Source organism: Enterobacter cloacae complex sp. 2021EL-01169 (genome assembly GCF_020733125.1).
GTDB classification, from domain to species: domain Bacteria; phylum Pseudomonadota; class Gammaproteobacteria; order Enterobacterales; family Enterobacteriaceae; genus Enterobacter; species Enterobacter roggenkampii.
In genome coordinates this window covers 171,999-229,669 of the sequence record NZ_JAJFTC010000001.1, presented here as the reverse complement: position 1 = coordinate 229,669, position 57,671 = coordinate 171,999, and the positions used below count along the sequence as shown (strand labels likewise).

At 53.1% G+C, this 57,671-nt stretch carries 46 protein-coding genes and 7 tRNA genes (2 of these 53 cut by a window edge); 18 read left to right on the top strand and 35 right to left on the bottom strand.

Going from position 1 to position 57,671, the window contains the following annotated elements; genetic code table 11:
* From fadJ to LLF79_RS01035, 3 genes are all read right to left on the bottom strand, one after another.
* A protein-coding gene (fadJ, locus tag LLF79_RS01045; protein ID WP_181367778.1) for a fatty acid oxidation complex subunit alpha FadJ crosses the window boundary here: on the bottom strand, positions 1-606 show its 5' portion. The gene continues 1,542 nt to the left of window position 1, outside the view; the window shows 606 of its 2,148 coding nt (coding positions 1-606); its start codon is at positions 604-606; its stop codon lies off the left edge, out of view.
* Positions 606-1,916: an acetyl-CoA C-acyltransferase FadI gene (fadI, locus tag LLF79_RS01040; protein ID WP_021241580.1), complete on the bottom strand. Its 1,311-nt coding sequence runs from the start codon at positions 1,914-1,916 to the stop codon at positions 606-608. Before fadI ends, fadJ begins: the two co-directional genes overlap by 1 nt.
* Before the next feature lie 279 nt (positions 1,917-2,195).
* On the bottom strand, positions 2,196-2,480 hold the full coding sequence (locus LLF79_RS01035; RefSeq protein ID WP_227879014.1) for a YfcZ/YiiS family protein: 285 nt from the start codon (positions 2,478-2,480) through the stop codon (positions 2,196-2,198).
* Positions 2,481-2,852: 372 nt separating this feature from the next.
* Between LLF79_RS01035 and fadL the strand changes: the two genes are divergently transcribed.
* Positions 2,853-4,136 (top strand): long-chain fatty acid transporter FadL, encoded by a 1,284-nt coding sequence (gene fadL, locus LLF79_RS01030; RefSeq protein ID WP_008502618.1) that lies wholly within the window; start codon positions 2,853-2,855, stop codon positions 4,134-4,136.
* A 44-nt stretch (positions 4,137-4,180) separates the two neighbouring features.
* On the opposite strand, the gene mlaA is transcribed toward fadL, so the two are convergent.
* Entirely contained in the window at positions 4,181-4,933 is a 753-nt protein-coding gene (mlaA, locus tag LLF79_RS01025) for a phospholipid-binding lipoprotein MlaA (RefSeq protein ID WP_008502619.1), read from the bottom strand.
* Positions 4,934-5,248: 315 nt separating this feature from the next.
* Here mlaA and LLF79_RS01020 point away from each other — a divergent pair, with 315 nt between their 5' ends.
* Together LLF79_RS01020 and LLF79_RS01015 are read left to right on the top strand one after the other, a co-directional pair.
* A complete protein-coding gene (locus tag LLF79_RS01020) occupies positions 5,249-6,178 on the top strand; it encodes a formate/nitrite transporter family protein (protein ID WP_023325783.1) in 930 nt (309 codons plus the stop codon).
* A gap of 75 nt (positions 6,179-6,253) precedes the next feature.
* Positions 6,254-6,325: transfer RNA gene (locus tag LLF79_RS01015), tRNA-Arg, on the top strand.
* Between the two features lie 40 nt (positions 6,326-6,365).
* On the opposite strand, the gene LLF79_RS01010 is transcribed toward LLF79_RS01015, so the two are convergent.
* From LLF79_RS01010 to LLF79_RS00900, 23 genes are all read right to left on the bottom strand, one after another.
* Entirely contained in the window at positions 6,366-7,697 is a 1,332-nt protein-coding gene (locus tag LLF79_RS01010; protein WP_227879013.1) for a VasL domain-containing protein, read from the bottom strand.
* A gap of 104 nt (positions 7,698-7,801) precedes the next feature.
* Positions 7,802-8,272 carry a hypothetical protein gene (locus tag LLF79_RS01005; RefSeq protein ID WP_227879012.1) on the bottom strand — a complete coding sequence of 157 codons (471 nt, stop codon included), beginning with the start codon at positions 8,270-8,272 and terminating at the stop codon, positions 7,802-7,804.
* A 14-nt stretch (positions 8,273-8,286) separates the two neighbouring features.
* Positions 8,287-8,742, bottom strand: a complete 456-nt coding sequence (tssE, locus tag LLF79_RS01000; RefSeq protein WP_025912749.1) for a type VI secretion system baseplate subunit TssE — start codon at positions 8,740-8,742, stop codon at positions 8,287-8,289.
* Positions 8,742-9,287, bottom strand: coding sequence for a type VI secretion system lipoprotein TssJ (gene tssJ, locus LLF79_RS00995; protein WP_206804362.1), 546 nt, complete (start codon positions 9,285-9,287; stop codon positions 8,742-8,744). The genes tssE and tssJ overlap by 1 nt, the downstream gene beginning before the upstream one ends.
* Positions 9,265-10,350, bottom strand: coding sequence for a type VI secretion system baseplate subunit TssG (gene tssG, locus LLF79_RS00990; RefSeq protein ID WP_206804364.1), 1,086 nt, complete (start codon positions 10,348-10,350; stop codon positions 9,265-9,267). Before tssG ends, tssJ begins: the two co-directional genes overlap by 23 nt.
* Positions 10,314-12,068 (bottom strand): type VI secretion system baseplate subunit TssF, encoded by a 1,755-nt coding sequence (gene tssF, locus LLF79_RS00985; RefSeq protein WP_206804366.1) that lies wholly within the window; start codon positions 12,066-12,068, stop codon positions 10,314-10,316. The genes tssG and tssF overlap by 37 nt, the downstream gene beginning before the upstream one ends.
* 43 nt (positions 12,069-12,111) lie before the next feature.
* The gene (tssA, locus tag LLF79_RS00980) at positions 12,112-13,713 is read right to left on the bottom strand and encodes a type VI secretion system protein TssA (RefSeq protein ID WP_206804368.1); all 1,602 of its coding nucleotides are present in this window, start codon (positions 13,711-13,713) and stop codon (positions 12,112-12,114) included.
* Positions 13,713-17,177: an ImcF-related family protein gene (locus LLF79_RS00975; protein ID WP_375542339.1), complete on the bottom strand. Its 3,465-nt coding sequence runs from the start codon at positions 17,175-17,177 to the stop codon at positions 13,713-13,715. Before LLF79_RS00975 ends, tssA begins: the two co-directional genes overlap by 1 nt.
* Complete coding sequence (locus LLF79_RS00970) at positions 17,140-18,315, bottom strand: hypothetical protein (protein WP_206804371.1); 1,176 nt, start codon at positions 18,313-18,315, stop codon at positions 17,140-17,142. The genes LLF79_RS00975 and LLF79_RS00970 overlap by 38 nt, the downstream gene beginning before the upstream one ends.
* Before the next feature lie 57 nt (positions 18,316-18,372).
* The gene (locus LLF79_RS00965) at positions 18,373-19,269 is read right to left on the bottom strand and encodes a hypothetical protein (protein WP_206804373.1); all 897 of its coding nucleotides are present in this window, start codon (positions 19,267-19,269) and stop codon (positions 18,373-18,375) included.
* Positions 19,270-20,030: 761 nt separating this feature from the next.
* A complete protein-coding gene (locus LLF79_RS00960; RefSeq protein WP_227879010.1) occupies positions 20,031-21,287 on the bottom strand; it encodes a hypothetical protein in 1,257 nt (418 codons plus the stop codon).
* A 52-nt stretch (positions 21,288-21,339) separates the two neighbouring features.
* Positions 21,340-22,299 carry a putative type VI secretion system effector gene (locus LLF79_RS00955; RefSeq protein WP_063622201.1) on the bottom strand — a complete coding sequence of 320 codons (960 nt, stop codon included), beginning with the start codon at positions 22,297-22,299 and terminating at the stop codon, positions 21,340-21,342.
* Positions 22,296-25,058, bottom strand: a complete 2,763-nt coding sequence (locus LLF79_RS00950; protein WP_206804377.1) for a T6SS effector BTH_I2691 family protein — start codon at positions 25,056-25,058, stop codon at positions 22,296-22,298. Before LLF79_RS00950 ends, LLF79_RS00955 begins: the two co-directional genes overlap by 4 nt.
* A 46-nt stretch (positions 25,059-25,104) precedes the next feature.
* Complete coding sequence (locus LLF79_RS00945) at positions 25,105-25,371, bottom strand: PAAR domain-containing protein (RefSeq protein WP_227879009.1); 267 nt, start codon at positions 25,369-25,371, stop codon at positions 25,105-25,107.
* Between the two features lie 17 nt (positions 25,372-25,388).
* Positions 25,389-27,761, bottom strand: a complete 2,373-nt coding sequence (locus LLF79_RS00940) for a type VI secretion system Vgr family protein (protein WP_206804381.1) — start codon at positions 27,759-27,761, stop codon at positions 25,389-25,391.
* The gene (gene tssH / locus LLF79_RS00935) at positions 27,758-30,412 is read right to left on the bottom strand and encodes a type VI secretion system ATPase TssH (protein WP_227879008.1); all 2,655 of its coding nucleotides are present in this window, start codon (positions 30,410-30,412) and stop codon (positions 27,758-27,760) included. Before tssH ends, LLF79_RS00940 begins: the two co-directional genes overlap by 4 nt.
* A 158-nt stretch (positions 30,413-30,570) precedes the next feature.
* Positions 30,571-31,062, bottom strand: coding sequence for a type VI secretion system effector Hcp (gene hcp, locus LLF79_RS00930; RefSeq protein ID WP_023325816.1), 492 nt, complete (start codon positions 31,060-31,062; stop codon positions 30,571-30,573).
* A 5-nt stretch (positions 31,063-31,067) separates the two neighbouring features.
* The gene (locus LLF79_RS00925) at positions 31,068-32,774 is read right to left on the bottom strand and encodes an OmpA family protein (protein ID WP_045334231.1); all 1,707 of its coding nucleotides are present in this window, start codon (positions 32,772-32,774) and stop codon (positions 31,068-31,070) included.
* Positions 32,771-33,460, bottom strand: a complete 690-nt coding sequence (gene tssL / locus LLF79_RS00920; RefSeq protein WP_126289193.1) for a type VI secretion system protein TssL, short form — start codon at positions 33,458-33,460, stop codon at positions 32,771-32,773. Before tssL ends, LLF79_RS00925 begins: the two co-directional genes overlap by 4 nt.
* On the bottom strand, positions 33,457-34,797 hold the full coding sequence (gene tssK / locus LLF79_RS00915) for a type VI secretion system baseplate subunit TssK (RefSeq protein ID WP_046091494.1): 1,341 nt from the start codon (positions 34,795-34,797) through the stop codon (positions 33,457-33,459). Before tssK ends, tssL begins: the two co-directional genes overlap by 4 nt.
* Positions 34,798-34,814: 17 nt before the next feature.
* Complete coding sequence (gene tssC / locus LLF79_RS00910) at positions 34,815-36,359, bottom strand: type VI secretion system contractile sheath large subunit (RefSeq protein WP_227879007.1); 1,545 nt, start codon at positions 36,357-36,359, stop codon at positions 34,815-34,817.
* 32 nt (positions 36,360-36,391) lie between these two features.
* Positions 36,392-36,889 carry a type VI secretion system contractile sheath small subunit gene (gene tssB / locus LLF79_RS00905; RefSeq protein ID WP_008501580.1) on the bottom strand — a complete coding sequence of 166 codons (498 nt, stop codon included), beginning with the start codon at positions 36,887-36,889 and terminating at the stop codon, positions 36,392-36,394.
* A 639-nt stretch (positions 36,890-37,528) separates the two neighbouring features.
* Positions 37,529-37,771 (bottom strand): hypothetical protein, encoded by a 243-nt coding sequence (locus LLF79_RS00900; protein WP_227879275.1) that lies wholly within the window; start codon positions 37,769-37,771, stop codon positions 37,529-37,531.
* Here LLF79_RS00900 and lpxP point away from each other — a divergent pair.
* Both lpxP and ypdK read left to right on the top strand, forming a co-directional pair.
* The gene (gene lpxP / locus LLF79_RS00895) at positions 37,679-38,599 is read left to right on the top strand and encodes a kdo(2)-lipid IV(A) palmitoleoyltransferase (RefSeq protein WP_119312287.1); all 921 of its coding nucleotides are present in this window, start codon (positions 37,679-37,681) and stop codon (positions 38,597-38,599) included. The two genes, LLF79_RS00900 and lpxP, sit on opposite strands and share 93 nt — an antisense overlap.
* Positions 38,600-38,956: 357 nt before the next feature.
* Entirely contained in the window at positions 38,957-39,028 is a 72-nt protein-coding gene (ypdK, locus tag LLF79_RS26960; protein WP_099458937.1) for a membrane protein YpdK, read from the top strand.
* Between the two features lie 52 nt (positions 39,029-39,080).
* On the opposite strand, the gene alaC is transcribed toward ypdK, so the two are convergent.
* Entirely contained in the window at positions 39,081-40,319 is a 1,239-nt protein-coding gene (gene alaC / locus LLF79_RS00885; RefSeq protein ID WP_008501582.1) for an alanine transaminase, read from the bottom strand.
* Between the two features lie 386 nt (positions 40,320-40,705).
* Here alaC and LLF79_RS00880 point away from each other — a divergent pair, with 386 nt between their 5' ends.
* Positions 40,706-42,412 carry a sensor histidine kinase gene (locus LLF79_RS00880; RefSeq protein WP_023294231.1) on the top strand — a complete coding sequence of 569 codons (1,707 nt, stop codon included), beginning with the start codon at positions 40,706-40,708 and terminating at the stop codon, positions 42,410-42,412.
* Positions 42,413-42,415: 3 nt separating this feature from the next.
* A complete protein-coding gene (locus LLF79_RS00875) occupies positions 42,416-43,147 on the top strand; it encodes a LytTR family DNA-binding domain-containing protein (protein WP_023294232.1) in 732 nt (243 codons plus the stop codon).
* Positions 43,148-43,182: 35 nt separating this feature from the next.
* Here LLF79_RS00875 and glk read toward each other — a convergent pair whose 3' ends face one another.
* Positions 43,183-44,148, bottom strand: coding sequence for a glucokinase (glk, locus tag LLF79_RS00870; protein ID WP_032652899.1), 966 nt, complete (start codon positions 44,146-44,148; stop codon positions 43,183-43,185).
* A gap of 205 nt (positions 44,149-44,353) precedes the next feature.
* On the opposite strand from glk, the gene LLF79_RS00865 reads away from it, so the two are divergent.
* A complete protein-coding gene (locus LLF79_RS00865) occupies positions 44,354-45,589 on the top strand; it encodes an ion channel protein (protein ID WP_008501586.1) in 1,236 nt (411 codons plus the stop codon).
* Here LLF79_RS00865 and ipdC read toward each other — a convergent pair whose 3' ends face one another.
* Positions 45,590-47,248, bottom strand: a complete 1,659-nt coding sequence (gene ipdC / locus LLF79_RS00860; RefSeq protein WP_227879006.1) for an indolepyruvate decarboxylase — start codon at positions 47,246-47,248, stop codon at positions 45,590-45,592. It abuts the gene before it with no gap.
* Between the two features lie 185 nt (positions 47,249-47,433).
* On the opposite strand from ipdC, the gene mgrA reads away from it, so the two are divergent.
* Both mgrA and LLF79_RS00850 read left to right on the top strand, forming a co-directional pair.
* Complete coding sequence (mgrA, locus tag LLF79_RS00855) at positions 47,434-48,432, top strand: L-glyceraldehyde 3-phosphate reductase (protein ID WP_227879005.1); 999 nt, start codon at positions 47,434-47,436, stop codon at positions 48,430-48,432.
* A 127-nt stretch (positions 48,433-48,559) separates the two neighbouring features.
* Positions 48,560-48,901: a DUF2502 domain-containing protein gene (locus LLF79_RS00850; RefSeq protein WP_008501589.1), complete on the top strand. Its 342-nt coding sequence runs from the start codon at positions 48,560-48,562 to the stop codon at positions 48,899-48,901.
* Between the two features lie 39 nt (positions 48,902-48,940).
* Here the strand turns inward: LLF79_RS00850 and LLF79_RS00845 are convergent, their stop codons facing one another.
* Positions 48,941-50,179: an Nramp family divalent metal transporter gene (locus LLF79_RS00845; RefSeq protein ID WP_008501590.1), complete on the bottom strand. Its 1,239-nt coding sequence runs from the start codon at positions 50,177-50,179 to the stop codon at positions 48,941-48,943.
* 348 nt (positions 50,180-50,527) lie between these two features.
* Between LLF79_RS00845 and LLF79_RS00840 the strand changes: the two genes are divergently transcribed.
* The gene (locus tag LLF79_RS00840) at positions 50,528-51,715 is read left to right on the top strand and encodes a NupC/NupG family nucleoside CNT transporter (protein ID WP_008501591.1); all 1,188 of its coding nucleotides are present in this window, start codon (positions 50,528-50,530) and stop codon (positions 51,713-51,715) included.
* A 44-nt stretch (positions 51,716-51,759) separates the two neighbouring features.
* Here the strand turns inward: LLF79_RS00840 and LLF79_RS00835 are convergent, their stop codons facing one another.
* The 3 genes from LLF79_RS00835 to LLF79_RS00825 all read right to left on the bottom strand — a co-directional run bounded on the left by LLF79_RS00835 (position 51,760) and on the right by LLF79_RS00825 (position 54,357).
* Positions 51,760-53,949, bottom strand: coding sequence for an EAL domain-containing protein (locus tag LLF79_RS00835; protein ID WP_204624349.1), 2,190 nt, complete (start codon positions 53,947-53,949; stop codon positions 51,760-51,762).
* A gap of 215 nt (positions 53,950-54,164) precedes the next feature.
* A tRNA-Ala gene (locus LLF79_RS00830) sits at positions 54,165-54,240 on the bottom strand.
* A gap of 41 nt (positions 54,241-54,281) precedes the next feature.
* Positions 54,282-54,357, bottom strand: a tRNA-Ala gene (locus LLF79_RS00825).
* Positions 54,358-54,574: 217 nt separating this feature from the next.
* On the opposite strand from LLF79_RS00825, the gene LLF79_RS00820 reads away from it, so the two are divergent.
* Positions 54,575-54,937: a YfeC-like transcriptional regulator gene (locus tag LLF79_RS00820; protein ID WP_008501593.1), complete on the top strand. Its 363-nt coding sequence runs from the start codon at positions 54,575-54,577 to the stop codon at positions 54,935-54,937.
* A 1-nt stretch (position 54,938) separates the two neighbouring features.
* Positions 54,939-55,331, top strand: coding sequence for a YfeC-like transcriptional regulator (locus LLF79_RS00815; RefSeq protein WP_032663116.1), 393 nt, complete (start codon positions 54,939-54,941; stop codon positions 55,329-55,331).
* A gap of 44 nt (positions 55,332-55,375) precedes the next feature.
* Here the strand turns inward: LLF79_RS00815 and gltX are convergent, their stop codons facing one another.
* Positions 55,376-56,791, bottom strand: coding sequence for a glutamate--tRNA ligase (gene gltX, locus LLF79_RS00810; RefSeq protein ID WP_023294239.1), 1,416 nt, complete (start codon positions 56,789-56,791; stop codon positions 55,376-55,378).
* A gap of 258 nt (positions 56,792-57,049) precedes the next feature.
* Between gltX and LLF79_RS00805 the strand changes: the two genes are divergently transcribed.
* The 5 genes from LLF79_RS00805 to LLF79_RS00785 all read left to right on the top strand — a co-directional run.
* Positions 57,050-57,125, top strand: a tRNA-Val gene (locus LLF79_RS00805).
* Positions 57,126-57,166: 41 nt separating this feature from the next.
* Positions 57,167-57,242 (top strand) — tRNA-Val (locus tag LLF79_RS00800).
* 29 nt (positions 57,243-57,271) lie between these two features.
* Positions 57,272-57,347: transfer RNA gene (locus tag LLF79_RS00795), tRNA-Val, on the top strand.
* Positions 57,348-57,351: 4 nt separating this feature from the next.
* Positions 57,352-57,427, top strand: a tRNA-Lys gene (locus LLF79_RS00790).
* A 126-nt stretch (positions 57,428-57,553) separates the two neighbouring features.
* Positions 57,554-57,671, top strand: partial view of a FlxA-like family protein gene (locus tag LLF79_RS00785; RefSeq protein ID WP_023325830.1) — the start only. The gene runs 221 nt beyond the window's last position; only the first 118 of its 339 coding nucleotides appear in the window; its start codon is at positions 57,554-57,556; its stop codon lies beyond the right edge, outside the window.

Sequence of the window (57,671 nt, the reverse complement as noted above, 5' to 3'; positions counted from 1 at the left end):
CGCAAGCTCAACGGCGGCCTCCAGCAAAATGGACTGCGGCACGACGTCATCGACCAGACCGGCTTTCAGCGCCTGACGGGCACGCAGCTGTTTACCGGTTAAGATCATCTCCAGCGCCGTGCTGACGCCCACCAGCCGCGGCAGACGCTGCGTTCCGCCAGAACCTGGCAGCAGGCCCAGCTGCACTTCCGGCAGGCCCAGAATGGTTTTCGCATCGTCAGTACAGATGCGGCTGTGGCAGGCCAGCGCCAGCTCCAGCCCACCACCCAGACACGCACCGTGGATCGCTGCGATGACCGGGATTGGGAGACTGTTGATCTCCGACATCACCTGCTGGCCCTGACGCGCCAGCTCTTCGGCTTCCAGCGCGCTTTGCGCCCGGGCAATCATGTTGATATCCGCCCCGGCGATAAAGTTGTCGGGTTTGGCAGAGATAAACACCAGGCCGCGAATGGCTTTGTTCTCTCGGATCTGCTTTAGCATCGCGCGCACCTGAACGCCAAATTCGGCCTTCAGGGTATTCATCTTTTCATCAGGCACATCAATAGTGATAACGGCCACGTTATCGAGGCGAACCGTCAGATTAAATGCAGATGGCATATCCATTATTCAGCCTCCAGAACCATTGCTGCGCCAAGGCCGCCCGCCGCACAGGCGGTAACAAGGCCAAACCCACCGCCACGGCGACGGAGTTCATGTAATGTTTGCGTGATCATCCTCGCCCCTGTAGCGGCAAACGGATGACCGTAGGCGATAGAGCCACCCAGCACGTTGAATTTACTCTGATCCACTTCACCCGTGGCATGCGCGCGGCCCAGCACATCACGTGCGAAACGCTCGCTTGCCAGGAGCTGGACGTTTGCCAGGGTTTGCGCGGCAAACGCTTCGTGCATATCAATCAGGGTTAAATCAGCCAGCGTCAGCCCCGCGCGATCCAGCGCCAGCGGCGTGGACCATGCCGGACCTAACAGCATGTCCTGCCAGACGTCAATGGCGGTGAAGGCGTAGCTGCGTAAATAGCCCAGGGGAGTAATGCCCAGCTCTTTCGCACGGGATTCGGTCATCAGGATCACGGCGGCAGCCCCGTCCGTCAGCGGCGTACTGTTCGCCGCCGTCACGGTGCCGTGCTTGCGGTCAAACGCCGGGCGCAGTTTGGCGTAATCCGCCAGCGTTGACGTGCCACGAATATTGTTATCTTCCGCAAGCGGTTCGCGATAGGGCGGAATATAGGCGGTCATGACCTCATCGGTCAGCTTGCCTTCCGACCAGGCTTTTGCCGCAAGCTGATGTGAACGATGCGCTAGCGCATCCTGCTGTTCACGCGTAATGCCGTAGGTTTTGGCCATCTGCTCGGCGGTGTCGCCCATGCGCAGGCCGGTGGAATATTCCGCTACGGCAGGGGGAACAGGCATCAGATCGCGCAGACGTAAACGCGAGAAGAGTTTGAGCTTCTGACCCGTCGTGCGGGCTTTGTTGGCATCCACCAGGATGCGCGCCAGCTTTTTACTGACCCCAATTGGCAGTACCGAAGAGGAGTCCGCTCCCCCCGCTATCCCGGCGCGAATGGTGCCCGCCATCAGGCTTTCGGCGACGTTAGCCACGGCCTGGAAACTGGTTGCGCAGGCGCGGCTGACGCTGTAGGCGTCGGTATGAACATTCATCCCGGTACCGAGGACGATTTCCCGCGCAATGTTGGGGGCTTCAGGCATCTGCACGACCTGGCCGAAGACCAGCTGTTCGATGACCTCCGGCGGAATTTCGCTGCGAGCCAGCATCTCCCCCACTACCATTTTCCCCAGGTCGACGGCCGGTATGCCATGAAACGCCGTTGCCTGACGCGCAAATGGCGTGCGCAATCCACTGACTATGGCAATGCGATCGCCCTGACGGGTAATAAGCGGTAATGCCTGACTCATAACACTCCCCTGTAAAAAAAATATTCGCAAACACTAAGTGGTCTGACCTGATAATAGTCTTAACCATTTTTTTACATTCAGCCAATCGGGGAAACGAAAAAGTGCGAGCTAAAACACAGAGAAGAAAAAGAAAATGCCCCTGCATAGCAGGGGCATTAGTGCGGTTTGTTGCCGGGTGCGCAAGGTAAAAGCAAAACGGTAACCCGTAGGTTACCGTTTTTAATGCTTGCGCCCTCTCCCGTGGGAGAGGGTCGGGGTGAGGGCATCAGGCCGCAGAAATTAACGCAGACCCAGCTGGAAAATCAGCGTTTCAGCTTCGCAGGCAAAAACAAAGTCGATATCCAGCTTCACGCCGCCTTCCACTTCGGTAAAGGTCGACTTGATTTCACACGGCTCGGATTCAACATCACGCGCACGCTTGCTCAGCGCGGCCAGGGTCTCTTCCGCTTCGGCGCGGTTGGTGAACACACGGCTGTAAGACGCGGTGCAATCGGAGTTGTCCATGATGGTGCCAACATCCATACAGCAGCAAACCAGGGTTTCATCAGCACTGCATTTACTCATAGCTCAATTTCCTCTGTATTCGCGCAGCGCGCGAGATAAACACGATGCTGCTATTTTACGCCCCGGCGCGGGCTCTCTCCAGCCGTTAATGGCGCAAAATCGGATAAGTGACCAATATCACACTAAAAAATGATCTAAAACAAAAACCACCCTTTTGGGTGAGTCGCGATGGTCACAATTTTGCCAACCAGATCTCGTTTCACGAAACATGTTTGAAAATATTAATAAACAAACTTGCAACATTCAGGCTGGTCGGACCTATACTCTGGCCACTGGTCTGATTTGTCTGTCATACCTCAGACCCTACACTTCGCGCTCCTGTTACGGTATGTAACAATTATTGAATAAAAATAACTCAATGAGGTTATGGTCATGAGCCAGAAAACCCTGTTCAACAAGACTGCGCTGGCAGTCGCAGTGGCACTCGTCTCCACTTCCGCATGGTCAGCGGGCTTTCAGTTAAACGAATTTTCTTCCTCTGGCCTTGGCCGCGCGTATTCAGGGGAAGGCGCTATTGCTGATGATGCGGGTAACGCAAGTCGTAACCCCGCATTGATCATGATGTTTGATCGTCCGACCTTCTCTGCCGGTGCGGTTTATATCGATCCTGATGTCAACATTTCTGGCAAGTCGCCTTACACGGGTGCGAGCCTTAAAGCGGACAATATTGCCCCAACAGCATGGGTCCCTAACCTGCACTTCGTTGCGCCTATCAATGAACAGTTTGGCTGGGGAGCATCCGTAACCTCTAACTACGGCCTTGCTACCGAGTTCAACAGCAACTATCCGGCTGGTGAATACGGCGGTAAAACAGACCTTACTACGCTGAACCTGAACCTGAGTGGTGCTTATCGCCTGAACGACAACTGGAGCTTTGGTCTGGGCTTTGATGCCGTCTACGCCGATGCCAAAATTGAACGTTACTCCGGGGAGCAAACTGCTCGTCTGCCAAAAAACAGCAATAAAATTGCCAGCCTTGAAGGTGATGAGTGGGGCTATGGCTGGAACGCCGGTATCCTGTACGAGCTGGACAAAAACAACCGTTGGGGCCTGACCTATCGCTCCGAAGTGAAAATTGACTTCGACGGCGATTACAAGAGCGGCATCCTGAAGCCTGTGAACAACGTGGTTCCTGGTGCGGGTACCACCATTCCTTGGGGAACGTCAAACCAGACCGTTCCAGGTTCGCTGTCACTGCATTTGCCAGAAATGTGGGAAGTCTCCGGTTATAACCGCGTTGCACCGCAATGGGCGATCCACTACAGCCTGGCCTATACCAGCTGGAGCCAGTTCCAGGAGCTGAAAGCGACCGGAAGCAATGGTCAAACGCTGTTCTATAAGGACGAAAGCTTCCACGACGCTTATCGTATTGCGTTGGGTACCACCTACTACTACGATAAAAACTGGACTTTCCGCTCCGGTATCGCATTTGACGACAGCCCGGTTCCGGCAGACAAGCGTTCCATTTCCATTCCGGATCAGGACCGCTTCTGGATAAGTGCAGGCGCGACTTATGCGTTCAACGAGAATGCATCTATCGATGCGGGCGTATCTTATATGCACGGTCAGAAAGTGACGTTCCAGGAAGGCCCTTACGAGTTTACCTCTGAAGGTAAAGCCTGGCTGTTCGGTACGAACTTCAACTACGCGTTCTAATCGCGCAGGAATTGAAAAAGGTGAGCATTGCTCACCTTTTTTATTTACTCCGAATCGATATCTTTTAGTTCGTTCTCGATCGCCTTCGCGTTTGGATTCTCTTCCGGTTTCAGCTTACCGCCGTTAGCAATAAAGTCATGATTCTGGAAGTACGCTTCTCGCACCATAATATACGGGTCAGAAGACTGGCGCAGTAAGCCATCAGAGTCGAGCAGTTGCGCACGGGTTTCAATCCCTTCCACCGTCCATTTACCCACCGACAGCGGCCAGGTCAGCCACGACAGAACCGGATACAGCGTATCAACCATATCGCCGCCGTCATCACGAAGGGTGAAACTACCGTAGAACGGTAATTGCATGTACGGACCGTACCCGACGCCATAATGTCCCATTGTGCTGCCGAAACGGTGCGGCTGCTCACGCTGCAGTTTCGGGTTCGCCATGCCTGCCACGTCAATAAAGCCGCCCATCCCCAGAATGGAGTTCAGGAAGAAGCGGGTAAAGTGCACCATCCCCTGATACGGGTCGCCCTGCAGGAAGTAGTTCACCATTACCGCAGGCTCTTCGAGGTTGCTGGTAAAGTTACTTAACCCGTTACGCGCGGGCTGGGGAACATAATCGCGCCATGCCACTGCCACCGGGCGAACCACATACGGGTCCAGCACGTTGTAGTTGAAGTTATACATGGAGCGGTTAAATCCTTCGAGAGGATCGGAGCGTCCCGTTTGCTCCCCGGAGCTGGCGCAGCCCACAAGCATCGTCGCGCCAAGCGCAAGCGCCGACAGCCGAAGTTTCATAAATATCTCCCTGTTCAGTATGGCTATCGTTGATTGCCATCCGTAACGGAGCCGTTGATGCTCCGTCTGTAAACGTGCAAGCGATTGTAACAGCACGTTTACCGATGTCTATGAGCACAATTACGGGCAGTAATCACCGTGACTCTGATCTCAGCATAGCCTGGCTTTTGGAATTCGTTTCGCTGGCAATTTTATAATGTCTTTGAAAGAGATGTATCACCTTTGTTGTCATTGCCGCCAATTTAAGAGCATCCCCACAGGCATCCCGATAAAAGCCGCTACGCTTAACAGAAAGATCAACCTCCGGGAGCAGATATGAAAGACGTGGGCGAAGAAAAAATTGGCGAGAGCGATGAGGAACTTGAAATTGAAAGCGAGGAGAAAGCGCGTGGCGAGAAAATAGAAATTGATGAAGATCGCCTCCCTTCCCGCGCGATGGCCATCCATGAGCATATCCGCCAGGACGGTGAAAAAGAGATGGAGCGCGATGCCATGGCCCTCTTCTGGTCAGCTATCGCCGCAGGGCTCTCAATGGGCGCATCTCTGCTCGCCAAAGGGATATTTCATGTTCAGCTGGAAGGTGTGCCGGGCGGTTTTTTACTCGAGAATCTCGGCTATACCTTCGGCTTTGTGATTGTCATCATGGCCCGCCAGCAGCTGTTTACCGAAAACACGGTGACCGCCGTTCTGCCGGTGATGCAAAACCCTACCCTCGGCAATTTCGGTTTATTGATGCGTCTGTGGAGCGTCGTCCTGCTGGGTAATATCATCGGCACGGGCATCGCGGCCTGGGCGTTCGAATATATGCCGATTTTTGATGAGCCTACACGGGATGCATTTGTAAAAATCGGCATGGATGTGATGAAAAACACCCCGATCGAAATGTTCTCTAATGCCATCATCTCTGGCTGGATTATCGCCACGATGGTCTGGATGTTTCCTTCAGCAGGGAGCGCCAAAATTGTGGTGATTATATTGATGACCTGGCTGATTGCGCTGGCTGACACCACGCATATTGTGGTCGGTACCGTAGAAATACTGTATCTGGTCTTTAACGGTACGCTTCACTGGAGCGACTTTTTCTGGCCGTTCGCCTTACCGACACTAGCAGGAAACATCTGCGGCGGAACGTTTATCTTCGCGCTGTTAAGCCATGCCCAAATCCGTAACGACATGTCGAACAAACGCAAAGCGGAGCTTAAAGCGCGGGAAAATGATGATAAATCGACAAAAAAATCGTCCTGAATGGTGACTCTTTGAGCAGTCAGGCGGCGATGCGCTTAACGCAAAGTGTAAATGACGCTATACTCGTGCCGCCTCGTCCCCTTAGTTAAATGGATATAACGAGCCCCTCCTAAGGGCTAGTTGCAGGTTCGATTCCTGCAGGGGACACTTTGACCTTCACGTGCATTCACCTGTCTATCGCCAGAATTCACTGAGCAGAAGAATCCTGTTTTATTTGAGCGTAACGCGCAGCAAGCTGTCTTAGGCGCAACTCCAGCTGGGTCTTTTCGGCTTCAGGAAGCGCATCTCCGGCTGGATGCTGTGACAGGCGTCGGAGTTGTTCTTCAGCCGGTATTGTTTGGTTAAATGACTGTATAGTCGAAAAAACCACCGATTTAAGCTCACTCACCGTGATATATTTTCCTTTTTGCTCATCCAGACTGCTCAGCCGATGACTCAGTTGCTGAAGCTTCATCATTCCCTCATACCAACTGTTCATAGCGTAGACAGGCAACGCTGCCGCGTTAAATTTTTGCTGCCACTGTGAGGTGAGCGGCTTCGCCTCCTCCGGCCGCAATGTCTGGAGTTGCGCTAACAGCTGAAGGCTGTAGGAAATATTCCAGTCAGGAGGCAGCTTATCCAGTCGGGCAAGCTGCTGCTGCGTTTCTGTGATAAATGTGGACGGTAAAGTACCTTGCTGTGCTAACGCGTCTTGCTGAACAGGTGTAAGCACTTCAGGTAACGGCGCCAGCGAGGCAATGGCCTGAGTCGTTAAGGGATCGGGTCTGGACAGAAAGCCCCCTCCCCACGCCACGGCGACGCCGATCGCCAGCATAGAACACATCCCGGCGACAAAGGGTTTCCATGGTCTGACCGCCCCGCGCGCTGTCGTAAGACCCTCCGCATTAGGCTGGTTTTCCGGTTGCACAACATAGACCCTTTTCACTTCGTCAACCGGCTCTGCCCTCTCCTGAGGTAAGTCACGACCGGGCAGCTTAATCGCATTCAAATCTGATGAGTCATTACTGCTTTCCAGCCGTTCAGCACTTGAACGTACCAACGTTCGTAATGTATCGAACTGGCTAAGGTGTTTGAGCTGAAGGCGCTGGAGCACCGCACTCAGGCGGGTAAGCAACGCTTCAGTGATATAAAGCTCGCTAAGATGGCTGTTGTTGAGTGGAAGCATACGCATACGCTGCTGCAGGCGCTGGCTCAAGCCGCTAAGAATTTCCATACGAGCGTGTAGCGTCTTAGGCCAGAAAACGTCCCACTGATGGCTAATCAGTGCCTCCAGAATCGCCAGCCCTTCGTTCAGGCCTGCTAATCCAGACAGGTGAATACGGGCAAGGGTGTACCAGGCTGCAGTCTGCAACTCCACACCGTTCTGTTCGAACAGAGAGAGACAGCGTTTTTCGACATATTGCCAGTTCACATCCGGGCGAGCAGGATGCGTCAGCTTGCTGAGCTCATCGCGGAGAGCAGCGTAATCTGGCAGCGTGCGCGGGTCACCGCCGGTTTTTAACGTTATATGTGTGGTCATCCTGGAGGGCCTGCATATCCGTTTCGGTTAATTTCGTTAGTTGATCTGTAGGGCTATTTGGCGATTTAAAATGCAATGACGCATTAAAGGAATGAATGTTATCGCTATGGCAGCAGCGCTAAAATCAGACCGAAAAACACACCTTCATCAAATAGTTGTCCGGATCGGGATGAGGTATCAGGGGGAGTAAAGATCCAGCCATTTGAGTTCCCCACCCGCATGAACAGGCGTCCTTGAGAAATCACCTTGTCCCCAGAACAGAAAGTCACCTCGACACAACCAGCGACGCCCTGTCCATACAGAAAGATCGGCATAAAGTTGACCGCCCGGCTGTCATAGCGCAAAACGATACCGGAAATCTCAAAAGCCCCGCCCTCCACCAGCAGATCCGGAACGGATACGGTCAGTGGCTCCACATTCAGTCCCGTATCCGTCAGCCACGCGTCCATTTGCTCCTGAAGCTGAGCCATCCGCTGGCGAAACTCTGCAATATCAGCCTGACTCTTGCTGATGGCAGGAACTGGTGCAGGTTGTCGTGCCTGCAACTTTTTCAGGAACTGTGATTTTACTGACATGATGTTATCAAACCTTATATACGGAGGGTCGTATCGAGATATTGTTGTTGCCTGAGATGCCTTAACAGGACCCGTCCTTCGGGCATAAACTCAGTCCCGTAGCGCACCAGACCAATCCCTTTAAGTTCAGCGTCAATGGCATAACGCAGTTCGCCGGGGACGTTCTGTTCCAGCAGGACAACGGTTATTTTTTTCAGGCGGGGTTCATACTTGAGCAGGACAGCAGATAATGTGCCCATCAGCTCATGGGCCGTTCCCGGCATGCCCTGCAGAATTTTGGTCATATCCGGCAGCCCGTAGTCCGGCAGGTGCGACAGCGTACCGGCACGACAGTTGAGAACGCGCTGCATGTTATCCAGAACCGAGAGGATGACCTGATTTTCTTCACTGACCTGACTAAGGTTGAGTCCGCCTGTAAAATTTCCCGTTAACATTTCATACAGCGAAGGCGCGTTATGTCCGTAGGGCATCAGTCTTCCTTAAGCGGCTGTAGCGTCAGAGAGTTATCACCTGCTTCCAGGATACGTGGTTTATCCGGATCCAGGTCACTGCGTTTGATAACCTGCTTCCAGGCGTTGTTGTCCATATCCGGATGGCGGAAGAGCCCTACCACCGCGACAAACTGCGCCTTTTCTTCCATTGACATATCAAGGTTTGCATCGCCACCCGGTTTCACCACGACATCACGACTGGCCAGCATGTCGTCTTTCAGAATGGTGCTATCATCCTGAAGCAACTGCTGATACACCGTCTTATCAAAGGTTTTGCGGTCTTTGAGCTGATAAACCCTTATCACCACCGGCTGAGACAGCGAGTTACTTTCACGGGTGTCGGTGTTCAGCGCCTCACGTGCGGTGAAATCGAGGTGCAGCACCTTGATTTTTTTGTAGAACACGGCGTTAAACGCCGATTTAGTGCCATCGGTGACGCTCTGCGTCACCCCGCAGCCTGCCAGGCTGAATGTCAGCAGCGGTAGCAGCCAGCGCAAAGTCTTAATTGAATTTGTACGTAACACATCGGTTTCCTTGTTGTGGTGTTGAGGGCTGCAGGCCGGTGTAATAGCCCAGTTCCGTCGTGAAGGTCTGCGGGATATCGTCCAGGAGATATTCGTCTTCCGCGCCCAGCACGCCATTCATCCCCAGCCAGAAGCGACCTTCACCGAGCGGCGGCGCAGCCAGCAGGCAGGTCCGGGTGGTCAGAGTAATTTTTGCCTTAAAACGCCACCCGAGATAAACCCGCAGCATCACCAGAAAGTCCTGATACAACAGACCGTCCGGTTTCCAGCCCTGCGCTTCCTGTTCGTTATCCGTCGTGAGCGCAATCAGCAGTTGACTGCTGGCATCCATCGCTTCGTCACCCAGAGGCGTATTGCCATCAAGCAGAAACTCTTCGTCACCGTAAAAACCCAGCGGCCTTTCAATCTCTACAGGCCGGAGACAATACGGACTCACCTGCACCGTCGTATCGGGGGCCAGCAGGCGCACCAGTGCCTGCATCCCTTCCTGAGTTTTGCCCGGCTGCTGCAGCACACCCAGTAGCGCCAGAAAGCGGGACACTGGCGTGGCTATATGGTTCGCGGTGCCCGGTATGCCCAGCCCCACCAGACCCAGCAGCGACTGCGAAATGGAGTCAGTTCCCCCTGGCTCAAACGTGGCCGGATACGAGTATTTACGCCAGACGCGGTAAAACTGCGTCAGGATGCGATGACTGAAAATATCCAGAAACCCCTGCAGCGCCTCATGTCCTTCCCGGCGCTGGGAAATGTCATCGAGATAGGCGGTCGGTAGAGGCGAATCAACACCGTACATCCCCATAAAGGTCGTGCGGATAAGCGGTGGTCTGCTGTCATCATCCTCGTCATACTCGACAGCCTTCAGTTCACTGGCCGGGAACCCCATTCCAGGGTGCGGCGCAAAGCGTACCGGGTCATCCGCCGGATGGCTGGTAGAGCCCATCAGCGGCCTGTCCGGATGGCGCTTCTCCAGTAGCTGGCATAAACGATAAAAGTTGATGCGGTGAAGATCGGCCTCCAGCCGCGGGGTCAGCCGGGAATGCGGCGGTTGTGCTTCTCTTCCCATTCCAGGCGCTCTCCGGTCGGTTGCAGAATAATAATCAGGCGGTTAAACAGATAGATATCGGTGTACAGTGCAAAGAAGCGGCTCAGCATCTCGCCGAACAGACAGATATCGCCGCGCCCGGCAAAGCCGTTGCTCTCAAGCGTCACCTCAATCTGCACCCCGCGCACCAGATATCCCTGCTCAAAGCGTTCCGTTTCACTGTGCTTCACATCGATAATCGCCTCCAGACGACGGCGGTTCATCTCGCTGTCAGTCCACTCGTACAGCGCCAGCGTGCCGCGCAGCACGTCGGCATTGTCCATCATCGACAGGAAACCGCTGCCGAGATGGCTCAGCACACGCCAGTGAAAGCGATCCTGTGCCGGGGGATAACAGGGCAGCGTCGGCGCACACAGGTTACGCACGGCGATACTGGCTGAAGTGGTTTTCATCACTGTATCGAGCACGGTACTTTGCAACGCTCTGCGAGGTAGCTGGCCATTGGTGCCGGTTAGCGTCAGCGACAGGCTTTCATCCTCCGGCACCGTGTGGTTATCAAACGCTTCCCCGCCGAGGATAAGCCAGGTGTTATGCAACCCCGACGGGCCACGGCGCACGCGGGTGTGGTAGTAATATTCCGGGGCTTCATGGCGCATCATTCCGCCCTTGTGGCGGAAGCTTGAAAATGGCACGTAGGTATGCTGGCTCGATGACATCACCGAATCCACCGCATATATCTCGGTATGGCCATCCTGCACGCGCATCGGGCGCAGCATGTATTCGGTCTGCAGGGAGTTTAGCGTCAGCGGGTCAGATTCCAGCGGGAACAGGTTAATCACCGGCACACAGTTCAGGCGCAGATGCTTTTCGGTAAAGCTGAAATCATGCTCCCAGCGTTCTGCCAGCACCACGTCGATTTCAAACCAGGGGAGCTCAGCCGGAAAGGCCACTGTCTCCAGCCCACGCAGCCCCGTGAACATGAATTTTTCACGAAAGGTGAAGTACTCGAGCAGCAGCTGATAGCCGCTAAAGCTGCTGCTTCCCTTCGGCCACAGGACGTCATCATCGCCAAAGCCCAGCGCGGTGAAATACCCGTCGAGCGGTCTTCTGTCCATGTCGCCCGGCATCCGCAGCCAGAGGCGCGCTGTATTCATGGTAAAAGCTTCATGCATGGCGCAGGCCAGCGGTGCATCAGCGTTGAAGTAGAGCGGGATCTGGCTGAGATCGATACGACTCCAGTCGGCAAGATGGCTGCAGTTAAAGCGCAGGCTGATAACCGAACGCCCGTCAGGGTCAGTGGACAGGCGGGCTTGCTCCAGCGACAACGGCAGGAGGGTGATCTCTTTGGTGGTGGTGTACCGACAGCGCGTGCCCTTCTCACCGATCGGCCTTGAGTTCACCTCAAAGCCTTTGACGATGCGCATCGACTCTTTCATTTCGCGCCAGTCAGGCGTGAACTCCACCACTGACATCGACGGAATGGTACGAAGATAATGCGGCCACAGCAGGCTGACCAGCCCTTCGGTCAGTTCAGGCAGGTCGTCATCGAGCTTTTCACGAAGGCGGCCCATCAGGAAGGCAAAGCCCTCGAACAGGCGTTCAACATACGGGTCGCGCGCTCCGGCTTTATCAAGGTTGAGCATTGCTGCCTGCTCGGGGTGAGCACGGGCAAACTCTTCACCGGCTTCCAGCAGGTAGCGCATTTCAGCGTCGTAATAACGCAGGGTTAAGTCGTCCATAAAAAAACCTGAATTTAGGAATGTTAAAGGTAGCCAGGCGTTTTTATCCGCAAAGCACCGCACTGCTTGCCGGGTCGAGCGCAATCAGACCGGCAAGAAGCTGGTCCATCTCAGGCTGAAGACGTGATTTATCGGTTTCACTGCGTATAGCTTTCATGCGTAGCAGTCTGAGGCGACGGGATTTCACTTCAAATAACAGCGCCGGTGTCCACTGCGTGAGGGTGATTGACCGTGCGGCGCTATCGAGTTCACCCAGCAGATGCAGGGCCAGCTCATTTTTACCCTTTTGCTCGGCTATGCGGGCCATCAGCAGGCGCAGCAGCCATTTGTCTTTTGTAGAGTCGCAACCTGGACGGGTCTGGAGCCAGTGAAGGGTGGCATCCAGACCGTCAGTGTCCGCTTTCTCCAGCGCTTCCGGCTCGAGGGCCTGGATATCGTTATCTGCCTCACCAGCAGCACTGACCGGCTCATCCCGCCAGCTGGACAAATCGTCCAGCACGCTCTGATTTATCCAGTTGAGCGTGACCTCATCGGCAAACGGCGTTCCGTCATTAAAGGCCAGCGTTTCAAGTCCTGTGAGACGGCTCAGCAGCCCTTTCAGATCGGCGATGATGATATCGGCCAGCACATCGTGCCCCAATTTCATCAGAGCCTGATGGATATACCACTGCAAATCCAGCCAGAGGTGATTAGCGCCACGCGAGAAGGTGCTGTCCGCCTGCTCCAGTATCTCCAGCCAGCTCTGCTGCAGGTACAACCGTTTAAGCATGGCCCGCTGGTCAGCCCGCGGTGGTTCGATACGTGTTTTCCCTTCGGCATCCGGTGCAGGGATCGCTCTCAGCGTGTCATGGCGCAGGCTTTTCATCAGCCGGTGTGCGGCAAGCCAGCCATCTGGCTGCTCGCGCAGATATCCCGTCAGGGTACGGGCCTGGGCCAGCAAATCCTGACCGGAGGTGATGCGGTTCAGAACCGGCGCATCTGACTCGGTCGCATGCGTAAAGGGCTGTGACTGCGCCTTATTCCCTGCGTTCTGCGGTACCACGGCATCCACACCCCCGGCCTTCATCAAGCGAGACTCCAGCCCGCTGTACAGGGCATTCAGCTCTGGCCGCGATGCTTCCGGCTCGGTCTCCAGACGGGTACTGATGAGCAGCAAGGCCCCGGCGGTACGCTGTGCATCCTCGCGGATGACCTCCGGAAACAGTGACAGACTGTCCAGGACACGGCTACCGGCAAGCCATTCCAGTGCAGCCTTGCGGCTTCGGTCCCGCTGCGGGTGAAGCTGCATGCCGTAGCGCTGCAATAATCCGGCAAGCAGTTCAAGCCCTTCGGCAAAGCCGGCTTCGCCATCCTGGTGCAATCGCGCCCAGCAGTAATAGGTCGCAATACGGATGTCTTTGGCTGTGGTGGTCAGTAACTTTTCAGCAAGCGTGCATATCAGTTCGGTATCAATACCAGAGAGCTTATTAACCTCTTCGCGGATACGCTGAAAATCATCGTCATATCCCGGGTCTTCCCCGGTCGGACTGGCTACGCTTACCGGAGCAAGCCAAGGCTGCCAGTTATCCGTGCGCGTCTGCGCCTGTTCACGCAGCTGAGCATCGTCAGCCTGACAGGCGATAACCAAATTCTGCAATGTGCTCATTATTCGACGCCCTCCATGTCATTGTTTTCCGTATTAGCCATCAGCGCCTGAGCGGTGGCCGCGCTGTCGACACTGAATATGTGATCCGGCAGCGTGAAACCACGCAGATCCAACAGCGCCAGCGGGCCTTTTCCGAGCTGGGAGCGCAGCACCCACTGCAGGGTGCGACCATCCGGTGCAGTAAAGCTCATCATCCACTGGCTGCGGTCCAGCTGCTGACGCTTGCTCAAGTCCAGCCAGCGGATAAAGCCCCAGGTCCCGCTGTAATCCCCGAACAGACGCGCACTGGCGTTGACCGTGGTCCATGTCAGCATCGTTCCCGGCTTGTAAGTCTCTCCCGGCCAGCGGAAGCTTTGCCAGTCGGCCATCTGGTTGAAGTAGTGCAGCTTTTGTCCATCAATGGTTAGCTGCGTCTCCACCACCTGTGGCACAGGACGCGCCTGCAGCTCAAAGCTGATGCCCTGACTGCCATCGGTGAACAGGATGTCTGACAGCTGGCTCAGCTGGTTAATGGCCCGCAGGAAGGCCGGGTTAAAATTCAGTCCCTGGCTGTTGACCTTATCCGGTACCCACTGGCTACCCTCTTTGTGTAGCACACCATTGAGCTCTGTCGACAAGAAGCGTTCTATCCGTCCACTGTCCTTACGCACAAATTCAGCCAGCATCGGTAAAGAGGCATCGCTTTTGCTGGCAGCAAACGGGAAACGACCGTCAAAGGCAGTCTGCCAGTTCGCGACAACCGAGCGGCTCCATTTGTCATTCAGACTGGCTGCCGACGGCTGAAGTACGGTCTCCCAGGCTTGGGTCAGCGGCTGCACAAACATTGTGCTGCCAAATCCGCTCCACTCCTCGCCAAGACTTGCCGAAATCAGGCTGCCGTATTGCTGAGTGTCGGTGAGGTCCACGCTTTTGCCCTGGAATACGGTCTGCGCCAGGGTCTGCATCATTGCCTGCGGGTCAGAAGCGCTGGCCACCTGCTGCAGTCGCAGACGCACGCGGGTGATACGGGTCAGATACGTCTGCAGACTCAGGGAGTTGTCCGCCGACATGACATTACCGCCTTTGTTTTTACCCAGAAGCTGCAGCAGCGGACCAAAAGTATCGTCCAGCGGCCCCTGAGGCCCTGACGCAGACTGATCAATGGCAGGTTTATCTTTTCCACCGACGAGATCTTTAGCCGATTTGATGAGGGAGTCCGAAAGACCTTCGCTTTGCTGGCCTGTCTGTCCCTGCCAGGCGAGGGTATTCATCAGGGCAATCAGTGGCGACTGGCGGACATCGCTCATCAGCGTCAACTGGTCGGTAACGTCCGCAATATTGTTTGCCGGGTTCCAGTGCAGGCTGTTGAGGAAATTCAACCAGCTGCCGGCAAAGTCAATGAAATAACGCTCTGTCAGGCGTGCTTTGAGCGCTTCCGGCGACAGATCCGCCGATACGGCTTTACGGGAATCACTCAGCACCCAGTCAATTTCATCCCGGCGGGAATTTGCAGCCTTTTCGATAGCCTGCTGAATACCACCTTCCCAGGCCTGGCGGGTGAACATGCCCGGCACGACCTCCTCGGTAGTAAAAAGTCGACGCGCATCGGTACCGCTGGTCATGTCCTCCAGGGAGACATCGGCGAAGTTACGACGCACTGACTTGAGCATATTTTCATACAGTGTGCTTTCAGCGTTACGACGCCCAATTTGCTGCAGCAGCAGCTGGCGACTCTGGCTGACCAGCTGCGCATCCGGTGTGATTTTCCACTGTGGCTGCTTAGGCAGTTCGGTGATGTAGAAGGCCCACAAATCCGGCGCCAGGCTTTGCCACAGACCGGTAGAAATACCCATTCGTGTCGGCTGCACGGTTTTCAGGGTCTGCGCATAAAACGCGCCGTCGACTTTATCCGGACGAGACATCATCAGCCAGGCTTTAAGCTGGTCATAACCCGGCTTCGCCAGCTGTGCACGCTGGTCGCTGTTGGGGGCAGAGTTTGCCAATGCGCTGAGTTTTTGTGTCAGCGCCTGATTCGCCGGGTCGCGTATCAGGCGGTTGTTTGCCACGCCGTACCAGGGCAGCAACGCATCGAGCAGCTGCTGGTTATGGTCCAGACCGAAGCGCTGGTACCAGGGACTCCCCTCATGAACATTGTGCAGCAGGCGGCCTACGTCATTTCGCAGGTCATGAAGTGCCGTCAGTTGATAGTCGGATACGGAAGTATGTTCAACCAGGTTCCGAGCTTTTCCTGTTACAGAAGAAATTTGTCCGTAGTTCATAGCAAAGGAAAGCAACAATCCAATGCCCCAGAGACCAACTGCCGTCATGATGATACATGCCAACGTGCGTTCCCAGGCAATACCAACACGGCGACCGCGGACGCGCATGCAACCTTCGGTAATCCCAATCCAAGTTGCTGGTAAAGTTAGCGCATGTCTGTGTAAAGGCTGCTCATGCTCGCAATCCGGATCCCTTCCAGTTTCATCATTATAAAATTCAGGCTTATTTACCTGACTGAACATCAGCCCACGCAGTGGAACACGTTGCTGAGAAATGTGCAGCCACGGTGTCAGACGAGCTGCCCATAACTCGCTTCCCCCTTGTTCAAGCTCCCGGGCCAGGCGCAACAGGAAATCATATTGACGATTTTTGGCAATCTGTGAGAGTCCCTGTTCCCGCAGTTGGGGCAGTAACTTTCTGAGTTGTGCCGCTACTGTGTCTGGCATCGCCCGTGACGGCAGAGAGATACCAACCGACTGCGGATCACGTCCAGCCTGAGACCACTCACTACTACATAGCCGCCACAACCAGACTGGCGCAGAAAAACGCAGCACTTCGCTGATTTTCTCCAGCCCACGTAAATCGTTTTCACTCGCCTGCACCGTAAGATTCTGCTCTTCGCTAACCACACAAACAATTCCGTCCAGCGGACGGCCACGCCGCAATTTGCGCAGTGCGGTGTATTTTTCAACATCAACGTCTGAGGACAGACTCCCACCATAAATTAATACTGTACGGTCACCTTCCAGCCACTGACTACTTTGCAGGCCGGGAATCAGTTTTTCGATAGCTCCCTCATCGCCGGTAACTAAAAGTAGACGAACTTTGTTTTGCCACAAGAAGCCATAACGTCGGCATAGATGAGTTTTTATAGGATCCTTTTTACTGGACTTTTTATGCTTATTTCGAAAATTAACTGCGACAGACTTCCCTTCTCTGATAGATTGCAAACGAGGATCTCTTTGATAGAACCATACGCCAAAGTTCATCAGCATCAGGCATACGGAAAATAAAAACATGCATAAGAACCAAAGGCTCACTTTTTCTTTAATTGATTCCCACCCAATCGTATCTCCATAATAGTAACACCCTATATAAGCCAGCATACCAAAAATAATGAAACATAAAACAAGGCCAACAACCCTCCATTTTGCTGAGGTGCTCAATTTAACGCTCCTTGTTATTATCAAACTGTTTGATAACATTAAAGACATAGTCATCACCAACGCTCGTGACCATCAAAACCGGCTCATTGTTTTTTTCTGAAATTTTTAGCGATAAAACAAACGCCAACCACAAATGGGCATCACCTAACTTACCGAGCATCAAATTTAAATATTCCACCTTATAACTCCATTCCACATTCATAGATAAAGATGAAGATCTAAATATATCTAAAAGATGCAAAGCATCCTCTGCCCTCATGTTGCCAAAAACTACTTTTGTTGTTTTAAGGACATCTTGCTGGTAAGTTACCATATTTAGGAAATCTTGTTCGGTATGGTTTTTGTTGCATGTCATCGTTCGCAAAGCCACACAATTACTTTCTTTTACTGGTATTTGCTGCTGGTGGGACACTAAAAAAATCGAGGCAAATTCTGATGAGTCAGGACAATACCCCTCAACACCCTCAACGTTTACAGATATGATTATTGACACTCGATTCAGTGCGATATCCGATAATATGTCAAATTCATGCTCTAATTCATTATTCCAATCATAAAAACCTCCCAAACAATCCTCATTAAAACCAATTGCCGCCCAACATTCTTTAAATGTCGAGAAAGTAATAAAACTATTGCCATATGTAAATATGACATCAAAGACACAGAACTTTTTTAACCCTAACAGCCTTGCTCTGACTGATGACAATAACTCATAGATCAACTGTTCTTCAGTGTACATTGTGTCATTATGACCACGCAATTTTAATTTCTGATCTTTATATATTTCAGCAGAATGTAACGATGCTATATCGGCCTGTGCTACTACAGAGGGAAGGAATAAATCATAAGCGGAAACATAAAACTTTCTATTGGCCCATTCACTCCAGTTTTTCCTGGTTAATTCTGCTTCATGCTCTCTTACTTCGATTACTGACAAACATAAACCATAGTAATACATGCGTACTGAAACAATAAAAAAAAAGACAAACATGCCCCACAAAAACACAAGTGCAGATAATCTTAAAAACTCGCCACCTTCAACAGGAGAAATAATTCTTCCTCCGCACCAACATGCTGCCATAGCCAACAAAATAAATAATAAAGACAAAAGCCATTTACTCCATTTAATTTCTGAAACCTTATTGTATGGAGGGATTATTTGCACAGGCCAACTCATATTGCACCCCACTAATGTTAATGGCTCATTTCGAACATTTTATTTTTCCTTGATATATTAGATCATCAATTTTACTTTAATGTCTTTATATGCCTCATATTCTTTTCCACGTCTGTTAAGCATATATTTAAAAAACACCCCATCATGATAAAACAATCTCTCTGCGTTCAACACATCAAGCCCAAATTCAATAACATCGCTTTCGGATGGGGAGAACGATGAATAATAATAGAACAGTGCAGTACGCAATAATTTCGCCGCCTCACATTCACTAAGTTTATGGACAGCGGTCGTATTTCGATATATACGCAAGATCTTATTGATAACTAATATAAGATTAATTTCCGACACATTTATATCTGTTAACCCAAGTGAGTGGTTTAATTTTTTTCTGCATTCACCATTGCCATTCATTGTATGAACCACTCCGTCTCCATTAATGTATGACCACGTATTGATATTGCTTAATAGCTGTTCCTTTTGCCATTTATCGAGGGCAGGTATCAATAGACCAAATACCGAAGGGTCGAAATAACGAATTAATATATTACCGAATGTTTGAGTTGACTGTACGGCGGTCAAAGCTATTTGTTCAGCAAGTTGCTCCCCTGCTAAATTCGTCGAGATCCACGCACAAACACTGCGCCCCTCCCCGGCCTCAAGTTTCTCTTTTTTTAACTCACTCAATGAATGTCGAATACTATTATAAAATAATCGGTCATCTTTTTCGCTTAACTTACCAAGAGGAAAGAGGTAAAGTGGTAAAGCGCCTTGAATCTCTTTGTGCTGGAATATTATAGAGTATGATTTATAATCTCTTAGGGTATCGGACAAAAAAGATTCTGTTTGATACTCTTTTAATGATGCATCTATTAGTAGAAAACAATTTCCATTTTTTCCAAAAGCAGCACTTGTGATTTTTTCTTTTATGTCGTTAAAAGAGTCACCGTCCATAACCCACCTTTACAGACCAACATTTAAAATATACACAAAAATTATTAACATCCATCGAATTCATAAACATCACAGCTATTCAAATAATGATTTGATATTCAATACCTCGCCTGTAAAACTAACACTCACTTAAGTGAATAAACTTAGCGCCAGGGCAGGGGAATTTTTCCGTTATTCGGACCGCGCTACTTTCTCAGCCCCATGCGATGCCATTCCTGTTCTTCTTTTTATTTAAATTCAACCTTTAATACCAAATTAATTTTTCAAAGATACTCTCTAATTTTTTATAACGAAAAGCCTCCAGTTGCCCTGATGTTTTTTTCCAAAGGACCATAAGACGGCGATACCGTCGGAGGGGGTTACTCCTGCGTCCACGGCCTGCCGTTCATCACTTCGATTTCCTGTTTTGTTCGCAGGTCTGCTAATTTTTCCGGTTCAACAAACCGGGAACATATCTGATGCTGCTCTTCTGAATTCATGAAATATCCTTTATCACTGCTTCCAGGGCTTTATTCTGGTCTGCCACACTGCGGTTAAAGGGCGCTGCACCAAACACGCATTTCTCACACCATATCTGAAGCTCATCGTCTGAAATCCAGATCACTGCTGTCTTCAACAAAGTTATTACATCATGGCTTCCCGGATCAGTAAAATCGCCAGAACTCTGACTCCAAATATATTTCCATCATTTAATTTTCAGAGTTTAATCCCGAACCAGAAAAATGCTATTACTGACGGCAGTAGCCTGCCTTGCTGTCGATTTAATAGTAAAACCACCACTCCCCTGAATAAATAAACTTAGAACTGGGGCAAGCTATTTTACTTACATCATCCGAGCTGAGCCCTCCTTTATTTTTCAGATGTTGCTCACGCTTTTTTGTTATTTTATTCAAATTGACCACTGCAACATTCTTCACCCCCAGCAACTGAAATATTTCCTCAGCCAACTTGCAACAATTATTTGCATGTGCCTTATATGCAAAATAAGCAATCAACCCAGAGAGAACTAATGATATAGCGAATAGCACACACAAGGAATATTGATATACCTCCCAATAATCAGAAATCCCCCTATAATTTAAAACATCATGAAGCATAAACATAAACATAAACATAAACATGCAAATAAATATTATTATCGCGTTTACCAGTTTATCGGCTATATATTTACCACCTAATCCGATTATTTTTGATGCTTTCTCTTTACTTTTAACTTCTAAAACAGAACTTATAGCCTCCAGCAGAAGACCGACTGATTTTGTGACAACCAGGACATCAACCGTTGCTTTAATAATCAGTAAAGAGAAAAGTACAAAACGATTGTTATGCCACTCTTCGTAAGTGCTTGCACCATCAGCAAACACCGAAAACATCGAAGCTGCCCCTCCCGCTGCCGCCCCAACTCCCTTGACCCATGACACCGTAAGCTTACCGGCCTCCAGCCCTTTTTCTATTGCCGGTAAAATAACCGTCGTCCCCTGGCTCACCATCGCCAGACCGCTGGCCAGCAGGCTCGCCAGCGGCTTCTTCTCATCCCTGACCTGTCCGCACAGGTAGATAAAATCGAGCGCATTCAGCACCAGCAACAGGCTGTTTATCCCTGCCAGCCGGTATTCACCCCTGCCCTTTTCTGTTGCAAAGTACTCTTCGAGCCTGCTGCTCATCCTCTGTCTATTCGCGGTGACTTCATTCCGGTTTGCCATAAAGCGTTCGCTGTGGCGGATACCTTCCAGCACCGCCTGGCGTAACGCCGGGGCATCCCGGAGGTACTCATTCACTAACGTGTGGACGGTCTCTGACGGTATCCCCGCGCTTATCATAAATATCAGCCTGAACGCCGTGGTTGCCAGCTTCTCGCCTGCCTTATCCACCCGCAGAATACGGCTTACCCTGTCTCCCACCGTGATGATAAACGCATCCGTACTGAAGAGCTGCACTTCCAGTTTGCTGGCATTTTCCCGCAGCCCCTTCACCACCGTGGACAGCGATTTCTGGTAGTGCCCCTCCAGATTTTTCAATTTGTGCAGGTGTTACCGGGAACGGCAAACTTAAATACTGTAATCCATTTAATTAATAGTAAAACCACCACTCCCCTGAATAAATAAATTTAGAACTGGGGCAGGCAGCTCTATTTTTATCACTTGGATCGTGCCACTCTCTATTACTTATTAGTTCTTTCTCGTGCTTCTTTGTTATTTTATTGAGATTGACTGTTGCGATGCGTTTCATCCCCAGCAACTGAAATATTTCTTCAGCCACTTTGCAACAGGTGGAGGAACAGGCTTTATAAGCAGCGATTGCAATCGCTCCAGTAAATATAAAAGCCAGCCCTAACACCATCATGAGAAAAACAAAATATTCCTTCCAAAAATCCAACTGTTCCCAACCCACCTCATTCAAAGACTTAACAAGGCAAACACATGCAAATATAAACATGAGTATAGCTGTTAAAATAAACATATTTTTTATCCGCCAAAGCATGTGCGCAATATGTCCCATATCACATTTCGGACATACAGACACTATCCGCTCTTCCGGTAACGCAATGGCATAAACCTCGTAATGGTCATGCTGCCATTCAACAATCATGTTCACGTTATCACCAGCCTGAAGCCGTGTGACGCCCACCCAGCCGCGGAAGGGCTTGCCATTAATCATTCCCTGCACATATTCCGCCGAATCATTCGAAGATTCGCTTTCAGCCATCATTACAGCACCGACACCAGGACTCCCTGCAACTATCGCTCCAGCGGCAGCAGCTCCGCGCTGGTCATCTGATATCTCCGGCAATATGCTGGTCCGGTAGGCATTTGCATTAAAATACTCCCGATAACATTCGCTGCGGAAAGACTGCAGCCGCCCGCTGATTTTTTCCAGAGGACCATAAGGCGGCAATACCGGCGGAGGGGGAAGCTCCCGTGTCCACGGCCTGCCGTTCATCACCTCAATCTCCCGCTTTGTACGCAGGTCTGCTAATTTCTCTGGCTCAACAAACCGCGAACATATCTGCTGTTTTTCAACTGAATTCATGAGATATCCTTTATTGCTGCTTCCAGGGCTTTATTCTGGTCTGCCACACTGCGGTTGAAAGATGCTGTGCCAAATACGCATTTCTTACACCATATCTGAAGCTCGTCGTCAGAAATCCAGGTCACCACCACCTGTAACAACGTTACCGCCACCATGGCTTCCCAGGTCATCAGTACTGCAAGTATTCGGATCCCTAAAAACTCCCAGGCCAAAAAACCTGTAATTTTTCCGGCTACTTTTTTAGCCATCGGTCTACTAAACTGTTCCAGCAGAAGACCAACTGATTTTGTGACAGCCAGTCCATCTACAAAAGTTTTCAACACCATCACACCCATCAGGCAAAAACGTTTATTCTTAAATTCATCTACTGCTGAAGCACCATCAGTAAACACCGAAATCGCCGAAGCCCCCCCAGCCGCTGCCGCCCCAACTCCCTTGACCCATGACACCGTAAGCTTACCGGCCTCCAGCCCTTTTTCTATTGCCGGTAAAATAACCGTCGTCCCCTGGCTCACCATCGCCAGACCGCTGGCCAGCAGGCTCGCCAGCGGCTTCTTCTCATCCCTGACCTGTCCGCACAGGTAGATAAAATCGAGCGCATTCAGCACCAGCAACAGGCTGTTTATCCCTGCCAGCCGGTATTCGCCCCTGCCCTTTTCTGTTGCAAAGTGCTCTTCCAGCCTGCTGCTCAGCGTCTGTTTAATCACGGTGACTTCATTCCGGTTTGCCATAAAGCGCCCGCTGCTGCGGATACCTGCCAGCACCGTCTGGCGTAACGCCGGGGCATCCCGGAGGTACTCATTCACTAACGTGTGGACGGTCTCTGACGGTATCCCCGCTCTTATCATAAATATCAGCCTGAACGCCGTGGTCGCCAGCTTCTCGCCTGCCTTATCCACCCGCAGAATACGGCTTACCCTGTCTCCCACCGTGATGATAAACGCATCCGTACTGAAGAGCTGTACTTCCAGTTTGCTGGCATTTTCCCGCAGCCCCTTCACCACCGTGGACAGCGATTTCTGGTAGTACCCCTCCAGTTTTTTCATGTTGCCGACCTGCTGCATCAGGGTGGCCGTCATGGCGGTCGCCGTCAGCGGAGTCACGTCTTCGTCTTTCTTCGTTTTCACCGCTGCCAGATACGGCTCCAGCTCGCTGATTAACAGCGGGTTATTGGCCGCCACGTGCCGCCACAGCAGGTTCTCACGGTTTTTAGCGCTGTACGTCTTCCACCAGCCGTCTATCTTTGCGGCACCTGCCGGACAGCTGTTAATCCCGTGCATCGCCATCCCCACCGCTGACTGGTAGAACAGCCCTGCCCGCTGCGCCTCACAGTGGAAATCATCCAGCACTGCCAGCAGCAGCGGCGCACTGAGCCAGTTCACCACGCTGACGATACGCTTCTGGAAGATAGCGTTAACCGTGTCAATCAGGCTCATGTAGCAGGTATCAAAATTCTCCTGTCGGGCTGTGTTGAGCTTTTTCTGATAGGGTGCCCAGCTTCTGGCACGGGCATCAGTGAAGTTCTGTGGACGTTCCGCCAGCTCCTTATCCACCTGCGCTTTAATGGCTGCGACCTTCTGCTGGTGAAGCGCCAGCGGCTCCGGCGGATCCAGCAAAACATTTTCCGGGTAAGAGACTGTCACATTTTGTGCATGCCACGCCCTGACCAGCCTGTCGTCAGCTCTTATTTGCGCCAGTACGTCTGGCTTGCCCTGAAAACGTTGCTCCAGCGTTTTCAGACGGGCATCCAGATATTTATCCGACAACATCGCGTTTTTGGGCTGAGCAAATCGCTCCAACACCTCCTCACCACGCGCCTGCGCTTTGTCAGCCAGCATCGTTTTTAATGCATCAAGACTGGTTTTTGTGGCGAACTCAAGCTCCCGCTCCTGCAGAAACTGCGCCTGACGCCCGAGCACATCCTGGCTCCACCCGTTTAGCTCATGAACAATTCCCACCGGATCCCATAGTGGAAGCAGCAGCGGCGTCATCCCCTCACTTCGGTTTTGCATGGCCGTAACCGTCGCGGCGGCCCTGCCGCTGCGTTTTTTTGCCCAGGGATACAGGCTGGACTGCATTTTCACCGCATCATTATTGACCCGCCAGGGATCATCCACCGTCGGATCCCAGAGCGACGATACCCGGCTGACATTTACAATTTTCGCATCATCCGGACCGGGCAGCAGACCCGAAACAGAAGGCACCTGATAGTCCAGCACCTGATTCAGGCTTGCTTCGGAGACATCAGTTCCTGTTCTGGTGCGCTGGGCCCCCGACGCTGAGGGTACCACTTTCTGCATTCTCTCACTGCGGGCATTGGCATCTGAGCGATACCGTTCAAGCGTCTCCTGTTCCCACGGATACTGGCTGAACGCAAACCACACATTGCCGCACTTATCCGGTGATTCAATGCTCATAAACTCAACGTTTTGCGCAATATGCTCCCCTGTTTCACACAGCGCCTTATCCACCGGAGCTGGATTAGACGCCACCTGCTGCAGCCACAGTGAGCCGTCCGGCGCAACGCTGTAGCACTGCCAGTAATGGGTGCCCTGTTTTCCTTTTTCATAGAAAACGTACAGGTAACCCTGACGAAGCGCACGGAGGCTGTACTTTTCGTGATTGCCAAGGGCTATACCGGTAATGCACGGATCGTTCGCCCATCCCGGTAAAGCGGTAATAATTTTTTCCGGCACAACGGCATAGCGTACGGGCAGTACCGTCAGGCCTTTCACTGTGCATAATCCCTGACATGCCATATTCACGTCCTTTTCTAATTAAGCCTGCAGATAAATAATTTCTCATTCAGCTGGTGAAAAAATTAGAGCCTGCTATCACCTTATGGCCGGAACACTGGCAAAGCACACGGTCCTGATCCTGTACCAGAAGCATGCCATTACTGATGATACCGGCGGCAGTGGCCTGGATGGGGAATGTCCCCTTACAGATAGTACAGATGGCTCTATCATTATTTTGCGCCACCTGTTTACCCTCACTGAAGTAATTTGCAGTTGCGGTAATGATTTTTCCGTTGCTTGTCCTGTCGCCCAACACTGCTAATTTTCTGGTCATCTTTTTCTCCTCAAATATTAGCTAAGCATCACCACAGCCCCTTGCTGCTGGGCTGCAGAAATAACTCCGGGTTTGCAGCCGGAAGGTAGCCCAAGCGCTGAATTTAGTGACGCCGCAGGCTGCTGTTGAACCGCAATGCATTTCAACGTGACGTTTTTTCCAGTACCAACTTCTATCCCCGTATCACTTAATCGTATAAATGATCCACCACAAACCAAATAGATCTCTTTCTTAGCGGATATGACGACACTGTTATCTGAACTGGCGATGGATAGCTTTTCTTTAGAAAATAAATTCAGCTCGTCCGATTGCGCCTGAATATCGACTTTGCCCTCCGAGGCATACATTTTTATTCCCAGTTTGTGCGCAAATAAGCTCAGAATATCACCTACCGCCAGAGTTAACTTTTTGGCAATGCTAATATCTGCATTTTTACCAGCAGTAACTATTAGATTTTCCCCCGCCGAGACTTGTACGCTCGCTGGGGTGACCTGCGCGATTCCTGAAGGGGCAGACAGAAGTAACGCTTGCTGCTTAAGGTCACTAAGCGTTTGATTCATCAGAAGTGTTTGTTTCTCAAGATCAGCTAATTCCGCCTGGGCTGCCTGAGCGGCGTGACGTAATCCAGAAGTCACTTCTCTGGCAGTGTCAAGTTCTTTAAGCGCAGCCTGCATTTCGCGCTGTAGTCCCTGCGCCTTGGCCTGCCCGTCAGCGCTGATAAATATCCCTTTCTGCGCCCGTATCACGCCCCAGCTGTCCGTCCTGAGCTCAAACCCCTCGCCGCGCTGCTGTTTCTCACTGTCGACCAGGTGGCCGAGGTTCAGCTGGCTCTTGCCGCCGTACTCCGTGCTGACCTTGATGTGCTCTTTTCCGCGCTCGTCATCGAGGCGGATTTTGTTGTTCGCCGGGGTACGCAGGACGTTGCGTTTGTAGTTGCGGATGGTGACGTGGTCGCCGTGCGCCGAGTCGTGCAGCACGCCGGCAATGTACGGCCGGTCGGGGTTACCGTCCTCAAAGCCAATCGCCACTTCGGTGCCCGCCAGCAGCGGCAGGTGCAGGCCGTAGGTGTCGCCGGCGTACGGGCGCGACTGGCGTACCCACAGGCTCTCGAAGCCGGTTTCCCAGTTATCACGGTCAAACAGCATGTTGACGCGGTAACGACCGTCTTTATCGATATGCCCGTAGGTGTCATTTTCGGTGGTGCTGGTGACGCGGGCCGGTAGGGTGCCAGCCATCACCGGGCGTGAGCCAGGTTCCGGGCGGAAACCAAAATCGGTGCTGTCCGGAATGCCGTCAAAATCAACCGCAAAGTCCTTATCACGGCGGGCATACGTATGCATCGCCGTGATGACCACGCCCTGCGCAAACACGTCGGCCACTTCATACCCGCCGGTGACTTTCAGTACCTGACCCGGCGAGAGGGTCGGACAGCTGGTGATGCCCTGCGCCCGGGTCTGACCATTCAGGTAGCGTTCGTGACGAAGGCGGGCATAAAACGCCCCGGACTCCGGGGCCGGGTTGCGGTCATAGGTACTGCCCGGCGTCAGGTAGTTATCCGCCCAGTGATAGGCATCACCGTACGTGGTGACATCCCCGCGGGTCGCATCCACCAGGGTGTTCATGTCCTGCGTGGCCTGACGGTAGTTGTAGTCCCGGGTGCTGACCTGCTTCTGCACCACGTTGTGATGGCATTCCATTCCCCAGACTGAATCCATGCCTTTTGAATGCTGGCCCGATGGCGGTACCGACGGCAGCGTCAGCCCTTTTTCATACCCCTGCTGGCTGTCGTAAAACTCCACCACGTCAATGTTGAGGCGCGTGTCGGTGGTGAAGCGAAACCAGATGCCGACCTCACCCAGCAGGCGGGTGATAAAGTGCAGGTCGTCCTCACCGTACTGCATCACCTGTTCACGGCGCGGGTATTCTTTTGACAGCGAGAACAGAAAATCCTGACCGCGCATACCGTGGCGCTCGCGCAGGATTTTTTCCACGATTTGCGGAACCGACATGTCCTGGTAAATGGCGTTCTGGTGCGAGCGGTCGAGCAGCGCCAGACGTGGCCGGAGCGTCAGGGCGTAGCGGGTTTCATCTTTTGACGTGCTGAGGCGTTCAAAACCGGTCACCACGCCCTGAAGGGTGCGCACGGCCTGCTGCACTTTAATGCCGTAACCCTGTTCTACCGGGGCCTGCAGCGTCAGCGAACCGGGCTTCATCAGCATCGCCTCTCTGGCGATAGCGTGGTCACTGCTGGTGAATTCAATACGATAGCGGAACGGCGTGCTCAGGGCTTCATCGCCTTCAAACGCCAGCACATCGAGTTCTGCTTCACATCCCTTCACCGCCAGCAGGTGGTGGTTATGGCTGTATCTTAATGGAGGATTATTACTCATGCGTCCACTCCCTGTTTCACATCAAATTCCAGCCCGATCCCCTCTTCCTCACTCCAGCTAAAGCGTAATGACTGTGGTTTCAGTTTCGCGGCCATGTGGGTCAGCAGTTGCTGACTCAGCACCGGCAGAATCTGCTGGTTGAGCAGGCTGTCGACGTTGCGCGCGCCGGTGTCCGGCAGCAGGCAGGCGGCGGTCAGCGCGTCATACAGGCTCTCATCAATATGCGTGCTCAGGCCGTAGTGTCGATGCAGGCGCTTGCTGACCTGTGAGAGTTTCATTTCCACGATGGTACGCATGGCTGCTTCCGAGAGGGGGCGGTAAATCACGGTCTGGAAGCGGGCCAGCAGCGCCGGCTGGAAGTGATCGCGCAGTATCGGACGCAGCAGCTCGTGAAGATCGCCTTCGCTGGCCTCCGGCTGTTCGTCAAGCAGCTGCATCAGGTGGTCGCTGCCAAGATTCGAGGTCATCAGAATGACGGTGTTGCGGAAGTCGATTTCACGTCCTTCGCCGTCGCGCATAAAGCCGCGGTCAAAGACCTGATAGAACAGGTTCATCACGTCGCGGTGGGCTTTTTCGACTTCATCGAGCAAAACCACACTATACGGGCGCTTGCGCACCGCTTCGGTGAGAATGCCGCCCTGGCCATAACCGACGTAGCCCGGAGGGGAACCCTTCAACTGGGAAACCGTATGCGGCTCCTGGTATTCGGAGAGGTTAATCGTAATGAGTGACTTTTCACCGCCGTACATGACATCGGCCAGCGCAAGCGCGGTTTCGGTTTTTCCCACCCCGCTCGGTCCCACCAGCAGAAACACGCCCTGCGGACCATTCTCGGAGGTGAGACCCGTTTTTGCCGCACGCAGACGCTGGGCGATGGCCTCGAGCGCCACATCCTGCCCGACGACACGTTTACCCATTTCATTTTCGAGGGTCAGCAGTTCGGTCTGCTCATCTTTCATCAGCGATGACAGCGGAACGCCTGTCCAGTCAGCAATCACGTTGGCAACGGTGCGTACATCCACATCCAGGGAGAGCAGCGGATTGCTGTGCTGCATGCCGTTCAGTTCCTGCTGCAGCGCGTGCGTCTCGCTTTGACGGGAGAGGTCCTGGCGGCTTTCCAGCAGTTGTTCGGTGAGTTTCAGTTCCTGCCCGTACTGCGTTTCAAGCTCGTCGAGAGCAACGATAAGAGCGTTCTCTTCCTGCTCAATGACGGTCAGGCGTTCGCCATGGCTCTGATTGCCGACAGCAATATCTTCCAGCAGCGCCTGCTTCTCCATTTCCAGAGAGGTAATCTGCGAGCGAATGCAGGTCAGCTGTTCCGGCACCGTGTCGAGGCTCATGCGGACGCGCGCTGCGGCGGTGTCGAGCAGGTCAACCGCCTTGTCCGGCAGCTGGCGGCCCGTCAGATAGCGGCGGGAAAGCGTAACAGCAGCGCGCACCGCATCGTCGGTAATGTGCACGTGATGGTGCTCGGCGTAGCGGGATTTCAAACCACGGAGCATCAGGCAGGCGGTGTCATCGTCAGGCTCATCGACTTTTACCATCTGGAAACGACGCTCCAGGGCCGCGTCGCGTTCGAAGTACTGCTTGTACTCGCTCCAGGTAGTGGCCGCAATGGTACGCAGTTCACCACGCGCCAGCGCCGGTTTCAGCAGGTTCGCTGCATCGGCGCCCCCCGCCTGGTTGCCCGCGCCGATGATGGTATGCGCTTCATCAATAAATAGCAGGACCGGGGACGGGGAGTGCTGCACCGCATCGATGACGTTTTTCAGCCGCTGTTCGAACTCGCCTTTCACGCCTGCACCGGCCTGCAGCAGGCCCAGGTCAAGGGTACGCAGAGTGACCGTTTTCAGTGATTCAGGCACATTACCCTCGGCAATACGCAATGCCAGGCCTTCAACCAGTGCGGTTTTCCCCACGCCCGGCTCGCCGACCAGGATCGGGTTGTTTTTGCGGCGACGGGAGAGGATATCCACCATCTGACGGATTTCTGTGTCACGGCCAAACACCGGATCGATCTTCCCTTCCTTCGCTTTGGCGGTGACATCGAGGGTGAATTTATCCAGCGTGTTCTGCAGCGCAGGGCTCAGTTCCCCCTCTTTCATTTCCACACCAGCCGGACGCCCGACAAACTCCACCTCACCACCGTGGTTCTGTGCCAGCTCGGCTTCTCGCTGCATTTCCGGACGTTCATCCGATTGCGCATCCAGCAACGGTCGCAGGCGCTCCAGCTGGCTCTGAGCAAGCGTTAACAACGGCCAAAGGCCGTAACAACATGCCAGTTTTGGTTTTTCCACCAGAGCCATCAGCAGATGGATGCTGCGAATGTGCTCTTCGCCATTGAGTGAGGCAAGTAGCCAGGCTTGCTGCATCAGAGTCTGGATGTCATCAGAGAGCTGGGGCCGATGGCGCACGGAGCGAGGTTGTCTGTCGAGCCAGCCAAGCAAATCCTGCCAGATGCTATCCATATCCCATTCATAGCGACGCGCCAGCACCGTCAGGTCACCCTCCCCCTGCTCCAGCAGCTTCAGCAGCCAGTGCTCCGGCAGAATTTCGGCATGGGCACGGGTCTGACAGAGCGAAGCTGCGCCTTCCATCGCTCGGGCACAGTAAGGGTTCAGACGACGTAACAGGATGGCTGGATTTTCCATGAAATTCTCTCTTTGTCGGTTCCTGGACACGCTACCGCCCCTCGCTGTTCACCAAAGCGCATAAGGTCAGGCAGGCAGATTGTTTTTTCTTTGCTGAGTGCCCGCATCTCAGGCACTCAGCAAAAAACTGCGGACAGGAAAACCTGCCCGCATCAGGATTACGCCGTGGCGCGTTCGTTCCAGGAATCGGAATGAATGATGTTGCCGTCTTTGTAGGTCCAGGTGATTTTTTCGTAACGCAGTTCAACGCGTTCAAGGTGGTTGTGCTTCTCTTTAGAAGGATCCTTGATGTCATACATTTCAGGATTCACCTTCACTACCTTCACGTTTTCCAGTTTGGTGTTGAAGTACTCCACTTCCTGGCCCGCGTCGTTGATTTTGTACCACTTAAACTCAGCGGATTTCAGGGTCTGACCGGTGGTCACCGCCTTGTACAGGTACGGGCTGGAGGAATCGATTTCCTTCGTGAACAGGAACGGCGTGTGGATGCGGGTGCCAGTCAGCTTGCCGGTGTTGTTGTCGGTCGGGATGTACAGGTTATGCTCCTGTGCAACCACTTCGATGCTGCCTTCACGATCCTGAACGTCAACAGACCCTTTGATGTCCGCGCCGCCGTCGTCCTTCAGCCAAAGATAAACAGGAATTGCCATGTTAATTACTCCGTTTTATTTTCTGAGACGCCATCATCCTGCGATGGCGCCGGGTGTTTGCCGGGTATCTGACAGGCATTCGCCTGCGGTACCAGACTGATTTCGACACGGCGGTTGAGCGCACGCCCTTCCAGGGTGTCGTTGGTTGCGACAGGACGGCTTTCGCCATAGCCCTGCACCGCAAAACAGCTTTCGGGCACGTCGCCCGTGTCCCGCATCCAGTTGCGTACCGCTTCGGCGCGTTTCAGAGACAGCGTCTGGTTAAGTTGCGGATTGCCGGTGTTATCGGTATGCCCAGACACGACAATCAGCCAGCCCGGTTTCGCTTTGATGCCAACCAGTGAATTCACCAGCATCCTGGTGGAACCCGCTTTCAGCACGGACTTGCCGGAATCGAACAGCGACATGCTGTCGAGCCTCACTATTTTCGGTACTGGTTTTGGGGTTGGCTGCGGTTTAGGAGGCGGCGGCATATACGAGCGGATCGCTTCCAGTAGGGGTATCCGTAGACGTTCCCCCTGATAAAGCCCGAGGCCCAGCCGGATCGGTACACCGTTACGTGCATAGTCATCCAGCAGCGCCGCATTCTCACGAAGGGCCGCAACGGCGCTAGCCTTCGGGCCGTAGTCATCCATGGAGAGACTGTCGTAACGGGCTATATCGAAGCTCACGCGATGCAGCAACTGGCGATTGTTCCAGCCACTGCTCAGCAGCGCGGCGATGGCCGCCAGGGTGAAAAGACCAAGGGCACAGCGCCAGGTGCGGGCGCGGGGAGTAAGTCCACTTCCTTCCGGTAGCAGCGGCAGGATGAAATCCGGGAAGGGTGATATCACCGTGCTGTCCGTCCCTACCGGTTGCCAGCCGGCTACCTGCTGCATGGCAGTATGACGCGATAACCATGCCGTCCAGGCAGAGGACGCAAGGCTTCCGGCAAGAATCGGTCCCATTCCCCACAGCAGCGCTGCAGGTGCAATGACCGGAACATCAGGATTCTCATCGATGAATACCGCCTGGACATGCTGATGGAACCAGCTCATCAGGCTGTTCATCAGCACCTGCTGCTGCATTACAGGCGCACCGCCAGTGGTGACCCACGCGGCGATCGAACAAGGCGCATTCGACTCACGCCAGACAGTCCACCCTTCACCCGGAATAGCGGCCTGCCAGAGCATGTCATCCGTCATCGCGCTGCCAATCTGACCATTCAGAATGAGTGGCACAGACTGTCCCGTTTCTTTACGCAACTGGCTGATTTGCCAGCGCAGAGCCAGCAGGCGACTGGTGAGGGCTTCGCTGTCGACATGTTTCTGCGGGCAGACACTGACCATCACCGACAGCTGACGCCCCCAGTCCGGGCGCTGCCACAGAATCTGACGGGCAACCTGCTCCAGATCCTGATGGTCCTCAACGCGGATCCAGCATCCCTGCGTGACGATCAGTACTGGTGACTGCTGCGGCCAGGTCAAAGGCATATCGCCACAAACCAGCACCACAGGTTGACGGTAAGTAGTTTCAGGAAGGTCATCCAGACGCAGGTTGACGTCATGCTCCGCACGAGGTCTGGCGATATACCAGAACGCGACGATAACCCCGATCATCGCCAGCAGAACGAGCACTGAAGCCAGCCGGGTTAACGGCAGAAAAGCCAGACAGACCACAGCACTCAGCAGGGCAGCCCACAGCGCAAGCCCGCGCTGTTGTACAGGACTCATTTTACGACTCCCGGCAACAGGGTCAGCAGCATCTGATCGAGCCAGCGATCCAGTCCCCACCAGAGTGCGGCAAGAACAATCACGCTCAGGCCGATACGCGCGGGCCATGACGCTAGCCAGCCTCCCGCTCCCCGTCCGCTGCGGCTCTCTGCCAGAACGGGATGGGTCTGCGGGTAGCTGAACGGTGTAACACGCTCATTGAGGGCGCTGACCAGCTTCTGGCGTTCCGGATCGTTTAGCGCACGAAAGTTTCCCAGGAATCCGAGCATCATTACCCGCTGGAAGCAGGTCAGTACGGCATTATCTGGAGCAGGTTCACGCAGCACATCGCGCATCCTGTCACATAAAGTGTCACCCGCATCCATTGTGCCGAGGAAGTGTCCCTGCAGAGGAATGTCATACCACTGCACACAGGCATCATCCTCTACACCGCGCCCTTTGACCGCCTCATCAAGCAATGCACATTGTGCAGTGAGGATATGCTTACAGCTGGCTTCATCGAGTTCACTCGCTTTTAGTTCACGCTGAACGCGTTCCACATCAGCGATACAGCGTTCCCACAAGACCCGACCTTCGCCTTCCTGAAACTGCGGGCCATAGCGAAGGCTGATGACCTGAAGCCAGGTATCCTGCAGCAGTGCGTCAATATCAACAGACACGACAGCGCCGTGTTTACGTTCACTCATGTTCTCAATACCGCAAAGAGTTCAAGTTCAGGCTCGCCGAGCATGCCCGGGACGTAAAACATACATGTCCCACTCTGGAGCATTTCAGTCGCCAGAGGATGGGAGAGATCGAGACTGAAATACTGATTTTCCAGACGCAGTGGAATGGCGGCTGGCACATGGCGCAGCGGCGTCAGCGGCACGCCCACGCGGGAAGAGTTGACGATCCCGCGCACATGGTCAGGGCTGCCCACCTTACACTGGCGCGGAAACTGCTCCTGCAGTTGCGCCACCGGAATCGGTGAGCGCACAGAAAGATAGTAATCAGCCCCTTCGCGCAGACGCGGGTCATGCAGGCGAGCCTGCCAGAAGTGCAGCCGTGGGTCATAGTCGAGTGCCAGGGCCACCACGCGTGACGGCAGGCTGGCTTCAAGCAGATCGCCAAGCAAATCAAACAGCGGTGGAAATACCGCATTGAGTTGCTCGTGATGCCAGGCCGGTATGGCGCTCACCTGATGTTCCAGGGAAAAGGTCAGCAGGCTCCCCGCAAGGCGAGAAAGTTCCGGATACAGACGTTCCGGTGGGCTTTGAAGATTACGCTGGAACTGACCCAGCACGGGCTCGGCACTGTTCAGCGCGTTGAGCAGCCAGAATAGTGATACATCTGCCACGGCGAAATCAGCCATGCGCTCATTGCTTTCACGCCGCATTGCCATCAGACGGCACAGTCGCGCCCGCAGTTGTGTCAGTAGTTGTTCCAGTTGGGTAACCAGCCAACGGCTGCCCTGGAGGGTCAACAGCGGAGGAAGAAATGTTTCATCCAATAGCCATGTCCCCTGCGAGTCTTGCTGCAGGCGGGTGACCGGACAAGTCAGATAATCGCTGTTGTTCTGATGGGCAAAACGCAGCGTCAGTTCAGGCTGCATCACGGCAATCTGACGAGTATCTTCCCCGAAGGTATTGCGTACATCCCGCCAGCGCTGACGATATCGCACCGGACGCTCGGCCACCTCATCGGGTTTCAGGCAGTTGCCGCCGTTCGCCCGCAGTAGCGGGAGCGCCAGCACCACCGTCACCTCCTGCGATTCGCTTTCAAGCGACAGTACCGGTGGCAGCGAATCAGCATTGTCTGTATCAATCAGCGTACCGTCCTGAAAACGGACATGCAGATGATGGGCCTGAAGACGTCCAAGCCTGAGCGCTTCCGGCTCGAAGGTAGCATTTATTACCCCCCACGGGCAGGAGAGGCCCAGCCGGGCAATACACTCGGCAGACCAGGCCGCATACGCGACCTGTTGCTGAAAATGCTGGGGAGCGACCATAATGCCCCTACCCCATAACGGTTGTTCCGTTTTCATCGGCTTCCTGCCTGTTATTACGATTTCGCTTTCGGCATCTGGGAAACCAGCGACAGGTTGACGTCCATCCCTTCCACCTGGAAGTGCGGAATCGCATACAATTTCACGCGGAAGAAGCCCGGGTTATCTTCAATATCTTCCACCACCACTTTTGCATCACGCAGTGGATGAGACGCCTGTAGCTCGTCACCCGGATCGGTCATTTCGGTCACCAGAGTGCGGACCCAGGTGTTCAGCTCCAGTTCCAGCAGTCGGCGATCCTTAGTGGTACCGATGTTCTCGCGCTGAATCAGCTTCAGGTAGTGGGCGATACGCGACAGCAGGAAGATGTACGGCAGACGCGCGTTGATGCGGCTGTTGGCGGTCGCATCAGCGGTGTCATACAGCGCCGGTTTTTGGGTGGAGTTCGCCGAGAAGAAGCAGGCGTAATCGCGGTTTTTGTAATAGGACAACGGAATAAAGCCCAGATTCGCGAATTCGAATTCACGCGTTTCAGGGATCATCACTTCACTCGGGATTTTTACCTGATTGCCGGTACCCAGGTCATACAGATGGATAGGCAGATCCTGAACCGCACCACCGGCCTGCGGGCCACGGATTTGTACACACCAGCCATTATTGATGAAGCTACGCACCATGCTGGACGCGAAGGCAAACGACGCATTCGTCCACAGGTATTTGTCGTGATCCGGACCTTTGACTTCTTCGACATAGTTGAAGCTGCGAACCGGAACGGTATCCGGGCCATACGGCAGGCGTCCCAGTACGCGGGGCATCACCAGACCAATGTAGCGAGCGTCGTCCGTATCGCGGAATGATTTCCACTTGATGTACTCGGCGCGATCAAAATAGTTGCCAATATCTTTAATCGCAGCGACGTCTTCCATTGACTCCTTGAGGAAGAATTTCGGGCCTGCTGAGCCGATAAACGGCATATGTGCAGCTGCGGATACTTTTGAGATGTTGCGCAGCAGAGCGACATCCTGCGCTGAAGCATCGAACTCATAAGCGGAAATCAGCGCCGCAATCGGCTCGCCGCCTGGGGTATCATATTCATCAATATAGGCGTGTTTATACAGGCCACTCTGGATGATTTCCGGGCTGTCTTCAAAGTCCTGACGCAGCTCTTCTTTAGACATGCTCAGAAGCTCAATTTTCACGTTCTGGCGAAAATCCGTTTTATCAACCAGCGACTTCACGCCGCGCCACAGGCTCTCAACTGCCTGAAACTCTTCATGGTGCATAACGGCGTCAAGCTGGCGGCTTATCTGGTAATCGAGCTCAGCGATGTGGTGATCGATCAGGCTTTTATCCAGTTTTTCGACTTTCGAGCCTGCCTTAGTCAGGCATTCCAGAAAGACCTGCATACCTGCGGTCAGACGCTCGTCAGCGGTCGCATCGGACATCGCCTGTGCATCTTGCCAGATGTCCAGCGCACTCAGCTCGGAGACAGGATTCAGATTGATTTTCTCAAACAGTGAGGCGTATACACCACCCACAGCAGGACGTTCCAGCACCACGCTTTCCCCGCCAGCAATATTATTTTGTACAGACATGAGCATTCCTTGATTAATCCGTTAAAACAGCATGATGGTTAAGGTTGTTTCGAAGCCAGTGCGGACAGTTCATTTCGCAACTCAGCACTAAGCGACTGGTCAACAACGATTTTTTCCAGCTCTTTTCGGAAAGTCTGGTTATCCAACAGGTTAGCTTTGAGATCGCGAAGCAAGTTGCGCATCGCCAGCATCGCCTTCAGCTGCGGAATTTGGGCAGCCACCTGCTCTGGCGTGAAATCTTTCATGCTCTGGAAAGTCAGCTGAATGTTGTCTTCACCACCATCGTCAGACAGTGTATTTTTTACGGCCAGGTTAACTTTTGGGGAATATTCGGAAAGAACGCTATCAAAATTATTTTTGGTGATGTTAATCTTTTCACGCTCAGATATTGTCGCAGATTCCTGCCCGTTGCTGAAATCACCCGTAACAAGCAATTTCAAGGGTAATTCCATTTTCTTGCTTGCTCCGCCAGTATGCAGGTCAAGCTTCAGGTTAATACGTGCCTTAGGCACCTCGTTCTGAAAACTGTCAGCCATCTAATCATCCCTCTTTGTTTTGCTATGCCAACTTCACGGTATCGTTCTTGATGCGCAATAATAGAATAATGATCGGAACAAAATCAAATACACAGATCATTTATCCGATACAAGAATTTTCTTAAGAATTTTCCACTAATACATTATCGCAAATTGCTCAATCAACTCAGAAAAAGAAACTACTCTTTTCTCACAAATCGAATATTTGTATCGCCGAAGGGATTGCAGTCAGAGAGATATTAATAAAAACATCTTATTTTGATTTACATCACGACACTATGTCAAAAAACAAGAAAGAACTGCAATATTTTATTGCAGTACGATTAAAAGAAGAGAAAAGTAGGTGATAAAAGACGACTATTCCATTGAGGATGTGAATAATAAATAAGATTTTTCATAAAGAAAATTCTTATTTATTAGGTAAGGAAGAAATAAACGAGAAATAATTAATTTGCCGTAACTCAACAATGCCATTCTTTTTCGTTACGTCTTCCATCCGATCGCCAGGGCTTCTGCTCTCCGCTCAGTCAGGAAAAACGCTTTCAATGCGACTTTCTATAAAATCTGTAAAATCAAGCACCTCCTTAACTGCCGCTTTTTTAATCAAAAACGAGTAATAGCACATATCGTATAACGGTGCTACATTACGCCGCCCGCCCAAATCAGCAGTGGCCAGGCAACGCCGTAAAGTTCGGTAAAGCCTGCAACCATCACCTTGAAGAACGGTCTTATCGGCACGTCGTATCGCAAACTCTGCGCTACCTTTACAGGCTTCACATAGGTTTTACTATTTTGTCTCAATCCAAATTTCAACGCGCGTTTATACACCCGCGTTACTGGTTTACATGGTTTGGTCTTGGCGTTCTCTGGTTGCTGGTTCAACTTCCGTACCCTGTCCTGCGTTTGCTGGGGTCGAAACTGGGCAGTGCTTCCCGCTTCTTCCTGAAACGCCGCGAATCCATCGCGCGTAAAAATATTGAGCTTTGCTTTCCGCATTACAATGCCGAAGAGCGCGAGAAACTCATCGCTGAAAACTTCAAGTCTATCGGCATGGCGCTGCTTGAAACCGGCATGGCCTGGTTCTGGCCGGATGAGCGCGTCCGCAAGTGGTTTGACGTGGAAGGGCTGGATAACCTTAAACGCGCACAGATGCAAAAACGCGGCGTGATGGTCGTCGGCGTTCACTTTATGTCGCTGGAACTGGGTGGCCGCGTGATGGGCCTGTGCCAGCCAATGATGGCGACCTATCGACCACACAACAGTCCGCTGATGGAGTGGGTACAAACGCGTGGCCGCATGCGTTCGAATAAGGCGATGATCAGCCGTAATAACCTGCGCGGTATGGTCGGGGCTCTGAAGAAAGGTGAAGCCGTCTGGTTTGCCCCCGATCAGGATTATGGACGTAAAGGCAGCAGCTTTGCGCCTTTCTTTGCGGTTAAAGATGTTGCGACGACCAACGGCACCTTTGTCATTTCTCGTTTGTCGGGCGCTTCCATGCTGACCGTGACGATGGTGAGAAAAGCAGATAAATCAGGCTATCGTCTGCACATCTCTCCTGAGATGGCTAACTATCCTGAAAACGAGTGCGAAGCCGCGGCGTTTATCAATAAAGTCATCGAAACTGAAATCATGCGTGCGCCAGAGCAGTATCTGTGGATGCATCGTCGTTTCAAAACCCGCCCTATTGGCGAAGCCTCGCTCTATATTTAAGCTCTTCAGAAAGGTTAGTTTCGCTAAGAAACTAACCTTTTCAATCACCTGTCATCCGTTAAGAAACCGTTTTTCATTGCGTCGCCCAAAGTGAATTTATTGCGATGCGAAATCAAACTGTCGCCGTTCCACGACACTCGTAAGTGACGGAAATTATTTAAAAAAATCCCTCTTGTCACCCCTCATTTTTAGGCGTACATTAGCGCCGTCTGGCAACAGGAAAGCACAGAATTCTGAGCTGGAGTGAGCGGTGAAACGGGAAAATTCTCATTTCCGCTTTGACCGGATTTCAGTTCTCTATAATCAGGTGGACTCTGTTTTTAAATGCGTACCACAAGATACGCGGAGCGATGAAACGTGAAATATTTCTTTATGGGCATTTCGGTGATTGTTTTAGTCTGGGCCGGAACCTTTGCCCTGATGATCTAGTGAAGAACATGCAGTCAAAAAAACAGGAGCCATTGGCTCCTGTTTTTTTATGTCATGATGACGCGGGATTTTCAGCCACGCTCTTCGAGGAGAGAAGCCCGTCGGCCCGGAACATACTCTTGATGCCCCTCACCGCCTGACGAATGCGGTCGCTATTTTCAATCAGGGCAAACCGCACATGGGTGTCGCCATAATCACCAAAGCCAATGCCCGGTGATACGCACACCTTCGCATCCTGCAGCAGCTTTTTGGCAAACTCCAGCGATCCCATCGCCGCGTATGGTTCCGGAATTTTCGCCCAGACGTACATGGACGCCTTCGGCATTTCCACCATCCAGCCCGCTTCATGCAAGCCTTTTACCAGCACGTCGCGACGGCGCTTATACTGAGCGGCAATCTCGTGGACGCACTGCTGGTCGCCCTCAAGAGCAGCGATAGCCGCAACCTGCAGCGGCGTGAAGGTGCCGTAGTCGTGGTAACTCTTAATACGCGCCAGTGCGCTCACCAGCGTTTTGTTACCCACCATAAAGCCAATACGCCAGCCCGCCATGTTGTAGCTTTTCGACAGGGTGAAGAACTCTACCGCCACGTCACGCGCGCCCGGGACCTGCATAATAGATGGCGCTTTCCAGCCATCATACACGATGTCGGCATAGGCTAAATCGTGAACCACCAGCACGTCATAACGCTTCGCCAGCGCGACCACTTTCTCGAAGAAATCGAGCTCCACGCACTGGGCCGTTGGGTTCGACGGGAAACCGAGGATCATCATCTTCGGTTTCGGATAGCTTTCGCGAATCGCACGTTCCAGTTCGTTAAAGAAATCGACCCCTTCCACCAGCGGAACCGAACGGACCTGCGCCCCGGCAATCACCGCACCGTAGATGTGGATTGGGTAGCTGGGATTCGGTACCAGCACCGTATCGCCATGATCCAGCGTAGCCAGCATCAGGTGTGCCAGCCCCTCTTTCGAGCCGATGGTGACAATCGCTTCACTTTCCGGATCGATATCAACCTGATAGCGATCCTGATACCAGCGCGAGATCGCGCGACGTAATCTGGGAATACCGCGCGAGGTCGAGTAGCCGTGCGTATCCGGACGCTGGGCAACCGTGCAGAGTTTTTCAACGATATGCGGTGGCGTTGGGCCGTCAGGGTTACCCATGCTGAAATCAATAATATCTTCGCCGCGCCGACGCGCAGCCATCTTCAGTTCAGCGGTGATATTGAAAACATAAGGGGGAAGACGATCGATACGCGTAAAACGGCGTTCAGGACTGAATTCAGCCATAGATTCCTCAGATTAACGTTAGCGCCCGGACCGTCCGAGCGACGCTGCCACCGATGTGGCGTGCTTAGAAAATAACCTGAAAAAAATCACGCTGTCGAGAGGGAAGTGAAAAAAAAGCGATCGCCTGAAAACCGGAACCAGGCTGTGCCGAAAAGCGGAAGCCCCTGTTTCAGGGTTGGCTTTCTGATAGCTGTTATTTAACAGGATGATATCAAAACAGTTACCTGACGATACGCAGGCTATAAAAAATCAGGACGTGTCCGTTACTGACAGACAATCCCCTTTAGAAATTATGGTTTTTCCTCATTTGATAAACCTGACGGATAGCTGGTCAACACGCGTCAGGTTTTTTATCATGGTTCTTTCCCGTTTTCCCAGGTCTACTCGTGCACGAAATATTCACTATGCTGCTGGCGGTTTTTGACCGTGCGGCATTAATGCTGATTTGCCTGTTTTTCCTCATTCGCATTCGCCTGTTTCGCGAGCTATTGCACAAATCCGCACACTCGCCAAAAGAGCTGCTGGCCGTTACCGCCATCTTTTCGCTGTTCGCCCTGTTCAGCACCTGGTCTGGCGTGCCGGTAGAGGGGTCGCTGGTTAACGTGCGCATTATCGCCGTGATGTCCGGCGGAATTTTGTTTGGCCCGTGGGTGGGTGTCATTACCGGCGTGATTGCCGGAACCCATCGCTACCTGATTGATATCGGCGGCGTCACGGCGGTGCCCTGCTTTATTACCAGCATTATCGCCGGGGTGCTCTCCGGCTGGATCAGCCGCAAAATCCCGAAAAAACAGCGCTGGCGCGCCGGGATCGTGGCGGGCATGGTGTGCGAAACGCTGACCATGATCCTAGTCGTCGTCTGGGCCCCGACCACCGAACTTGGGCTGGATATCGTTTCGAAAATCGGTATTCCGATGATCCTGGGCAGCGTGTGCATCGGCTTTATCGTGCTGCTGGTGCAAAGCGTTGAAGGGGAAAAAGAGGCCAGCGCCGCCCGTCAGGCCAAGCTGGCGCTGGATATCGCCAACAAAACGCTGCCGCTCTTCCGCCACGTTAACGCGGAGTCGTTGCGTCAGGTCTGCGAAATCATTCGCCATGACATCCACGCTGACGCTGTCGCCATCACCAATATTGACCACGTGCTGGCCTACGTTGGCGTCGGGGAGCACAACTATCGCGATAATGATGACACCATCAGCCCAACCACCCGACAGGCGATTAACTACGGTAAAATCATTATTAAAAACAATGATGAAGCCCACCGAACGCCGGAAATCCACTCCATGCTGGTGATTCCGCTGTGGGAGAAAGGCGTCGTGACGGGCACGCTGAAAATTTATTACTGCCACGCGCATCAGATCACCTCCACGCTGCAGGAGATGGCCATCGGCCTGTCACAGATTATCTCCACCCAGCTGGAAGTATCCCGGGCGGAACAACTGCGTGAGATGGCAAATAAGGCAGAGCTGCGCGCGCTGCAGAGCAAAATCAATCCCCATTTCCTGTTTAACGCGCTGAACGCGATCTCCTCGTCCATACGTCTTAATCCGGACACCGCGCGACAGCTGATTTTTAACCTGTCGCGCTATCTGCGCTACAACATCGAGCTAAAAGATGACGAGCAGATCGACATCAAAAAAGAGCTGTATCAGATCAAAGACTACATCGCGATTGAGCAGGCGCGCTTTGGTGACAAGCTCACGGTCATTTACGATATTGATGAAGAGGTCAACTGCGTGATCCCAAGCCTGCTTATCCAGCCGCTGGTCGAAAACGCGATTGTTCACGGCATTCAGCCGTGTAAAGGCAAAGGCGTCGTCACCATCAGCGTCACCGAAAGCGGCAACCGCGTACGTATTGCCGTGCGCGATACCGGCCACGGCATTGATCCAAAAGTCATTGAGCGGGTGGAGTCTAACGAGATGCCTGGAAATAAAATCGGCCTGCTGAACGTGCACCACCGGGTCAAGCTGCTTTACGGCGACGGGCTGCATATTCAGCGTCTTGAACCGGGCACCGAAATTGCGTTTTACGTCCCGAACGAGCGCTCTCCCGCTCATTCGGCAACATCACTGTTGCCCCAGGTGGAGTAACCCATGAAAGTCATCATCGTAGAAGATGAAATTCTGGCTCAACAGGAGCTAACCTGGCTTATCAACACCCACAGCCAGATGGAAATTGTGGGTACCTTTGATGACGGTCTGGACGTGCTGAAGTTTCTGCAGCATAACCGGGTCGACGCCATCTTCCTGGATATCAACATTCCGTCGCTGGATGGCGTATTGCTGGCGCAAAACATCAATCAGTTTGCCCATAAGCCGTTTATTGTGTTCGTGACCGCATGGAAAGAGCACGCCGTAGAAGCCTTTGAGCTGGAGGCGTTTGACTATATCCTTAAGCCTTACCAGGAGTCGCGGATTGTCAGCATGCTGCAAAAGCTGGAGGCCGCATGGCAGCAGCAGACCGCCCCTGCAAGCGCCAGCCCAACGGTACGAGAAAACGACACCATTAATTTGGTCAAAGATGAGCGCATCATCGTGACGCCGGTCAATGATATCTACTATGCCGAAGCCCATGAAAAAATGACGTTTGTCTATACGCGGCGGGAATCTTACGTGATGGCGATGAACATCACCGAGTTTTGCAGCAAGCTGCCTGCGTCGCACTTTTTCCGCTGCCACCGCTCGTTCTGCGTGAATTTAAACAAGATCCGCGAGATCGAACCGTGGTTTAACAACACCTATATTTTGCGTCTGAAGGATCTGGATTTTCAGGTGCCGGTGAGCCGCAGCAAGGTGAAAGAGTTCCGCCAGCTCATGCACCTGTAACAAAAAAGCCCTCTCCTGCGGGAGAGGGCTATGCGTCAGAGGATTTGACCGAGAACCTGACGCAGGTGGGCACCCGACCCCAGCAGGCCTGGGTTATCATGCACGATCAGATAAACCGGAATGTCCTGCACGTAGCTTCTGAAGCGCCCTTTATCCTCAAACCCGCCGCGGAAGCCGGAGGCTTTAAAGAACTCCAGGAAGCGCGGCACAATACCACCTGCAATATAAACGCCTCCGAAGGTACCCAGCGTCAGCGCCAGATTGCCGCCGAAGCGCCCCATGATCACGCAGAACAGCGACAGGGCACGACGGCAGTCAATGCAGCTGTCCGCCAGCGCGCGTTCGGTGACGTCTTTCGGCTGCAGATTTTCCGGCAGACGACCGTCCGATTTCACAATCGCCCGGTACAGGTTCACCAGCCCCGGTCCTGACAGCACGCGCTCGGCGGAGACGTGGCCGATCTCCGCGCGTAATTCTTCGAGGATAATGCCCTCTTCTTCGCTGTTTGGCGCAAAGTCCACGTGACCACCTTCACCCGGCAGGCTCACCCAGCGCTGAGCGACATGCACCAGATGTGAAACGCCCAGCCCGGTACCGGCCCCGTAAACCGCAATCGGCTTACCTTCGACCGGTTCAGCGCCGCCAAACTGGATCAGATGCTCAGGCTTCAGCATCGGGATCGCCATGGACACCGCGGTAAAGTCATTGATGATTTCAAGATGCGTAAAGCCGAGGTTTTTTTTCATCTCGGCGATGGAGAATGCCCAGGTATGGTTGGTCATGGCGACCCAGTCGCCGGTTATCGGACAGGCAATGGCGATGCAGCCATCTTCGACGCTTATCTGATGCTCCTCCAGATAGACGCGGACAACGGCCTCAAGGCTTGGATAATCGAGACCGGAATAGGTTTTCGCCCGGGAAATTTCACCGCTATTTACATCGCATAATGCAAGGCGCGCATTCGTGCCGCCCACATCGCCTACCAAAGCATACTTTGTCATTCTTCTACTGCTCCGCTAAAGTCAGAATAAATCTTTGGGACACTGTAAATTCAAGGCGTGATAACAACAACGACCCGAAGGTGAATGCCCATGGATTATCGATCTTCGTCACAGAATAACTTTACCGTTTCAGCACCTTTTGCACTATTGCCATAAGGCTTAATGTGCAAAGTAACGTAATACCGTTTTGTACAAGGAAATCATCATGCTTCACCCGCGAGCCAGAACCATGCTGTTGCTGGCAATTCCGGCGCTCATCATTGGCGTGGTTTCAAGTCTGGTCCTTATTGTCGTGATGAAAGTCGCGTCGGTGCTGCAAACACTATTATGGAACGCGCTTCCTGCAGGGCTGGGCGTCACCGCTGACTCTCCTGCGTGGATCGTTGGGATGCTGACGTTAACCGGTATTGCGGTGGGCCTGGTGATCCGTTTTAGTCCCGGCCATGCTGGCCCCGATCCGGCACTGGAACCGTTGATTGGTGCCCCGGTGGCCCCCTCGGCGTTGCCAGGGCTAATCATTGCGCTGATTATCGGTCTGGCTGGAGGCGTTAGTCTGGGACCTGAGCATCCGATTATGGCCGTGAACATTGGCCTGGCGGTTTTTCTTGGTTCACGCATTTTGCCCCGCGTTGGCGCGCTGGACTGGACTATTCTCGCCTCCGCAGGCACCATCGGGGCGCTCTTCGGCACGCCCGTTGCGGCGGCACTGATCTTTTCTCAGACGCTCAGCAGCAATAACGACGTCCCGCTGTGGGACAAGCTCTTTGCCCCACTGATGGCCGCAGCCGCCGGAGCGTTGACGACCAGCCTGTTTTTCCATCCCCATTTTTCACTCTCTCTCCCCCACTACGGCCAGATGCAAATCGCCGATATTTTCAGCGGTGCCATCGTCGCCGCCATCGCCATTGCGCTGGGCATGGTGGCAGTATGGTGTCTTCCACGCCTGCACCGGCTGATGCACAGACTCAAACACCCGGTGCTGATTCTGGGGGCTGGCGGTTTGATTCTGGGTATTTTAGGTACGATCGGCGGGCCGGTGACGCTGTTTAAAGGACTGGACGAGATGCAGCAGCTGGCCTTCAGCCAGGTGTTTAGCGTCTCCGACTATCTGCTGTTTGCCGTGATCAAGCTGGCAGCGCTGGTGGTGGCGGCCGCCTGCGGTTTCCGTGGTGGACGCATCTTCCCGGCGGTCTTTGTCGGCGTCGCGCTGGGGCTGATGCTGCACGAGCATGTCGATGCCGTTCCGGCTGCGATTACCGTTTCCTGCTCGATTCTGGGGCTGGTGCTGGTGGTCACGCGCGATGCCTGGCTGAGCCTCTTCATGGCCGCCGTGGTGGTACCGGATACCACCCTCATCCCGTTACTTTGCATCGTGATGTTGCCCGCCTGGCTCCTGCTGGCGGGCAAACCGATGATGATGGCCTGGCGAAACGACAAATAATCAGGCGCTGTTGCGCGCTTCCAGCGCTTTGGTGATCGCCCCCAGCAGCGGAGGGATATCGGCTTTCGGCAGCATCACCTCAATCAGCGAGAGCCGCTCGTGGTGTGCCACTTTCTCAAGGACGTCCGCCAGCTGCTCCGCTTCACTGACCCGCCAGCACTGGGCCTGAGGATCAAGGCTCAGGGCCTGCGGGATTTGCGTCCAGTTCCATAGCGCAATGTCGTTGTAACGCTGCTCAGGCCCGTGGATCGCTCTTTCCACCGTGTACCCTTCGTTGTTCAGGACCAGAATGATGGGGTGTTGTTTATCCCGCAGCATCGAGCCAAGCTCCTGGATAGTAAGTTGCGCCGCGCCATCCCCCGTCAGGACAATCACGCGCCGGTTCGGGCAGGCCGTTTGCGCGCCAAATGCTGCCGCTAGCGTATAGCCAATCGATCCCCACAACGGCTGGACGATAAAATTCACGTCAGCCGGCAGACGAAGGTCGATCGCGCCGAAGGCCGAGGTGCCCTGATCCGCAAGAATGATGTCTCCCGGACGAATAAACGTCTGCAACGTTTGCCAGAAATTCGCCTGCGTCAGCGAGCCATCCGGCTGCGGGTAGGCCATCGCGCTTTGAGAAGACTGCGCGGGCGTCTCGTGCACGTGCTGTTTGCACAGTTCCACCAGCGTTTCGATTGCCTGAAGCATAGGGATGCCGGTAAACCAGAGATCACCAACGCGTGAGGCATGAGGCTGAACTTCTATCGTTTGTGCCGGGGTGAGCTGATGCGTGAAGCCGGCGGTCAGGGTATCGGTAAATCGCGTGCCGATGCACAGTACGGTATCCGCCCCTTCAATCGCCTCTTTTACCGCACCGGCGCTCGCTGAACCGCTGTAGGTGCCATAAAATCCGGCGTGACGTTCGTCAAAGATACCTTTGCCCATCAGCATGGTGGCGTGTGCCATCGGCACGTCTTTGACCCATTTTTGTAGCGCATGCTTCAGGCCGTGGCGCAGGGCAAGGAAATCGGCCAGCAGCGCAGTACGCTTGCTCCTGGCAAGCTTGTTTTCTGCGGCGTCCCGGAACGCTTTCAGGCAGGCACTATCGGCATGTGGATGCCTGAGCGTGAGAGCGTTTACAGGGGGAGTGGCGGCCTTTTTTGCCACGTCGGCAGGCAACATCAGATAGCCGGGGCGACGCTCCCGGAGCATTGTCGTTAACACCCGGTCGATTTCATAACAGGCGTTTTGTTCGGTCAGGATCGCCTGTGCAGCAGTGATCGGCTCGCTCATATGATAAAAATGACGAAACTCACCGTCGCCAAGCGTGTGGTGCAGCAGCTCCCCTCTTTGCTGTGATGCCGTACCCGGTGCCCCTACAATATGCAGGACCGGAACGTGCTCGGCGAAGCTGCCCGCAATGCCGTTCATGGCGCTTAACTCTCCTACGCCAAATGTCGTCAGCAGCGCGGCAAAGCCCTTACATCGGGCGTATCCGTCAGCGGCATAAGAAGCGTTTAACTCGTTGGCACAGCCCACCCAGCAGATATCCGGGCTGTCTATCACATGGTCGAGAAACTGCAGGTTATAGTCGCCCGGCACGCCAAACAGATGATCGGCTCCACAATCAGTAAGACGGTCCAGCAGGTAATCGGCGACGCAGTATGGGGTACGCATGAACAGGTATCCTTCTAATGTTGACCTCACCTTGAGTATTAAATAAGCGTGATGGCTGTCCAGAATTGGTGATAAGAAGGGCATGGAAAGAATGCTTTACAAAAAAGGCTGCGCTATGCTGCTTTTTTTCACGAAAATGTAAACGCATACACTGATTTTTCACTTCAGCGCCAGAGGTCACGAAAATGGGTTATCAGCCGGACAAAAATCGTTACAGGACAATGGAGTATCGCCGCTGCGGGCGAAGCGGACTCAGGTTGCCTGCCATCTCGCTTGGGCTGTGGCATAACTTTGGTGACACCACCCTTATCGAAAACAGCCGTCAACTTTTACAGCGTGCGTTCGATCTGGGCATTACGCATTTCGACCTTGCCAACAACTATGGCCCGCCCCCCGGATCGGCCGAACGTAATTTCGGACGTATTTTGCAGGAGGATTTCCTTCCCTGGCGCGACGAGCTAATCATCTCCACCAAAGCGGGTTATACAATGTGGGAGGGGCCTTACGGCGACTGGGGGTCACGTAAATATCTGCTGGCAAGCCTCGATCAAAGCCTGAAGCGCACGGGGCTGGAGTATGTGGATATCTTCTATCATCACCGGCCAGATCCGGAAACGCCGCTGCAGGAAACCATGAAAGCGCTTGACCATGTGGTGCGTCAGGGGAAGGCTTTGTATGTCGGATTATCCAACTACCCGGCTGTTCTGGCTCGCCAGGCGATTGATATCCTTAATGACCTCGGGACGCCCTGCCTGATCCACCAGCCGAAATACTCCCTCTTTGAACGTGCGCCGGAAGCGGGACTGCTGGACGTGTTGCAGGAAAAGGGAGTCGGCTGTATTCCCTTCTCGCCGCTGGCCGGCGGGCAACTGACCAATCGCTATCTGAACGGCATCCCCGCAGACTCACGCGCGGCAAGCGGCAGTCAGTTTCTTAAACCCGATCAGCTCACCGAAGAGAAGCTGGAGAAAATCAGGAAGCTGAATGCCCTGGCAGAAAGCCGCGGCCAGAAGCTGTCCCAGATGGCGCTGGCCTGGGTATTACGCCATGAGGAAGTGACGTCGGTGCTGATTGGGGCAAGTAAAGCGGCTCAGATTGATGACGCCGTGGGGATGCTGGCAAACCGCCATTTCTCTGCAGAAGAGTTGGCCCGTATAGACGCGATCCTGAGCAGCTCAATATAACATCACTTTTAGCAAAAAGTGCTCTCACCCAGGAATTCGGAGTTGAGGCGATGATACGACGCTTTACCAACTCGTAAAATTGCGTTAACAGGCCCAACAAAGGCCCCGATCGTGAAGGAGAAAGAGTATGTTCAGGTCACTGATTCTTGCAGCGGTATTACTGGCTTCGGCGCCGCTGATCGCCACTGCGGGCGAAATCACCCTGTTGCCATCAGTAAAATTACAAATTGGCGATCGTGACGACTACGGCAGATACTGGGACGGCGGCTACTGGCGCGACCGTGATTACTGGCATCGTCATTATGAGTGGCGCGGCGATCGCTGGTGGAAACATGATAACGGCAGACACCGCGGCTGGTATAAAGACAGCGCCTATGAGCGCGGTTACCGTGAAGGCTGGAACGATCGTGACGACCGTCGCGGCGGCTGGGGTCGCGGCAAAGGTCATGGTCACGGCCATCATCACTAATCAAAAATCAAAAAGGAGCCTCCACGGCTCCTTTTTATGTTAAAGACCCAGCGCGGTTCCCACTAACAACCACAGGTTCAGCGCAACGACCACCACCACGATGGCCCACCCGGTTCGTTTCACCAGCGTTGAGTTGACCAGCTCGCCCATCAGAGTTTTGTTGCTGGTAAAGATGAGCAGCGGCACCAGCGCCAGCGCAATACCAAAACTCAGCAGCACCTGGCTCATGACCAGAATTCGCGTTGGGTCGAGTCCCATCAGAATCACCACAAATGACGGCAGCATGGTGACGGAACGACGAACCCACAGCGGAATATGGAACCGGACAAACCCCTGCATCACCACCTGGCCTGCCAGCGTACCCACCACCGTAGAAGAGAGACCAGCAGCCACCAGGCTAAGGCCAAATATCGTGGCGGCAGCATGGCTCAGCAACGGCTCCAGCGTGAGATAGGCCTGGTCGAGATCGGCAATACCGGTATGACCGTTAAAGTGGAAAGCTGCGGCTGCAGTAGCCATCATCGCCAGATTGACAAAACCCGCGATGGTCATGGCGATCGCCACGTCCCACTTGGTGGCGGAGTAACGTTCTTTACGCGTCCCACCGTGGAGATGCTGAGTCAGCGAGGAGTGGAGATAGATCACATGCGGCATGATGGTCGCCCCCAGCACCCCGGCGGCCAGGAACACCGCTTCCGAGGTCGGCAGGCTTGGGATCGCCATTCCTTTACCGAGCTGCGCCAGATTCGGCTGTGAGAAGATTAGCTCAACGATATAGGCCGCCGCGACAAACAGCAGCAGACCGCCAATGACCTTCTCCAGCGGCTTTTGACCCCGACGCTGCAGCATCAGGATCAGGAACGTGGCAATCCCGGTGAGGACCGCCCCCTGCAACAGCGACACACCCAGAATCAGCTTAAAGCCGATCGCTGCGCCGATAAATTCAGCAAGGTCAGTGGCCATGGCGATGATTTCAGCCTGAACCCAGTAGAGCCAGACCGCGGGACGCGGATAATGGTCGCGAATTTGCTCCGCCAGGTTTTTGCCCGTCGCAATCCCCAGCTTTGCGGAGAGCATCTGAATCAGCATTGCCATCAGGTTTGCCCAGACGACCACCCAGAGCAGCTTATAGCCGAAGCTGGCCCCGGCCTGAATATTGGTCGCAAAGTTACCTGGATCGATATAACCAATGGCAGCGATGAACGCAGGTCCCATTAATGCGAACCGCAACTTGCGCGCTGCTCTGCCACTGCTACCCTCTACGCGACTGTTTGTCATTTCTGCCTCTGAAATATAGCCTTTGCTATGTTTAATGCTATCAAAATGAGAATGATTATCAAGATCATTTATGAAGTTTGCAGTGATTTCTCTGATAGCTTTGAACGATAGACGGGCGGGTAAGTGGGGCGATCTAACTGAAACTGAAATCGCGCATGATTTTGTGAAGACTAGCACACGAACTTAACTTTTCACTCATTTACCTAACATAACAAAAATGTATTGTGGATCACTATTTTTGAGACTCGTCACAGGATGTAACTATAGTGTGTCCTCGATCTCGTTTTCTTTTCGCTTGTTACATAGAATGTGCACGAAAATTAAACCTGCCTCATATTTGGAGCAAATATGGACCGCGTCCTTCATTTTGTCCTGGCACTTGTTGTCGTTACTGCACTCGCATTGCTGGTCAGCACAGACCGCAAAAAAATTCGTATTCGTTATGTTGTCCAACTGCTGGTCATTGAAGTTTTACTTGCGTGGTTCTTCCTGAACTCCAACGTAGGCCTCGGCTTCGTGAAAGGCTTCTCCGAAATGTTCGAAAAACTGCTCGGATTCGCCAATGAAGGGACCAACTTTGTCTTCGGTAAAATGAACGACGAAGGTCTGGCGTTCTTCTTCCTGAAGGTTCTCTGCCCTATCGTCTTCATCTCCGCGCTGATCGGTATTCTGCAGCACATTCGCGTTCTGCCGTTCGTGATTCGTGGAATTGGTTTCCTGTTATCCAAAGTGAACGGCATGGGTAAGCTGGAATCCTTCAACGCCGTCAGTTCCCTGATCCTCGGTCAGTCTGAGAACTTCATCGCGTATAAAGATATTCTCGGCAAGATGTCCCGCAACCGCATGTACACCATGGCGGCAACCGCAATGTCTACCGTTTCCATGTCTATCGTGGGCGCGTATATGACCATGCTGGAACCAAAATACGTAGTGGCTGCGCTGGTACTGAACATGTTCAGCACCTTTATCGTTCTGTCGCTGATCAACCCGTACCGCGTTGACGCCAGCGAAGAGAACATCCAGATGTCTAACCTGCACGAAGGCCAGAGCTTCTTCGAAATGCTGGGTGAATACATCCTGGCCGGTTTCAAAGTCGCGATTATCGTTGCCGCCATGCTGATCGGCTTCATTGCGCTGATTTCTGCACTGAACGCCCTGTTCGCCGCGGTGCTGGGTATCTCCTTCCAGGGCATTCTGGGCTACATCTTCTACCCAGTTGCATGGGTGATGGGTGTTCCGGCTCACGAAGCGCTGCAGGTGGGCAGTATCATGGCAACCAAACTGGTTTCTAACGAATTCGTTGCGATGATGGATCTGCAGAAAATTGCCAGCACGCTTTCTCCACGCGCGGAAGGGATTCTCTCCGTGTTCCTGGTCTCCTTCGCGAACTTCTCGTCTATCGGTATCATCGCCGGTGCGATTAAGGGTCTGAACGAAGAGCAGGGTAACGTGGTTTCTCGCTTTGGCCTGAAGCTGGTTTACGGCTCTACGCTGGTGAGCGTCCTGTCCGCATCTATCGCGGCACTGGTTCTGTAACGTTTACCGTTAAACAAAAACCGGGAGCCTGGCTCCCGGTTTTTTTATGCCCGCAATTCTTCCAGCGGTTTGGGTTTGCCTATCAGGTATCCCTGCAGGTAATCCACACCAAAGCGAAGCAGCATCTCCCGCTGGGCCGGCGTTTCGACGTATTCCGCGACGACGCACAGCGATTTCGCCTTCGCCAGATTACACATCGACTGGACGATCATTGCATCCATGTCGTCTGTACAAATATCTTTCACAAAGCAGCCGTCAATTTTAATGATGTCCGCCTGCAGGCGTCTGAGACGCTCGTAGTTGGCGTAGCCAGTACCAAAATCATCTATGGCAATTCGGAAACCGTAATCCCGCAGCTGCTGAATATTGTTGATACTTGTGCCTGAATTTGAAAAAGCCTGCTCCTCGGTGATCTCAATCACGACGGCCTGAGATGCCACGCCGTACCGTTCAAACAGCGCGCAAATCTCGGTCGCCACCTCTTTTTGCATCAGCGTGAGCGGCATCAGATTGACGGAGAAACGGGCACCAGCCTGTGTTGCAGAATTATCGCGCAGCCACAGCAGTAATTTCTCCATAATGCACATATCAAACCGATGGCTGAGGTTGAACTGGGCAATCAGCGGAATAAAGCGGTCAGGGGTGAAGATCTCGCCCTCGCTCTCCATACGCGCCAGGATTTCGTAATACCCGCTCCCGTCCGCCTTCTGGATCGGTTGCGCGTATAAATGGAACTGCCCTGCCTCAAGGGCATGCTTAATCCGCGCCAGCATCAGGACACGCTCTGTCGTTTGTCCTGATGCCGCCTCAAGGCTATTCGTGAGCGCGAGAACGTTTTGCTCTCCGCAGGCCTGCTCTGCCAGCCAGCTCAGCTGTCCCAGCGTGTGATGCAGCTTTTCGCCGTTTTCGACCATTCCCCACGATGCGCCAAATTCAATATCCAGCCCGGTGTTGTTCCAGAAAATCTTACGGCTGTTCAGCCGATCGACCATATGCTGGAGCCGCTCGGCGGTTCCCGGCCCCAGTAATACCAGCACCAGTTCGCTTCCCGGAAGCTGGAAGAGCGTCTCATCTTTCTGCAAAAGTGGCTGTAGCGACGTGGCGATCGTACGTTTGCAGTGGACCCGCATGATAATCCCGTAGTGGCGGCTCAAAAACTCCAGGTTATCCATGCGCAGAATGCACACTTTGGCATCCGGGTGAATCTCAAGATAATCTTCCAGCGCACGAATATTGGGCAAACCGGTAAGGGGATCGGTAAGCGCCCTGCCCTGCCAGCCCCGCTTCAGCCACTCGCTGCGCTGGTAAATGCGCGACATGTAAAGCAAGCAGATAGCGAAAGAAATCAGCACGGAGAGGATAAAGGAGAGTGAATGGCCCGATTCGACCCCGTTCAGGAAGTTGTAGTTGTAGGTCAACAGCAGGAGCGCTGAGGTGGCCCACAGCAGAGAAATCAACGCATAGGTCAGGCGGCTTATTGCCAGGGTAAAAAGAATAAAAATCAGCGGCATCAAATAGCCCGCAATGACCGGTGATTCAAAAGGACCACATAAAATGATGAGAATGGCGCCTAAAAGCATCAGCCAGACAAAAATATATAATGGATTCTTGTGATAAAACACGGGCTTCACGCTTCGCCGCCAGAAGGTGACGGCATAACGAGGATTAATTATCATTCTTAATGGGTAATAGAACATCATGGTAAAAATCAGCCCCGCGCATATCAGGCTTTGAATATCCACAACATTATAAATTACCGTCCCTTCGCCGAAATAGGTTGATATAGTCACCGGAAAATCAAACAAATAGCCTGCCATATACATCGACAGCTTAATACCAAATGGCACAATAAAACCGAGCCAGAATATACGTAACCCGATGTGCTTGTTAGGGATGGAGTGGCGCCAGCGCTTGCCCAGCATGAGGCGTAGCAGACCGCAGGCCGCGAACAACGCAAAGGTCTGACAGAACAGCAAAACTGAATATTGTAGCGGTGCTAAATTAATATAGAATAAATTAGTGACAGTAAAACCTAACAAAATGGGAAGAATAGCCCTGCGCCCAAATAGCAGAATTACCGCCAGCATCACGCTGAGCGGCAGCCATGCTAAATAAACGTCATGACCATTAACAATTGCGCGTGGAGAGAGATAACGGGAGACAGGTACCGCAATCAGACAAAGTGTCAGGGCAATTATAAATATCTTTACATTATTGTACGTTTTTCTATTCATTAAGCTGATGAGTATATTATCCGTCTGAATCATTGACCGGATGGATAATAGGTTTATTAATTGCGCGAATCAAGTTCAAGTCTATTTATAGACACGTTTATTGATTTCGATTGAGGTGAGGTATGGGAATACCTTCTTTTTGATAACAAAAACCAGTGGCGGGCGTTACAAATACATAAAAAAAACCCTCGTCATTTGACGAGGGTTTACAATTTTGGTGGAGCTAAGCGGGATCGAACCGCTGACCTCTTGCATGCCATGCAAGCGCTCTCCCAGCTGAGCTATAGCCCCACATGTGACTTTACTGACCGCACTCTGTTGGGTTCAGAGTTTGGTGGAGCTAAGCGGGATCGAACCGCTGACCTCTTGCATGCCATGCAAGCGCTCTCCCAGCTGAGCTATAGCCCCATCGTAAAGCTGTCATGTTGACGGGCGGCATAATATGAATTCCGCTGCGGAGTGTCAACGGCAAAATCAATGACCGCCGTTCGATCGCCGAAAAATCATGCAAATGAATCACTTTGCGAGCGTGCTCGTAATCAGGAGTTAAGCCTGTCACGTTTTCATGTAAAACGGTGCTATAAAATGAGCCGTTAATTAACCCCACTGATATTCAGGAAATTGCATGATCAAGGAACGAATGACGCCAGAAGAGTTAGCCCTGCTCACTGGCTATAGCCGACAGACCATCAATAAATGGGTACGCAAAGAGGGTTGGATTACGTCACCAAAACCTGGCGTTCAGGGCGGGAAAGCGCGACTGGTACATGTGAACGAAAAAGTCCGCGACTTTATCCGCAGCGCACGTCGGGCAAGCGAAACGTCCGATATGGCAGAAGGTACCAGCCATAACAGTTCGCTTCACACCCTACTCCTGACGCTGGCTGATGAAATGACGCCGGAAGAGCAGAAACAGATGACATCGCTCTTACTGCGGGAAGGGATCACCGGATTGTTGCAACGTTTAGGGATTCGCGATCGGGACTGATATGAAAAAATTACGGAGCAAAATGACCACGGAAGAGCTGGCGGAGAGTTTGGGCGTTGCCAGGCAAACGGTTAATCGCTGGATTCGCCAGCAGGGCTGGAAAACAGAAGGACTCAACGGCGTGAAAGGCGGTCGCGCGAGGCTCATTCATATCGATGCGCGCGTGAAGGAACATATCATGAGTCTCCCGGCGATTCGCAACCGTCAGGCGGTTTACCATCTCGCGGAGGCCACTTCCGCCTACAATGCCCCCTCTGCAAACCTGTTTCCGGGCATAATTGAGACGCTGGAGAATATGACTGCAGCAGAGCAGAAGCGTCTGGACACCTTCCTGAAGCGCGAAGGCATTCACGGCTTTCTTAAGCGTCTGGGTATTGCAGAAGAAGAAGCATAAAAAAACGGCAGGTTCCCCTGCCGTTTGTTTTATCTGAGACGTTATTACTGCTGATTTTCTCGTTCAGCGATAAAGTCCAGAGCCTTGTTAATGCGCGCTACGCTGCGTGATTTGCCGATAGCATGAACCGTTACGTCCAGCGCCGGAGACTGACCCGCACCGGTCACCGCAACGCGCAGTGGCATACCGACTTTACCCATGCCGACTTCCAGCTCGTCCGCCGTCGCCTGAATGGCGTGATGCACATTCTCTGCGGTCCACTCGGTAATGGCAGCCAGCTTGTCACGCACCACTTCCAGCGGCTGACGCGCAACCGGGCGAAGGTGTTTCTTCGCGGCGTCCGCATCAAACGCATCAAACTCTTCATAGAAGTAGCGGCAGCTTTCAGCAATCTCTTTCAGCGTTTTGCAGCGCTCGCCGAGCAGTTTCACCAGATCCGCCAGCTCAGGGCCTGTGCGGGTATCAATATTTGCCTGCTCAATGTGCCACTGCAGATACGTCGCCACATATTCTGGCGGCATGGTATTGATGTAGTGATGGTTCAGCCACAGGAGCTTGTCGGTGTTAAACGCGCTGGCGGATTTGCTGACAGAGCTCAGAGAGAACAGTTCGATCATCTCTTCGCGGCTGAAGATCTCCTGGTCACCGTGAGCCCAGCCCAGACGCACCAGATAGTTCAGCAGCGCTTCTGGCAGATAGCCGTCGTCGCGATACTGCATCACGCTCACCGCACCGTGACGTTTAGACAGCTTTTTCCCGTCGTCGCCGTTGATCATGGAGACGTGGGCATAGACAGGCACAGGGGCGTTCAGCGCCTTCAGGATGTTGATCTGACGTGGCGTGTTGTTGATATGGTCTTCACCGCGCACAACGTGGGTAATTTCCATATCCCAGTCGTCCACCACCACGCAGAAGTTGTAGGTTGGAGAACCATCGGTACGACGGATGATCAGATCGTCGAGCTCCTGGTTGCTGAATTCGATCGGGCCACGGATCTGATCGTCAAAGATCACAGACCCCTCTTGCGGGTTAGCAAAACGCACAACGCAAGGCTCATCTGCAGCATGCTCGCTGTGGTCGTGGCGGCAGCGGCCGTCATAACGCGGCTTTTCACCGTTCGCCATCTGCTCTTCACGCAGCGCATCCAGACGCTCTTTGGAGCAGTAGCACTTATACGCCGTGCCCGCGACCAGCATCTCATCAATGACGGCGTTATAGCGGTCAAAGCGTTTGGTCTGGAAGTAGGGACCTTCATCCCATTCCAGGTTCAGCCAGTTCATCCCATCCATAATGGCTTCAATTGCTTCTGGCGTGGAGCGCTCAAGATCGGTGTCTTCAATACGCAGCACGAACTCACCTTTGTTGTGGCGTGCGAAAAGCCAGGAATAGAGAGCGGTACGTGCACCACCGACGTGCAGATAGCCTGTCGGGCTCGGCGCGAAGCGAGTTTTGATTTTCATGAAATGGCCTTACGTTATAAAGATGCCGGCAATCGGCAAATCCTGGGGAAAAAACAATGGGCAATATTCTATCACTGTGCGGCGATTCCTCAATGTTGTTCCCTGAATCGGGCCCGAGTTTGCGATTTTTGTTTAGAAATCATGCGCCACTGCCCGTTTCGCGATCGTTTTGCTTAATTTTACGACGAACGAATAAAAACTTTAGAAAATGCGTTGACTCATTTTCAACTCTCCCTATAATGCGACTCCACACAGCGGGGGTGATTAGCTCAGTTGGTAGAGCATCTCCTTTACACGGAGGGGGTCGGCGGTTCGAGCCCGTCATCACCCACCATCTACTTCGGTAGACTCGCAGTGTAGATAAGGATTGAGATTGGGCGATTAGCTCAGTTGGTAGAGCATCTCCTTTACACGGAGGGGGTCGGCGGTTCGAGCCCGTCATCGCCCACCATTCTCATCTTATCGCAGCAGTTCCGAAATGGGCGATTAGCTCAGTTGGTAGAGCATCTCCTTTACACGGAGGGGGTCGGCGGTTCGAGCCCGTCATCGCCCACCATTTCGGGTCGTTAGCTCAGTTGGTAGAGCAGTTGACTTTTAATCAATTGGTCGCAGGTTCGAATCCTGCACGACCCACCAATGTAAAAAAGCGCCCTAAAGGCGCTTTTTTGCTATCTGCGATATAAAAAATGTGAACCTGCCGCATTTTCCTCAAGCTAATCCCGTCGGTGCCGATACCTCTGTTTTATAACGCGAGGAAAAAGTATGACGACCATTCAGGCATCAACCCAACCTATTCAAACCAGCGGCGGGAGCGGTACTTCCAGCAGTAACGATATCGCCGCGCAAATCACCCGCATTCTCGACAAAATCCAAAAGCTGA

Bases quoted from the DNA above. Each gene is read 5' to 3' on its own strand.
- fadI (WP_021241580.1), bottom strand. From the start codon at position 1,916: ATGAGTCAGGCATTACCGCTTATTACCCGTCAGGGCGATCGCATTGCC.
- LLF79_RS01035 (WP_227879014.1), bottom strand. From the start codon at position 2,480: ATGAGTAAATGCAGTGCTGATGAAACCCTGGTTTGCTGCTGTATGGAT.
- fadL (WP_008502618.1), top strand. From the start codon at position 2,853: ATGAGCCAGAAAACCCTGTTCAACAAGACTGCGCTGGCAGTCGCAGTG.
- mlaA (WP_008502619.1), bottom strand. From the start codon at position 4,933: ATGAAACTTCGGCTGTCGGCGCTTGCGCTTGGCGCGACGATGCTTGTG.
- LLF79_RS01020 (WP_023325783.1), top strand. From the start codon at position 5,249: ATGAAAGACGTGGGCGAAGAAAAAATTGGCGAGAGCGATGAGGAACTT.
- LLF79_RS01010 (WP_227879013.1), bottom strand. From the start codon at position 7,697: ATGACCACACATATAACGTTAAAAACCGGCGGTGACCCGCGCACGCTG.
- LLF79_RS01005 (WP_227879012.1), bottom strand. From the start codon at position 8,272: ATGTCAGTAAAATCACAGTTCCTGAAAAAGTTGCAGGCACGACAACCT.
- tssE (WP_025912749.1), bottom strand. From the start codon at position 8,742: ATGCCCTACGGACATAACGCGCCTTCGCTGTATGAAATGTTAACGGGA.
- tssG (WP_206804364.1), bottom strand. From the start codon at position 10,350: ATGGGAAGAGAAGCACAACCGCCGCATTCCCGGCTGACCCCGCGGCTG.
- tssF (WP_206804366.1), bottom strand. From the start codon at position 12,068: ATGGACGACTTAACCCTGCGTTATTACGACGCTGAAATGCGCTACCTG.
- tssA (WP_206804368.1), bottom strand. From the start codon at position 13,713: ATGAGCACATTGCAGAATTTGGTTATCGCCTGTCAGGCTGACGATGCT.
- LLF79_RS00975 (WP_375542339.1), bottom strand. From the start codon at position 17,177: ATGTTATCAAACAGTTTGATAATAACAAGGAGCGTTAAATTGAGCACC.
- LLF79_RS00970 (WP_206804371.1), bottom strand. From the start codon at position 18,315: ATGAGTTGGCCTGTGCAAATAATCCCTCCATACAATAAGGTTTCAGAA.
- LLF79_RS00965 (WP_206804373.1), bottom strand. From the start codon at position 19,269: ATGGACGGTGACTCTTTTAACGACATAAAAGAAAAAATCACAAGTGCT.
- LLF79_RS00955 (WP_063622201.1), bottom strand. From the start codon at position 22,299: ATGAATTCAGTTGAAAAACAGCAGATATGTTCGCGGTTTGTTGAGCCA.
- LLF79_RS00950 (WP_206804377.1), bottom strand. From the start codon at position 25,058: ATGGCATGTCAGGGATTATGCACAGTGAAAGGCCTGACGGTACTGCCC.
- LLF79_RS00945 (WP_227879009.1), bottom strand. From the start codon at position 25,371: ATGACCAGAAAATTAGCAGTGTTGGGCGACAGGACAAGCAACGGAAAA.
- LLF79_RS00940 (WP_206804381.1), bottom strand. From the start codon at position 27,761: ATGAGTAATAATCCTCCATTAAGATACAGCCATAACCACCACCTGCTG.
- tssH (WP_227879008.1), bottom strand. From the start codon at position 30,412: ATGGAAAATCCAGCCATCCTGTTACGTCGTCTGAACCCTTACTGTGCC.
- hcp (WP_023325816.1), bottom strand. From the start codon at position 31,062: ATGGCAATTCCTGTTTATCTTTGGCTGAAGGACGACGGCGGCGCGGAC.
- LLF79_RS00925 (WP_045334231.1), bottom strand. From the start codon at position 32,774: ATGAGTCCTGTACAACAGCGCGGGCTTGCGCTGTGGGCTGCCCTGCTG.
- tssL (WP_126289193.1), bottom strand. From the start codon at position 33,460: ATGAGTGAACGTAAACACGGCGCTGTCGTGTCTGTTGATATTGACGCA.
- tssK (WP_046091494.1), bottom strand. From the start codon at position 34,797: ATGAAAACGGAACAACCGTTATGGGGTAGGGGCATTATGGTCGCTCCC.
- tssC (WP_227879007.1), bottom strand. From the start codon at position 36,359: ATGCTCATGTCTGTACAAAATAATATTGCTGGCGGGGAAAGCGTGGTG.
- tssB (WP_008501580.1), bottom strand. From the start codon at position 36,889: ATGGCTGACAGTTTTCAGAACGAGGTGCCTAAGGCACGTATTAACCTG.
- alaC (WP_008501582.1), bottom strand. From the start codon at position 40,319: ATGGCTGAATTCAGTCCTGAACGCCGTTTTACGCGTATCGATCGTCTT.
- LLF79_RS00875 (WP_023294232.1), top strand. From the start codon at position 42,416: ATGAAAGTCATCATCGTAGAAGATGAAATTCTGGCTCAACAGGAGCTA.
- glk (WP_032652899.1), bottom strand. From the start codon at position 44,148: ATGACAAAGTATGCTTTGGTAGGCGATGTGGGCGGCACGAATGCGCGC.
- LLF79_RS00865 (WP_008501586.1), top strand. From the start codon at position 44,354: ATGCTTCACCCGCGAGCCAGAACCATGCTGTTGCTGGCAATTCCGGCG.
- ipdC (WP_227879006.1), bottom strand. From the start codon at position 47,248: ATGCGTACCCCATACTGCGTCGCCGATTACCTGCTGGACCGTCTTACT.
- mgrA (WP_227879005.1), top strand. From the start codon at position 47,434: ATGGGTTATCAGCCGGACAAAAATCGTTACAGGACAATGGAGTATCGC.
- LLF79_RS00850 (WP_008501589.1), top strand. From the start codon at position 48,560: ATGTTCAGGTCACTGATTCTTGCAGCGGTATTACTGGCTTCGGCGCCG.
- LLF79_RS00845 (WP_008501590.1), bottom strand. From the start codon at position 50,179: ATGACAAACAGTCGCGTAGAGGGTAGCAGTGGCAGAGCAGCGCGCAAG.
- LLF79_RS00840 (WP_008501591.1), top strand. From the start codon at position 50,528: ATGGACCGCGTCCTTCATTTTGTCCTGGCACTTGTTGTCGTTACTGCA.
- LLF79_RS00835 (WP_204624349.1), bottom strand. From the start codon at position 53,949: ATGAATAGAAAAACGTACAATAATGTAAAGATATTTATAATTGCCCTG.
- LLF79_RS00820 (WP_008501593.1), top strand. From the start codon at position 54,575: ATGATCAAGGAACGAATGACGCCAGAAGAGTTAGCCCTGCTCACTGGC.
- LLF79_RS00815 (WP_032663116.1), top strand. From the start codon at position 54,939: ATGAAAAAATTACGGAGCAAAATGACCACGGAAGAGCTGGCGGAGAGT.
- gltX (WP_023294239.1), bottom strand. From the start codon at position 56,791: ATGAAAATCAAAACTCGCTTCGCGCCGAGCCCGACAGGCTATCTGCAC.